Below are 57,095 nucleotides of genomic sequence, written 5' to 3'. Positions count from 1 at the left end.
GCGGGAAGCCGGACGTGGGCGCGTTGATGCTGAAGGTCACCGCCGACAGCGAGCGCGCCTTGACGCCGTGCCGGCGCACGGCACGCTTTGGCTTGCGCCCGAACAGGCCGGCCGCCAGGGCGGCGCTGTCGGCGTTGCACAGTACTGCATCCGCGGCCAGCTCTTCGCCGTTGGCGAGGCGCACGCCGGCGGCACGGCCGTGCTGTACCAGCACCTCGCTGACGGCGCTACCGAAGCGCAGGCTCACGCCGCGCTCGGCGGCCAGGGCCGCCAGCGCCGCGGGCAGCCGGTGGATGCCGCCCTCCACCAGCCAGACGCCGCCCAGCTCCACATGCGCGACGATGCCGAGCGTCGGCGGCGCCCGGAAGGGCGAGGAGCCGACATAGGTGGCATAGCGCCCAAAGAGCTGGCGCAGGCGCTCATCCGGAAAGAACCGCCCCAGGTCCTGCCACAGGGTCGAGTAGGGCTTGAGCCGCGCGACCGGGATGAGCCCCGAGTCCAGCACCAGCGATAGCGGTGTCGGTGCCGCTTCGTTGATGAAGGCCCGCTCCAGGGTACGGAACATGTCGTCCGCGCGGGCGCAGAAATCGCGGAAGAGCCGTGCCTGCCGGCTGCCGGCGAAGTCGCCGATGGCCTCCACCGAGCGCTCGATGTCGGCGTACAGGTCCAGGCGCTCGTCGGCGCTCCAGGCGTGGCGGGCGAGGACATCCGCCTGGCGCAGGTCGAGATGATCCCCGAGGCTCGCGCCGGCGGCGTCGAAGAGGTCCTCGAACACCTCACGCATGGTGACCACCGTGGGCCCGGAGTCCACCAGGGCGCCGTCGACGGCCACCTCACGCATCTTGCCGCCGGGCTTGGATGCGCGCTCCAGCAAGGTGACCCGCACCCCGCGGGTGGCGAGGCGCAGCGCGGCGGCAAGGCCGCCCATGCCCGCGCCGATGATGACGACGTGGTGCTCAGCCATGGCAATGTGCCGGTTGTCGGTACCGGCATGGGCCGGCGCCTGCGCCGCCGCAATCGGCGGCGGCGGTGCGGGAGAGAAGCGCCGGCGAAGGGGCGCGCTGGTCCTCGGGCATCGGCGTGTGGGCGGCGTCGCGCAGCCTGATGCTCAGCTCGCGCTGCGCCCGCTGCCGGCACCGAGGTCCAACAGCACCCGGTCCGCCGCCAGACGCCCGGAAATGGACGCCATCGGGATGCCTGGACCAGGATGGGCGCTGCCGCCGGCGGTGTAGAGACCGGAGATTTTGGTGACGGCGCCGGGACGGTCGAAGGAGCCCCACCAGCCGTGATTGACCCGCCCGAACACGGCCCCGCCCGAGGCGGGATAGGCCTGCTCGAAATGGGTGGGCGTGGTGACGGCCACCTCTTCGCTGTCGGCCAGGGTCAGGCCGCAGTGCTCCAGCAAGTGCATGACGCTCGCCTCGCAGCGGCGGATCTCGGCCTCCGGGATGGTCTCGGTGTCGCCGCGGGCCGGGGCATTCACCACCAGCAGCAGGCGCTCCGGCGCTGTCGGCGCCGGCGCGTCCGGGTCGCCGCGGTCTTGGGCGCAGATATACACCGTCGGGTCCCGGGGCAGATGCAGCTCGTCGAAGACCGCCTTGAACTCCGCCTTGTAGTCCGGCGGGAAGAAGACGTTGTGGTAGTGCATCGGGAAGCCTTGCGGGCGCGCCACCAGGTTCCAGGTCACCACGGAGTGCGAGCGCTTGGCGGCCGGGATCGGCGCCACCGCCGCGCGCGCCTCCTCGCCGAACAGGCCGGCGCCGAGCGCCGCCGCATCGGCATTGCAGATGACGGCGTCGGCGTCCAAGCGCTCGCCGTCGTCCAGCAGCACGCCGCATGCCTTGCCGTTGTCCACCAGGATCTCTGCCACCTTGGCGCCGTAGCGGACGCTCGCGCCGTTTTCCTCGGCGAGGGCCGCCAGGGCCTCCGGCAGCTGGTGGATGCCGCCGTCCACGGCAAAGACGCCGCGGCTTTCCACATCCGCCACCAGCATCAGCGTCGCCGGCGCCCGATAGGGCGAGGCGCCGACATAGGTGGCATAGCGGCCGAAGAGCTGCTTCAGGCGTGGGTCCTTGAAGTACTGCCCGAGCGCCTGCCAGAGGGTGAACACCGCCTTGATGCGCATGAGCTCGCTCAGGCCGTTCCAGCCGAAGCGCCCGAAGATGCTGATGGGCGTGGGCTGGGACGAGCGGATGAAGGGCTCGTCCAGCGCCTCGTAGACGCGCTTGGCATGGGCGGCGAAGCGGCGGAAGCCGTCCGCCTCGGCGGCGCCGGCGAACTCGGCGATGGCTTCGGCGGAGCGCTCGTGGTCGCCGTAGAGGTCCAGGCGCTCGTCGCGGCTCCAGGCGTGGCGGGCGAGCACGTCGGAGCAATGCAGCTTGACCCGCTCGCGGAAGTCGGCGCCGGCCTCTGCGAAGATTTCTTCGAACACCCAGGGCATGGTCAGCACCGTGGGGCCGGTGTAGAAGGACTTGTCGCCCTTGTGCTGCTCGCGCAGCTTGCCGCCGGGACGGTGGCCGCCCTCCAGGACGGTGACGTCCACGCCGGCCAGCGCCAGTTTGAGGGCGGCAGCGAGGCCGCCCATGCCGGCGCCGATGATGATCACACGTTTATTGAGCCCGGGCATGCCGTCTTGACCCTGTTTTGCTGTAGTCTTCACTCAAGTGTCTATCCTTCTAGACACCTAGTCGTGTCCAGTCTACACGACAGCCGTCGGGGGCCCCAAGTGACGGGGCGCAAGCAACCATGCGGAGACCCCCCTGCCGAGATCCCCCGAGCAGCCGGGGTATGCTCGAGCACGGGCCGCGAGGGCTTGGGGAGCCGCCGGCGCTTTCTGTGCGACAAGGGTTTCCATCGAGAGAGGAGCGAGCCATGCGATACGCAGCAAGACGAACCTGGCCCGAGAAGATCAAGGCATGGGAATACATCAGCGAAGCCGAGGACATGGAGGCCTTCGCGCTGATGTTCGCCGAAGACAAGCAGCTGGCGGCGGACACCGAGTTCGTCGTCATCGAGAAGGCGGGCGCCGAGTCAGAGATCGAGTTCTTCAAGGTGTCCCGTACCGAGCCCTACGCGCTCATCGCCGCCGAGCCGCGGGTGGAGAGCGCCTCCAATCCGGCGCCGGCGCCGGCCCAGGCGCAGAAGACCAGCAGCGGTGGGGGCTTGGGCTTCGGTCGGCAGGGCCAGCCCATGGACGGCGGCGCTGAGGCCATCGCCGGCGTCTGGCGCGCCATGTTCAGCAACGCGCTGTTCTTTGGCAAGGTTGGCGCAACGGCCATGCTGATCTTCGTCAGTGCCGTCTTCATGGCGAAGTGGTGGTTCAACGCCTGGTAACGGCCGGCCCCGCTCTGCCCGGCGCATGCCGCCGGGCGCCAGCGCCGGTCTCCGTGCACGAGGTCTCGGCAGCGACGGACGAGTCAGGGGCGGCGCTCTCGCGAGCTAGGCGGCCATCGTCCTTGTTGTCGGCCTTGGCAGGTCCTGCCTTTTTCGGCCGCAGCGGTTTCCCCGACGGCTTCGCCGACACCCCCAATCGCCATTTCTCCACCGCTGCACGCCGTCCGTCATCAGGGCGGCGCGGCTCCTGCGCGCGTGATACCCGGCCAGCCCGCGCGCCGGTCCCCGGCCGATGCCAGGGGCTCCCTGAGCCCGTCGAGCGCATTGCGCCGCGCAAGCCCGCATGCGCATGCGAGATCGGCCAGTCATTGCTTGCCGCCGGCCGGGGCCCGCAAAGCTGTAGGCCGGCTCGACGTCGGTAGGCCCGACACGCAGGCGGCTACAGTCGGCGCGGTGTCAGGGCAGCACTCATCTGCTCGCCGCGCTGCGGCTGCTTGCCGAGCCTCATGCGTCGCGACCTGCGGCAGCGCTACAGGAGCCGTGCGGACGGCGCAGTGGCGGCGCCGGACATGCCGGTCGGTTCCCGCGCGCGAGCGTCGACGTTCAACCCCAAAATTTTGTGTAAATCGACCTTGACACATCTGGATGTCAGGTTAGACTAACACCTGTGCCACGTCGTCGTGGCCGGCCCACCGCTCAAGCCCACGGCTTTTGGCAGGCGGGCGGCCTCAACGCCGGCGGGCCTTGGCGGCACCTTCAAGTGCCGATAGTGACGTAACGTTCCGGAGGTTATTTCGATGGCCGACCCCAAGAACCTGTCGGGTCTCACCGACGAGCAAGCAAAAGAATTCCACGAGCACTGGAAGCACGGCGTGTGGAGCTGGGTCATGATCGCGACCGTGGTCCACGTGGTCACCTGGGTCTACCAGCCCTGGTTCTGATTTCTGAACGACGAGGAGAATATTGATGAAAGTTCCCTATTTGATGGCTGACCCGTCCGTCGCCGAGCCTGATCATCCAGAAGAAGACTGGAAAATCTGGACCGTGATCAACCCCGCGACCTGGATGGTGCCGTTCTTCTTCATCCTGTTCGTCCAAATGTGGATGGTGCATTGGTACGCGCTCGGCCTGCCGGGCTACGGCTTCAAGGACAGCGTGCGGGTGAACGAGACCGCCGCCGTCGTGCAGCCGGCGCCGGAGCAGAAGGTCGCGCAGGTTCAGGTCCAATAAGGACCGCGCGCCGTCTACCGGCCGCGTTGGGCGCGTCCGCGCAATACGGACAGCCCACGAACAACGACGCGACCGGCGGGGCCTGCGGCAGCAAGAGCGCCGAAGCGCCGCGCCGCAGGCCGCAAGGAACTTGGCGACATGGATGTTGCGGTGACGGCCGTCACCGCGTCTCTATCTCCCCTCTGCGGATTCACTCAACCGCGCTGAGCCTGATGGCTGCGACTCGTTCCGCTATGCGGATGTCGGGACGCGGTGGGCCTCCGCGTTTTTGCGCGAGCCTTCTGTTGCGAAGGGCGCCCGTCACTCCGCTGATGAGGCGGCCGTTTGGACCTCCACCGGCCGCTCCGCGCGCTTGGCCCAGCCCTTCGGCGTCCAGGGCGCACCGACGTACATGATCCGCCACATGTCGATGGGGTTGTTGCGCATGGCGAAGAAGCGGTGGATCACCGGGTCCGAGACCATGTAGAAGCGCTCCATCAGGCGCCGGCGCTTGGCGCCGTGGAAGAAGCCGAACATCAGCAGGTTCAGGAAGGCCAGGAAATGCGACTGGATGCGCATGCCGCGGGTGAGCCGATGCCATTCGGGGCCGAAGGTGTCCGCGACGGGCACCGCCGACAAATGCTCGGCGAGCCGCGCCGCCGCCGCCAGTGAATAGCCGGTGCCCGGATTGAACCAGCCGCCGGCATAGCCGCCGGTGACGGGGCTCGCGTCCGGGGCCCGAAAATGGCTCCAGGCGGGCATGGGCAGTACGCCGACCTCCGTGCGCAGGACCTCGGCGACTTGCAGGCCCAGCCGTGGGGCCTCGGCGACGATGTCCCGGCGCAGGGCGTCCACGTCCAGGTCCGGTGCGTTGGAGAAGTAGGTGTCCTCGATGAGCACCCGGTCCGGCGCGAAAGGCAGCACATAGTGGAACCGAAAGCCGTCGCGCTGAGTACAGCGGCTGTCCATCAGTATCGGCGCGGTGAGATGCGTCGGCGTCGTGAGTCGGCACTCCAAGCCGACGAATTTTTGATAGCCGCCGCTGAAGCGCCCCCCGCCCATGGGCCGGGCCGCCTCGGGACCGCGGGCATCCACTACCACCCGGGCGCGCAGCCGGGTCCCGTCCGCGAGTCCGACGCTGTGGCCGTCCACTCCGGACACAGCGGTGCCGAGCCGCACGTCGATGCGCTCCGATCCGGCGGCGGCGTCCATAACCAGCCGGTGCAGGTGCTCGGAGCTCAGTGACCGATAGGCCCCCTGCACCCAGCGCGCCGAGTCGTCGAAGTAGAGCTGATAGCCGGGCCACTCGTACTCGATGATCGGCCGGGCCCAGTCCAGCGCGGTTTCGGGCAGGTCCTGCGCCTGGAAGGACCAGATGTGGTTGCCGCCGATAACCTCCCCCTGCTCCAGCAGCAGCACCGAGGCGTTCGGCTTGCGTGCCGCTAGCGCCAGCAGGATCAGCCCGTTCTGGAGCCCGCCACCTACCAAGAGATAGTCCGCATCGAAGGCGTTGGGCGTCGGTTGGGCCATGCTGGGCTCCTGCTTAGTTGAAACTGGCGGCGCACCTGCGTCTGCACGGGTGCGGGTGGGGCCGGGGTGGCGGCAGCTCGGGTTACCCTATCGCCAACCCGACTGCGGCTACGCCCTTGACGGGGTTGCAGGAAGCACACGCGCGTCTTACCGGCGGACGGCGATGGATTCGGCCGCGCACCACCGGGTTGATCCCGCAAGCCTAGCATGGACATGGCCTGCGCCTGCCTCGGCCCAGGGACTGCGGCGGCGCCTTCAGCGACCTTTCTTGCGGCGGGTCAACGCAGCGCCGCCGCAGTCTGCACAACGCCCGTGCTGAGCCAAGGAGGTTGATGGTCGTCAGCGCGGGGCGGCGATGCCGCACCCTAGACTCGCGTCTGATCAGCAGGCGCCGCAGCATCCCTCGGCGGCGCCCGGCTCCCGTCCCCCGCGCGCTGCCTGTGAGCGCCGCCCCTCGTCGTCAGGAAGTCCAAGCCCATGCAACGTCGTCGCTTCATCCGCAATGCCGGCATCGCCGCCGCGGCCGGCACAGCCTTCGGGGCCGCCGGCCTCTACGCCATCCAGCCCCGCCGCACGGTGCTGCCCTATGCCGCCGACAACAACGCCGAGCTGCCCATGGCGCCGGCGGAAAACAAGCGCGTGGTGGTGGTGGGCGGCGGGCTCGCCGGCATGGCGGCGGCCTACGAGCTCCTAAAGCGCGGCTTCCAGGTCACCCTGGTGGAGCGGGCGGACAACTTGGGCGGGCGCCTCACCGGCTGGAATGTGGATGTGAACGGCGAGACCATGGCTATGGAGCACGGCTTCCACGGATTCTTCAATCAGTACTACAACCTGAACGGTCTGCTGGACGAGATGGGCCTGCGCGGCAACTTCAAGCCCGTGCTGGACTATCCCGTCATCTTCAAAGATCCGGCCAAGGGCACCGAGAGCTTCACCAACACCACGACGCTGTTTCCGTTCAACTTGTTCGCAGTGGTGAACCAGGCCAAGTCGGTGTCGATCCTGGACTTCAACAACCCCTTCGGCAAGCTCTACGAGCTGATGCGCTACGACCCCGAGCGCACCTTCGCGAAGTTCGACGACATCGACTTCAAGACCTTCTGCGAGCGTGTCAATCAGCCGATGGTGGACACCATCATCGAGCCCTTCGCGCACACCTCCTTCAATCAGTTCGACCAGTACTCGGCCGCCGAGGGCATGAAGTTCTTCCACTTCTTCTTCCTCGGCAACCCCGATGGCATGGGCTACGACCAGACCATCGACGACGCCATGACCTCGGTCGTTACGCCCATGACCCAGCAGCTGAGCGAGCTGGGCGGGCGGGTGATCACCGGCGTGGAAGCGGACCGGCTGGTGGCGGGCGAGGGCGGCGTGCGCAAGCTCGTCATGAAGCGCCCCGGGGACATCCTCGACGGCCCGCACAGCGTGCCGGCGGCAGACATCGGCACGCAGTGGACCCCCTTCTGGCAGGGCGCGAACCTTTACTACGCCAAGCGCGAGGCGGACGGCGGTTACCGGGCGCTGTCCGGGCGCTGCACCCACATGGGCTGTCCAGTGGGGCTGGATGCGGCCACCGGCGGCTTCGCCTGCCCCTGCCATGGCGCCAAGTACGACGCCGAAGGCAAGCCCACCGAGGGCCCGACGGTGGTGCCGCTGGTGGCCTTGGACGCCGTGGCGGACGCGAGCGAGCAGGTCACCTTTCAGCCGCGGGCGGAGCACAAGACGCCGGAGCTGGAGGCCGATTATTTCGTGCTCGCCTGCGATGTACCGGGGCTCCAGGGTATCGTCGCCCGCTCCGAGCTGCCCCAGCGCGGCTTCGTGCAGAGTGTCGCGGGGCTCGGCGTCGCCGACCCCTACATCGTCTGGCGCCTGTGGCTGGACCGCGAATGCCCGCCCATGGCCGTGCCCTTCTACACCGTGAGCGGCTGGCGCTACACCGACAGCATCGCCATCTACTCCCAGATGCAGCCCGAGTACGAGGACTGGGCGCGGCGCCACCGGGGCTCGGTGCTGGAGCTGCACGCCTACGCCGTGGAGCCCGAGAACGTCATCGACGAGGCCGAGATCAAGCGCATCATGCGCGCGGAGCTGGACGAGCTGATCCCCCAGCTCAAGGGCGCCAAGGTGCTCTATGACGTCTACGCCATGCAGCAGAACTTCCCGCGCTGGGCCCCCGGCGACTACCAGGACCGCCCCGGCATCGAGACCCAGGTGCCGAACCTCTTCCTAGCCGGCGATTTCGTGCGGCTCGAGGTCCCCGCCAACCTCATGGAGGCCGCGACCATGACCGGGCGCATCGCCGCCAACCGCATCCTCGCCGCCGAGGGCCTGCGCGAGAATCCCATCCCGACCGTCGACCTCGAGGGTCCGCTCGTCCTCTGATCACCGGGCTTGCCGGCTGCTAGCCGGCCGCGCCCGCCACGGGCGCTCGCCAGCGCCGATTCTGCTCACAGCAGTAGCCTGCGAGTGCAGCAGCGTAAAAGCAGCGCTGCCAAGGACCCAAGGCGCGCTGGCACTCCCGCCAGGCAATCAGCCTGATCCCCCGTGGGAGCGGCCTCTGGCCGCGACAAGATCCCCTGCGGCAACAGTCGCGGCAAGGATGCCGCTCCCACGCGCGCGCTCACCGTGCACAGCGGCCTCTGGCCGCGACAACAGCCTCTGCCGCATCGCGGCAGGGAAGCCGCTCCCATGCGCGCGGTCACTGTGGGAGCGGCCTCTGGCCGCGAGGACTTCCAGAGGCGCCGGAGCCGGTCGCGGCAGGGATGTCGCTCCCAGCGGGTTGCAGCGCGGTCGTGCGAATCGCCTCCTGGCCGTCTTCGAACATCAACCGTAAAAAAAATCTGTAAATCGACCTTGACACATAGAGCTGTCAGGTTAAACTAACACTCGTGGATCGCGACAAACGCCCTGGATGCCCGGCATCCCCAGTGAGCGCAGCCGTCATCCGCACATCGGAGTGTCCCGTTCGGATCCGCCGGGCGGCACTCGAATCAAATCCCTCACCGGAGGTTATTTCGATGGCCGAATCCAAGAACCTGTCGGGCCTCACCGACGAGCAAGCAAAAGAATTCCACGAGCACTGGAAGCATGGCGTGTGGAGCTGGGTCATGATCGCGACCGTCGTCCACGTGGTCACTTGGGTCTATCAGCCCTGGTTCTGAGCAAAGCTCCTGACCACCGGTTCTGAACCCTGTTTCTGAGCCAGCCCTGGCTCTGACTGACACCGACCAACGCGCTCAGCGCGCCAAGGTTTCGCAACGAGGAGATCCCGATGAAAGTCCCGTATTTGATGGCCGACCCCAAGATCGCCGAGCCTGATCATCCAGAAGAAGACTGGAAGATCTGGACCGTGATCAACCCCGCCACCTGGATGGTCCCCTTCTTCTTCATCCTGTTCGTGCAGATGTGGATGATCCACACCTACGCGCTGGCTCTGCCGGGCTACGGCTTCAAGGACAGCGTGCAGGTCGCTGAGGCTCCGGCGGCTGTGGAAGCGCCGGCCGCTCCGGCTGCTCCGGCCCAATAAGCCAGGCCCAATAAGCCAGGCCCAGCAAGCAAGCAGCCGCTTCGGCTCTGCGGAGCCGACCCTGCGGCGGCCTGAAGGCAGTCCATCGGACCAAAGCCCCAGGCCGCCGGCTGCGCATCTCAGCTGATGCGCCGCACAAGGCCCGGTGTCGACCGGGCGCCGCTCCCAACGCTTCGGGAGCAGCGCCCGCGTCGGCACCGGGCCGATACTTTGTGCGCTCAGGAAATCTCCACCCACTGAGGCTCGGCGGCCTGCATTGTGAGGAGCCAAGGATTGGTGCAATCCGAGCAGCTAGCCGTCATGCACCGGCGGCTTCGATGCCGATGCCGTCGCTTGACGGGCGGCGCCGCGCCGGCGGAGATGCTGGCGGCTCGCGGGCGCGGAGGGTGCGCGGGCGGGGTGTGCCCCCACGGCCTCGCGGATGCTCGGCCGGGGGTCGCTGGGGGCTGACGCCTAGGCTAGGGCATCTGATCGAGTCCGAACTGGCCCTCGGCGGGGCGGGCCTGCTGTCGGTCGCGGCGGGCGCGCAGCACCAAGGGCAGCAGCACGATGAACGCCGCCGCGAGGAGCACCACCTCGATGATGTAGACGAAGCGGTAGCCGACGGAGATCTCGGTGAGGTCGGGCCCGAGGGAGCCGCCCACCGCGAGCCCGGTGGTGACGTCCCGCAGCGCGCCACCCAGTGCAATGGCCACGCCCTGCGAGGTGGCCTGCACCGCGCCCCAGGCGCCGAGCGCGAGGCCCGCATGGCCACGCTCGGCCAAGCCCATGGCGGCGGTCAGCGTGCCGACGCCGAGCAGTCCGTTGCCGAAGCCGATGAAGCCGGTGCCGATGCGAAACACCAACGGTGACTCCACCGTGGCTGCGGAGATCACCAGCAGAAAGCCGCCGATGCCGACGACAGTACCGAAGGCTGCAAGGCGGTAGGCGTCGCCGCCGCGGCTCAGCACGAAGCCTGCCAGCACGAAGGCCAGGAAGGTGCCGCCGGCGAGGATGGCGGTGAGCCTGGTGGTTTCGCTGACGGTGAGCCCCAGCACCTGGGCGCCATAGGGCTCCAGCAGGATCTCCTGCATGCTGAACCCGGCGGTGCCGAGCCCGACGGCGATGAGCAGCCCCGCCGAGCGCCCACCCTTCATGAAGGCCTGCCAGGTCTCCTTGAACGGCGGGCGCGGAATCTGCGCCACTGCGCGCTTGAGATCGATGGACTCCTGCTTCCAGGCGGCGATGAAATTGAGCACCAGCGTGGCCAGTGCCGCGGCGTGCACCACCTCCACCAGGCGCTTGTGGGAGAAGTCCTCCAGCAGGTGGCCAAAGAGCAGCGCACTCGCGCCCATGCCGAGCAGCAGCGTGGCGTAGAGCAGGGCGACCACACGAGGGCGCTTGTCTTGCGGCGCCAGGTCCGTGGCCAGCGCCAGGCCCGCGGTCTGCACCGTGTGCAGGCCGGCACCCACCAGCAGGAAGGAGACGGCGGCGAAGAACTGGCCGACGAAAATGAGCTGGTTGGTCTCGTCCGACAGGATCAGGATGCTGTACGGCATGATGGCGAAGCCCCCGTACTGGAGCATGCTGCCGAGCGCGATGTAGGGCACCCGTCGCCAGCCGAAGGCGGAATGATGATAGTCCGAGCGATGGCCGATGAGGGCGCGGAAGGGCGCGAACACCAAGGGCAAGGCCACCATCAGCGACACCAGCCAGGCGGAGACGCCGAGCTCCACCACCATGACGCGGTTCAGGGTGCCGTAGAGCAGCACCATGGCCATACCCACGGACACCTGGAACAACGACAGCCGGAGCAGCTTGGGTAGCGGCAATTGCTCGGTGCCGGCGTCCGCGAATGGCAGGCGGACGATCCAGTTCATCACGCTCTTCATGTCTGGACTCTCTTCGGTGCTTCTGGACAGGTTGGGCTTGCGGGGCGGGTTGCTCGGTGGCGCGGGCGCCGGGCTGGCTGAGATGCTGACAGTCGCGTCTCGAGTGACGTGGTCGCCTACCCGACCTGCCGCCGTGGTCGCAGCTTGAGCGGGCAGGCCGTTCCGGGCGCTGGCGGTCATGCCCTAGCCGCCGTGGGGATACTAGGGTATCCGGGCGCTCGGACAAAACGCGAATCCGCAGGGCTCCCTGTGGGAGCGGCGCCCCGCCGCGACGGCTGCGCTCGCGCGCGTGTCGCGGCCACAGGCCGCTTCCACAGGCGCACAGGTTGTCGCTCGGCGCTCTGCTACACTCGGGCGCTGGAGTCACCTCAGGCACCGAAGCGCGCTCGGGCCTGTCGAACAACACAGGCTCAGCCGTGCCCGGGCGCCCGGCTGTTTTCATTCTCATTTACCACGGAGTACAAACCCCATGGCCTTGCCCAAGAACGTCGGTCAGCGAGACAGCACCATCCGCCTCATCGCCGCCGCGGTGATCATGATCCTGAGCTTTTTCGTGCCCGGTATGGGCCTGCAGATGCTGCTGGTCGCCGTGGCGCTGATCCTGCTTTTCACCAGTTGGCGGCGCACCTGCTTCGCCTACCTACCGCTCAACATCGACACCACCAAGAAGGACCAGGGCTGAGCGCGCCCCGGGCCCGCCACGCGCGGGCCCGCCAACTGCGGCCGCCGGGCTGTCCCGCGCGCAGCGGGCGCGTCAGGATGAGGGCAGCCGCGTGGCTTCGCTATCGGCGGCTGCGGCCTTCTTGCGCCAGGGCGACACCACGCCCAGCAGGTGCGCCATGTCCTTGAAGAAGATGCGCACGTGCGCCGCCGGCTTGGCCTTCACCAGCTTCTTGTGCATGTAGGCCTGCCAGGTGAGGTGCTGGATGTCCGGATCGTCGCAGAGGCTGACGAAGCGTTCACGGCGCTTATCGCTCTTGTACCAGAACTTCTGCATGATCCCGAGGATCCAGAACACCCGCCCGTGCTGCTTCATGAAGCGCTTGCGCGCCATGGCCAGCGCCTTGGCTTGGCCTGTCACCAGTAGCTCCTCCACCGCCTCCCCGGCGAGCCGTCCGCCCACCAGCGCGTAGTAGATGCCTTCGCCGGAGGCCGGTGCGACCACGCCGGCGGCATCACCGGCCAGCACCACGTCTTGGCCGTTGTCCCATTTGGGCAGCGGATGCAGCGGGATGGGGGCGCCCTCGCGGCGCAGCGTCTCGCACTGATCGAGCCCGGTCTCCTTGCGCAGCTGGTCCACCGCGTCGTGCAGGGAGAATCCCTTCAGCTCCGTGCCGACGCCGATGCTGGTGGTCTCCCCATGCGGGAAGATCCAGGCGTAGAAGTCCGGCGAGAGCTTGCCCTGATAGTAAACGTCGCAGCGGCTCGGCTCGAAATCGTGCAGGCCCTTGCCCGAGGTGGGCGCCGGCGAGCGCACGATCTCGTGGTAGGCCGCCACGTGGGGTAGCTCCTTGGCGCCGGGAATGCACTGCTTGGCCACCGCGGACATGGCGCCGTCGGCACCGATGACGGCCTTGGCGCGCACCGCGATGTCTTCGTTTCGGTCCGCAGACTCGGCTGGGCGATAATGGATCAGCGCCGTGCCGTCTGTATCGCGGGTCAGCTTGGTGAAGGTGCCATGGCGCCGCTCGGCGCCGGCGCCCGCCGCGCGCTCGCGCAGCCACTCGTCGAAGGGCTCGCGGTCCACCATGCCGACGAAGCCGCCGTCGATCGGCATGTCCACGTGCCGGTCGCTCGGCGCCACCATGCGCGCGGAGCTGATCTTGGCCACCAGCTGCGAGTCCGGGATCTCGAACTCCTCGATGGCCTTCGGCGGAATGGCGCCGCCGCAGGGCTTGATGCGCCCGGGGCGGTCCAGCAGCAGCACCCGGCGCCCGCGCCGGGCCAGATCGGTCGCCGCGGTGGCGCCGGCGGGGCCGCCGCCGACGACGACGGCATCGAAGGTGTCTGAGTTCGTCATAGCTGTCACCTGATGTTCGTCTTGGCCGTTACCTTCGCGGCTTCAAGTGTCTAGGGCTGAGGGCTGAGGGCTGAGGGCTGAGGGCTGAGGCGGAAAGATCGCCGAGAGCGCCCCTCAGCCCTCAGCCCTCAGCCCTTCCTTAAAGAGGTGTATTGCCAGCAACCGCCGCCCGCACCGCGAAGGCACTGACCATCATGCCGGTCACGTAGACCGTCACGCCGAGTCCACTGAGCCAGGTCGCGCGCTTCAGCGGGTTCTCCAGGAAGCGCAGCATCAGCACCCCCTGCACCATCACCAGGCCGGCGACGGCGGCGGCGTGTACCGGTTGGATCCAGGCGAACAACAGCCCCACGACGATGAACTGCGGCGTCATCATCACCACGCAGGCCACCCAGGCCGCGGCCTTGACGCCGAGCTGCACCGGGAGGGTGCGCACGCCGAGCTGGCGGTCGCCCTCGATGGCCTTGAAGTCGTTCAGGGTCATGATGCCGTGGGCGCCGAGGCCGTAGAGGAAGGCGAGCCAGAGGATGCGCTCGTCCGGCATGGCGCCCCCCAGCATGACCGCGGCGCCGGTGATCCAGGCCAAAGTTTCATAAGAGAAGCCAACGGCGGCGTTGCCGAGCCAGCCGTTGTTCTTGAGCCGCAGCGGCGGCGCCGAATAGATCCAGGCGAAGATCAGCCCGACCACGGTGGCCAGGAAGACCCAAAGACCCAGGGCCGCCCCGAGTATCAGCGACAGCACCGTGCCCGTCACCGCCATCTTGTAGCCCCAAAGCCCCGGCAGCCGCCCGGAGGGAATGGGCCGGCCCGGCTCGTTGATGGCGTCGACGTCCCGGTCGTACCAGTCGTTGACCACCTGGCTGGTGGCGCACACCAGCGGGCCGGTGAGGATGACGCCGGCGATGAGCAGGCCCCAATGCTCCAGCACATCCACACCCGAGGACACCACGCCGCAGGTGAAGGCCCACATGGGCGGGAACCAGGTGATGGGGTGCAGCACCTCCAGCATGGCCTTGGGCTGGGGGCGGGCGGGGATAGCTTGCTCGGAGGCCGTCTCTGTCATGCGCGGTGCTCGATTCGGTGGAACGCGGGCGGCTCGGCACGGCGCGCTGGGCACCTAGGCCCGTCGCCGGCGGCGCGCGAACGGAAGCGGCAGTCTAGCCCGAAGGTCCCTGCCGTTGGCCGCAGCCTGCGACTCGGCTGACCCGCGTCAACACCGCTTGACGTCAATCTGACCAACGCCCCCACTGAAAGGCAGCGTCCCCCGCTGTCCCCCGGGGCTGGGAGCCGAAGGCGCACTCGGGATGCAAGCGTGGCGCCCGCTCGTGTACGCTAGGGGCTTGCCTGCACGCCTTGGCCAGACGCTATGCCCCCAGAGGACGCCGCCGCAAATGTGAGCCCGGACTCGGGTCCGGACACTATAGACGCCTTCATCGCCCGCTGGCAGCAGGCGGATGGCTCCGAGCTGGCCAACTACCAGCTCTTCGTCACCGAGCTCACGGCTCTGCTCCGCCTGCCGCCGCCGAACCCGGCGCAGGCGGACCAGGCGCAGAACGCCTATGTCTTCGAGCGCCGCGTCACCTTCCACCAACCCGACGGTAGCCAGAGCATCGGGCGCATCGACTGCTACCGTCGCAGCTGCTTCGTGCTGGAGTCCAAGCAGTCGGGCCTGCGCATGCAGTCCACCGCCTGGGACGCGGCCATGCTCAAGGCCCACGCCCAGGGCAGCAGCTACGCCCGCGCCCTGCCGCCGGAGGAGGGCCGCCCGCCCTTCCTGCTGGTGACCGACGTCGGCCGCCACATCGGCGTCTACGTCGACTTCACCCGCTCCGGTGCCAACTACATCCCCTATCCGGACGCGCTCTCGCACCGGATCTATCTGCAAGACTTGCGCCGGCCCGAGATCCGCGAGCGCCTGCGTGCCATCTGGCTGGACCCGCTCTCCCTGGACCCCGCCCGGCGCAGCGCGCGGGTCACCCGCGCCATCTCCGCCAAGCTCGCCGGGCTCGCCAAGTCCCTCGAGACCGCAGGAGCGCCATCCCCGCCGCGACCGGACGCACAGGAAGACCCCACGCCGGAGACACCCCGCCCACAACCGGCACGCGGCACCGACCCGGAGCAGGTGGCAGGCTTCCTGATGCGCTGCCTGTTCACCATGTTCGCAGAAGACGTCGGCCTGCTGCCCGAGCGCGCCTTCAGCCAGCTGCTTGCGGACATGCGCGACGACCCCGACCACCTGCCGCACCTGCTGCGCCAGCTCTGGGCGGACATGAATGCGGGCAGCGCCTTCTCCGGCGTGCTGCGCGCGCCGATCCCGCACTTCAACGGCGGCCTGTTCGCGGAGCCCGAGGCCCTGCCCCTGACCCGGGCGCAGATCGACGGCCTCATCGATGCCGCCCGCGCCGACTGGAAGGAGGTGGAGCCCGCCATCTTCGGCACCCTGCTGGAGCGCGCCCTGGACCCGGTGGAGCGCCACAAGCTCGGCGCCCACTACACCCCGCGCGCCTATGTGGAGCGCCTGGTGCTGCCCACCGTCATCGAGCCCCTGCGCGCCGAATGGGCCAATGTCCAGGCCAGCGCCTACCGGCTGGACCAGGACGGCAAGCGCGCGCAGGCCATCGAGCAGGTGCGCGCCTTCCACCGCCGCCTCTGCACCCTGCGCGTGCTGGACCCGGCCTGCGGCAGCGGCAATTTTCTCTATGTGACGCTTGAGCACCTGAAACGCCTGGAAGGCGAGGTCCTGGAGGCCCAGGCCGACCTCGGCTTCACCCAGCAGGGCCTGGAGCTGGAGGGCGCCACCGTGAGCCCCGAGCAGATGCTGGGCCTGGAGACCAACCCCCGCGCCGCGCGCATCGCCGAGACCGTGCTCTGGATCGGCTACCTCCAGTGGCACTTTCGCACCTACGCCAAGACCCCGCCCCGCGAGCCCCTGCTCAAAGACGCCCACAACATCCAATGCCGCGACGCCGTCCTCGCCTGGGACGACATCGCCTTCGAGACCGACGCCCAGGGCCGCCCCGTCACCCGCTGGGACGGGCGCACCACCAAGCCCCACCCCGTCACCGGCGAGCCCGTGCCGGACGAGGGCGCCCGGGTGGCGGTGGAGCGCTACATCAACCCGCGCCCGGCCGCGTGGCCGGAGGCCGATTTTGTGGTGGGGAATCCGCCGTTCATCGGCGCCAGCACCATGCGCCGGGCCCTGGGCGACGGCTATGTCGAGGCCCTGCGCGGCGCCTACCTGCAGGTGCCCGAATCCGCCGACTACGTCATGCACTGGTGGCACAAGGCCGCCGGCCTCGCCCGCACCGGCCACATCCAGCGCTTCGGCCTCATCACCACCAACAGCCTGCGCCAGACCTTCAACCGACGGGTCATCGCCCACCACATGGAACAGAAGCAGCCGCTGTCGCTCGCCTTTGCCATTCCGGATCATCCCTGGGTGGACAGCGCCGACGGCGCACAGGTGCGCATTGCCATGACCGTCGGCCAGCCCGGCAGCGAGCCCGGTGAGCTGCGCACCGTCGTCGCGGAGCGGTCGGTGGGTGGGGAGGGGTTGGATGTCACTCTCGATAAGCGCCTGGCGATGATCTTTTCAGACCTTAGTGTGGGAGCTGATGTGACGTCTACTGTTCCGTTGGCAGCAAACTCGTCATTGTGTTTTCGCGGCGTTCAGCCAATAGGAATGGGTTTTGTGATCAACGATGCCGAAGCCAAAGACTTGGGTCTGGGCCGTGTTAAAGGTCTACAGAAGTACATTCGCCGCTACCGGAACGGTAAAGATCTCACGCATTCACCCAGGAATGTACTGATCATCGATCTGTTTGGCTTGGACATTGGTACGGTGCGATCCGAATTTCCGGAGGTGTATCAGTGGATATTGCACCGAGTTAAGCCCGCGCGAGACCAAAACACGCGCAAGAGCTATCGGCAAAATTGGTGGACCTTTGGAGAGCCGGTAGTGGAAACGCGCCGATCCTTGAAAGGTCTTAAGCGCTACATTGCTACAGTGATGACTGCCAGACACCGCTTTTTTCAGTTCCTCGAAAGCGATGTATTGCCTGATCAGAAAATCGTCACCGTAGCACTGGAAGATGCATTTTCGCTTGGTATTATCTCTTCCAGGACGCACTGTCTATGGGCTATGAGGACAGGCGGATGGCTCGGGGTAGGCAATGATTCTGTTTACTCGAAGTCGCGGAGTTTTGCGCCGTTTCCGTTTCCGTTTCCGCATTCCGATACCTCGGTGGAAACATATGACTCGCATACTGCGCAGCGTAACAACGGCGCAAACCAAAGCCTACAGCGGCATGACGCGCCGGATGGACTTGACTCGCAGGCAGGCGGTGCTGATGTTGCGGCAGCGCGCCCGTTGCGTGAAACAGTTCCGCCCGCGGACGCCACCGGCACGCCAGACCGAGCGGTGGCAGCGAGCGGCCGTGTTGATGCCGATTTCGATGTCGATTTCGATGCCGATACCGATGGACTCGACTCCACCGCTGAACTCGCGCGCAGCCACCTCAGCGCAGAGCCCAGTGCGGCGCCGGAGTGGTCGGATGCGCCCCGTATTTCGTACTCCGTACCCCGTACTGCATCCGCAATCGCAAACCTCGCGGAACAGATCGATACGCACCGCAAACGCCAACAGGCGCTGCACCCCGACCTCACCCTGACCAACGTCTACAACGTTCCTGGAGCGCCTGCGCCGCATCGCCCACGTGCCGGACGAGCCGCCGCTGACGCCCAAGGAGCGCAAGGTCCACGACCAGGGCCTGGTGTCCGTGCTCGCCCAGCTCCACGACGAGCTGGACGCCGCCGTGCTCGCCGCCTACGGTTGGGCCGACCTCGCCCCGGCCCTGGTGGGCCGCCCCGGTGGCACCACGCCCTGGCCGGACAAGCCCGCCGAGCAGGCCGCGGCGGAAGAGGACCTGCTCACCCGCCTAGTCGCGCTGAACCGCGAGCGCGCCGCCGAAGAGGCCCGCGGACGGGTCGCGTGGCTCCGGCCCGACTTCCAGAACCCCACCGGCGCCGGCACCGAGCAGGCCGCCGCCGAGATCGCCGTCGCCGCCGTGGAGCCGGCCGCCGCCGCCAAGGCCCCCTGGCCCAAGACTCTGCCCGCCCAGTTCCAGGCCGTGCGCGCCATGCTCGCGGACCAGCCCGCCCCCGCCGACGCCGAGCACATTGCCCGCCAGTTCAAGCGCGCCCGCACCAAGCAGGTCGCCGAGCTCCTGGAGACCTTGGAAGCCCTCGGCCAGGTCCAGCAGCCCGAGCCCGGTCGCTACGCCGCCTGAGCCCCGGGAGCGCCGAGTTTCACTCGGCGACGCCACGCACAGCCTGCTACCCTGTGTACAAACTGGGGTCACCCATGGCAGGCTCGTGCCCACCTTGGGGGCGCCGAGCTCCACTTGGCGACGACGCGCGTGCAGTATCCCGTTGCGGGGGCGGTGAAAGTTGTTTGGGCTGGGGGCATTTGCCGTCTCGCGGCGGGTTTGCCGAGTGAAACTCGGCGCCCCCAGGGTTGGGCCGAGTGAAACTCGGCGCCCCCAGGCGGCGGCGTCGGGGCGGCGGTTGGTCGGGTGTCTGCCGCTGGGTGGTTACTGGGCTTGGAGGAGGATGCCATGAGTGAGCCGAAGGGCTGGTACTCCCGCGGCTATCTGCCGCACCTGGATTGCCCGGGGCTGTTGCAGTTCATCACCTTTCGGCTGGGGGACTCGCTGCCGGCGGCGGTTTTGGGGCGCATCCGCGCGGAGACGCGCGGCGACGAGGCGGCGCGGCGCAAGCGCATCGAGCAGTATCTGGACCAGGGTCGCGGCGCCTGCTGGCTGCGGCGCCCGGACGTCGCGCGCCTGGTGGAGGCGGCGCTGCTGCATTTCGATGGGACGCGCTACCGGCTGCTCAGCTGGGTGGTGATGCCGAATCACGTGCACGTCCTCATCGAGACCTTTCCGGATCATCCGCTGGCCAAGGTCGTCCAGAGCTGGAAGGCCTTCACCGCCCGCGAGGCAAACCAATTGCTCCACCGGGCGGGCGAGTTTTGGGACCGCGAGTACTTCGACCGCTACATCAGAGACGACAGGCACCTCGCCGCCGTGCACCGCTACATTGCGCAGAACCCGGTCAAGGCGGGGCTGGCGGCGCGGGCGGAGGATTGGCCCTTCGGCAGTGCGGCGCGGGGCGATTGAGCGGCAGCGGAGGGGATCGCCGAGTGAAACTCGGCGGCCCCGGGCTGCTCCCTTCTGGGGGCGCCGAGTTGTACTCGGCGACACCGCGCCAAGGCTGGCCGACACGTACCGCGCCCCGGCGGGATATCCGGCCGATGGCGCAGGGCAATGGCACGCCGGGCATGCGCTGTGGCTGGGCGAAGTCCAGAGTCCAGCTCTGCAACAACGGTGCGCGAGCACGCTGTCGCGTGCATGAGTGGGCCTAAGAGGACAGCGGTGCGGCCATCAAGGTCGGCGATATCGGTGCCGCCGTGCCTACGCCGCCACCCCGCTGCTGACCCTGCTCGGCCTCGGCGCCATGGGCGTGTCGGCCTACCGCCGCCGGCGGGAGGAGGGCCTGAAGCGTTTGGCCGACGAGCCGGCCTGAATGGCGGAGGACGACTGAAGTCGGCGAAGCCAGGGCGTCGTCGCCGGGTCCGCTGGCTTCAACCAGACGGCGCTCGGCACTGGCGTCGCCGCTGGGCGTCGGACGCACCCCGGCGTGCGGTATGGCTTTGCTAGTATGGCGCCATCACTCGGCACGGAGCACCTATCCATGCACAGAACCACCGTGATGTTGCCGGAGGCGCTCAAACGCGCCGCCCAGGCCCATGCCTGCCAGCGCGGCATCTCGCTCGGCGAGTTGCTGCGGGAGTCTCTGGAATATCGCCTGCGACAGCAGCCGGTCGCACGCTCGCACGACCCCTTGTTCGGCGACCAGACGGTCCATGCGGACGACGGCCCCCAGGATGCCGCTGAGGGTCACGATGCGTTGCTCTACGACGACTCCGCGGCGTGATCTTCATCGATACCGGGGCCTTCCTGGCGCGCCACCTGAGCCGCGATCAGCACCATGCCGAGGCCGTTGCCGGCTGGCGGGCCTTGGCGCAAGCCGAGGTGGAATGCTGCACCAGCCATTTCGTGCTGGATGAATTGTTCACGCTGCTTGGGCGCCGCGCCGGCTACGCCTTCGCGGTCGAGCGCGCCCGCGCCATCTATGCATCGTCGGTCTTGACCATCCTGCGGCCCGATCGCGACTGCGAGATGGCCGCCATCGACTGGATGGCGCGCTTCGCGGATCAGTCCGTCAGCTTTACCGACTGCATCTCGTTCCAGTTGATGCGGCTCAATCGAATCGATACCGCCTTCACCTGTGATCGGCACTTTGAGCTGGCCGGATTTCGGTGTTGGCGAGGCTAGGGCAGCGCTGAGCGGCTCCACCTTCCGCCGCTCGGAGGCATTCCGTATCGCGTTGAATGGAGGCGTCAATGTTCCGGCCTCTGGTGGGTCCGCTTCGCTTGACCCACCCTACAACCGGCAACCGGCGATGCGCTGCACGATTTGCGAACACTTGCCCGTTGGGGGCGCCGTGACGAGCAACGGGCGGTCCCCGGCCTGTCCTCGTCTGCCGCCCGATGGCGCACCCCGCTGTAAAGTCTTCCGACAGCGCGCCGCGGATGCGCTGGAGGCCTATAAAGCATTGATGAAAAAGGGCATGATTGCCTAGATCACCCGCTCCGGGGGCGCTGCGTCGGCGGTTCGGGCCACTGCCCCCTAAGCGAGGCGTAAAGCAAACTTTACAACCCCGGTGCCGAGCCTCGGCGCAGAGGCGATGGGCGCGCCTCAAGTCCCTGAAAAAAAGCGATAAGAGTTGGTATGAATTGTGTGTAAGGGTTGCCCCTGAATACTGACCAGGTTTACAACCATGCCCGCCTCGGGGCCGCCAATCCGAGACGGCAACCGACCACACCGCATCCCCAGGGGGACCCCATGCAGCACAGCACCGCTCAGCCGACCGAAGACCTGCTCGACAGCCAGCTCGCCACCTATGCCGAGCGCGCCGCCCGCCGCCGTGTCCGCCCGTCCACCGCCGAGGTGCTCGGCTGCACCGCCGCCGCGGGCGGGCTGGCCTTTGCCGGCGGGGATGCGCTGGGGGCTATCGTGCACAACAGCACGGGCACGACTTTTTCGGTGGAGAGCGACACTGCCTACTTTACGTGGGATGTAGATGGCGCCGGCGGCACGCTGTCCCTGTGGTTGAGCGCCGGGAGCGCTACCGCAACCGCTAACGTCGCCGTCGCAGCCGGGCCTCTGGCAACCACAGCGTCCTACGGTCTTGTCAACGCGCTGCCCAAGGGTTTCGTGGTGGGCCCGAGTCCGGCCTCCGGGACCTTTGCAACGTCCTGGCCCTATCTGCTGGCTTCCTTCGATACTGGTTTCGTGGACTTCAAGAGCACGACTGCTTACTTCGGCTTCCAGTTCAGCGGCGCTGCGGGCACGCCGGACCCGCAGTACGGCTGGGCGAAGGCCAGAGTCGACCTCTTCAACAGCGGTGCGGGAACACGCTTTCGCGTCTATGAATGGGCCTATGACGACAGCGGTGCGGCCATCAAGGTCGGCGATACCGGTACCGCCGTGCCCGCCCCCGCCACTCCGCTGCTCACCCTGCTCGGCCTCGGCGCCCTGGGCGTGGCGGCCTACCGCCGCCGGCGCGAGGAAGGCCTGAAGCGCCTGGCCGACGAGCAGGACCAGGCTACGGCCTGAGCGGCCACTGGGAGCGCCGGCTTCCAGCCGGCTCCCTGGGGCCGTCGGCTTTCAGCCGGCCCGCCCTCGGCGCGGCTCGATGCCGCGGCGAGGGCGTCGCGGCTCGGTCTTGGTATTACGCAGGATGCGCAAAGGCCGCCAACCGCAAACGCGGGGACGCTACGGCAAAAAGGCGGCAAGGCCCGCCCCGGCGATCAGGCCATCAATCGCCGCGAAGTGTCGGTCGCGGGTGACCAGTGCCAGACCATGTTGCAGGCTGCTCGCCGCGATCCAGAGGTCGTTGGTCGGGATCGGCCGTCCCGCGGCGCGCAGCTCAGCATAGGCATTGGTGTCGAGCGCGACGCGGATCACTCCCAAAGCCCTGCATCGATACGCTCGAAATCGGCCTGGACGCCGGCGAAGGCATCGAACTCCTCGACGCTCCAGGTGCCGGCGAGGGCGTCCAGATCGTCATAGCGGGGCCGGGCACGCCCGCCCGCCAGCCCCGCATCGCGGTTGATCAGGCCGACCAGGTAGGCGTTGAGGCTCAAGCCCTCGCGGCTCGCCGCGGCGCGCAGTCGCTCCAATGCCTGCTCATCGACGCCCCGGATGGACACATTCGCCATGGATGACCTCCAACTCGGCTGCGATGCATGCCCCTGATGCTAGCATCTGCACTCGGCATCTACATACGCCCTTCGCCCGTTGGCGCGACCCTCTCATCGAGCCCCTGTCATGACCAAGAGACTTCTCCTCATCGGTTGGGACGCAGCCGACTGGAAAACCATCGACCGCCTCGTCGATCAAGGCGATATGCCTGTCATGAAGGGCCTGATGGAGCGCGGCACCCGCGGCAACGTGACCACGCTGCATCCGGTGCTCTCGCCCATGCTCTGGACCAGCATCGCCACCGGCAAGCGGCCGTTCAAGCACGGCATCCACGGCTTTGCGGAGCCGGACCCCAAGGGCGGCGCTCGGGCCATCAGCAACCTGGGGCGCACGACCAAGGCGGTCTGGAACATCCTCAATCAACAGGGCCTGCGCTCCAATGTGGTGGGTTGGTGGCCGAGCCATCCGGTGGAGCGCATCCATGGCGTCATGGTCTCGGACATGTTCCAGAAGGCGCCGAAGCTCGACCAAGGCCCCGGCCAGCCGTGGCCGATGAAGCCGGAGACGGTCTGGCCCGAGCGCCTGGCGGAGACCCTGGCCGAGTACCGCATGCGCCCGGAGGAGATGGGCGCCGATGTGCTGGAGCCCTTCATCCCGAAGCTCCAGGAGATCGACCTGGAGAAGGACAAGCGCCCCATCGGCGTGGCCAAGATCCTGGCCGAGACGGCGAGCATCCAGGCCGCCGCGGATTGGGTGATGGATAATGAGCCGTGGGACTTCATGGCTGTCTATCACGATGCCATCGACCACTTCGGCCACGGCTTCATGAAGTACCACCACCCGCGGCAGGATTGGGTTCCGGAGCGGGACTTCGAACTCTACTCCAACATCATCGACATGGGCTACAGGTTCCATGACCTGATGCTCGGGCAGACGCTGAGCAAGATCGACCTGAACCAGACGACCGTCGTCATCTGCTCCGACCACGGCTTCCATCCAGACCACCTGCGCCCGCGCGCCATCCCCAAGGAGCCCGCCGGCCCCGCCGCCGAGCACCGCGAGCATGGGGTGTTCCTGATCGCCGGCCCCGGCATCAAGCGCGATGCCCTGGTGCACGGCGCGACCCTGCTGGACGTGACGCCGACCATCCTCACGGTCTTCGGCCTGCTCGTCGGCGAGGACATGGACGGCGAGCCGCTGACCGACTGCTTCGAGCAGCCGCCGGATCTGCAATGGGTGGAGAGCTGGGATGCCATCGACGGCGACGACGGCCGCCACCCGCCGGACAAGCAGATGCCCGGCGGCGACGACGCCGAGACCATGCAGCAGCTGGTGGACCTGGGCTACATCGAGCGCCCGGACGTGGACAAATCCCAGGCCCAGCGCCAGACCCAGCGCGAGCTGGACTACAACCTGGCCGAGTCCCTGATGGACGCCGGGCGCTTTGCGCACGCCATCGACATCCTGGAGCGGCTGTGGACCGACTGGCCCATGGAGCACCGCTTCGGGGTCAGATTGGCCTACTGCGCGCAGATGCTCGGCCAGACCGGCTTCCAGCGGCAGATCGTCGAGGCCCTGTTGCAGCGCCGCCGGCAAGAATCCGAGGCCGCCCGCGCGGAGCTCAAGGCCTTCCACGCCGTGCTCAAGCAGCGCAAGGCCGAGCGCGGCGAGGCGGACACCGACGAGGCCGCGCTGGAGCAGGCCGCCGCCAACGAGGCCGAGGCGGAGCGGGTGCGCCAGTCCCTGGAGACGCCGGAGGCGCCGGACGCGGAGAAGCCGCCACTGATGAGCGTCAAGGAGCGCGAGCAGTACCTGAACCTGCGCTCCAAGGCCCAGTTCAGCCCGTACTTCATGCACTACCTGCTGGGCAATGTGCTGTTCGACGAGGGCCAGTACGACGAGGCGCTGCGGGTACTCGCCAAGGCCGAGCAGGCGAGCCCCAAGTCCGTGCGCCTGCTGACGCTGATCGGGCGGGTGTATCTGGAGATGCAGCGCCCGGCCGACGCCGAGGCCAGTTTCGGCAAGGTCATCGGCTTCGACCCGCTGCACCCGGACGCACACCTGGGGCTCACCCGCGTTGCGCTGGCCCGCGGACAGTTTCAGCGTGCCGCGCAGCTCGCGCTCAAGACCGTGGGGCTGCGCTACCACTTCCCGTGGGCGCACCATTACCTGGGCGTCGCGCTGGAGGGGCTGAAGCGCTACGGGCAAGCCGCGCAGGCCTTCGAGGTGGCGGTGAGCCAGAACCCGAACTTGCTTACCGCCCACCGGCGGCTGGAGCACCTCTACAGCCATGTGCTCGGCCGCTCGCCGCACCATCGCGCCAAGGCGGAGGAGCACACCCGCGCCATCGCCGAGATCGGCCGGCGCATGGAGCAGCACCGCGCGCGGCGCGCCGCCGGGGTGGCCAAGGTCGACGGCGGTGCGGATGTGAAGCCCATCGCGCTGGATGACCCCAATGCGCCGCGGCCCGAAGATCCGGTGATGCAGCAGGCGCTCTGCGACATCGTCGTCGTCTCTGGCCTGCCGCGCGCCGGCACCAGCATGATGATGCAGATGCTGAACGCAGGTGGCATCGCGCCGCTCACCGACGGCGAGCGCGCCGCCGACGGCGACAACCCCAAGGGCTACTACGAGTACGAGCCCGCCAAGCGCCTGATGACCGACCGCACCTGGCTGCCGGCGGCGGACGGCAAGGCAGTGAAGGTCATCGCACAGCTGCTGCCCTACCTACCCCCGAAGCCGCACCGGTTCAAGGTCATCTTCATGGAGCGGGACCTGGACGAAGTGGCCGCGTCCCAGGCGACGATGCTCGCCAACCTGGACAAGCCCGGCGCGCGGCTGCCCGAGGACAAGCTCAAGCAGACCTACGCGGCGCAGATCGCGGGGCTGAAGCGCCTGCTCGGCCAGCATGGCAGCGTCACCACCCTGTGGCTGGACCATGCCGAGGTGCTGGCAGCGCCCGCGAAGATGGCCCGGCGCGTGGCCCTATTCCTCGGCGATGTCGGCGGCCCGGCGCGCAACCAGCGGCTCGACGAGCGGGGTATGGCCGCGGTGGTGGACCCGAGCCTGCACCGGCAGCGGTTGGCGCGGGGCTGATCCTATTCGAATGGGCCTGGGACGACAGGGGCGCGCCCATCGCCGTCGGTGAGACGCCGGCGCCGACGACGACGCTGCTGACGCTGCTCGGACTCGGTGCCCTGCGTGTCGCGGCCGACCGGCGCCGGCGTGAGGCGGGGTTGGCGTCCGGCGCCGCTCAGGCTGGCGCCGGTGGGCGTTGCAAGGGGGGCGCCTGAGCGCCGGTGCGGCCAAGAATTCAGGTTACCGTCCCCGTTTTTGGCCTGCTTTTTGGAGAGTCGATTGCGAGTGCGGCGGCGCTCGGCTAGTGTTTGCAGGTACGGCAAGGCACCGGCAGGCAAGGCATCTTGGCTTCGATCCCCGATCCGTTGGAGACCACCGTCTATCCGGACACGGACGGCCGGCCGGTGGCGGAGAGTGACTTCCAGCGCGAGCCGCTGCTGTATGCGGTGAGCGCGCTGCGGCACTGGTACCGCGCGCGGGAGGACGTCTACGTCTCCGGTAACATCCTGCTCTACTACGAGGAGGGCAACCCTAAGGCCGCGGTGGCGCCGGACGTGCTGGTGGTGCTCGGCGCGCCCAAGCATGATCGGCGCACCTACAAGCTGTGGGAGGAGCCAAAAGCGCCGGACTTCGTGCTGGAGGTCACGTCCAAGACCACGGTCAGCGAAGACCAAGGCGTCAAGCGCGGGCTCTACGCCTACCTCGGCGTCAGCGAGTACTGGCAATACGACCCCACCGGCGATTACCTGAAGCCTCCGCTGGCGGGCTTCCGGTTGGTGGAGCGCAATTACTGGCCCATGCCCGTCAGGGCCGAGCCCGACGGCACCCTGATCGGTGACAGCGCCGTGCTGGGGCTGGCGTTGCGGGTGCAGGCGGGGCGCTTCCACCTGGTGGACCCCGCCACCGGCACGCCGTTGCCCACCTATGCGGAATCCGAGCAGGCACGGCTGGCCGCAGAGCAGGCGCTGCAGGAGGCCGAGGCCAGAGCCGCAGCCGAAGCGCGCCTGCGCCGCGAGGCCGAGCAGCGCATCCAGGCGCTGGAGGCGCAGCTGCGCGGCAAGGGTTGAGAGGCCACGGTAATACGAGGACGGTATATCGATCTCGACCGATCTTCGGTACAACGGCGGATGATTTGGCGGCGCAGCTAGGGTCGGGTCTTCGAAACAGGATGCATCGAGACCGTTGCGTAGGGCAAAGATCGATGCAACACCATTCTTGATGCGGTCGATGATCAAGGGATGCCCTCGCGGATGCTGCCGACGGCCAGGCAGCGCGCTTTTGCAAACCGGTGACGGCATACCGGTCTTGTGGGGCTTCGCTCCGACCGGGGGCGGGGGCTCTGCGCCCGCCTCCAGGAAATCAAAGTGATTCCCCCGGTCGTGCTCGGTTTCTTCGGCTGGGGGCGGCGTGCGGGGCGTTATTCGCCTTCGTGCCCGGGCTCGCTGAGGTCGTAGCGGCGCAGCTTGACGTAGAGGCTCTGGCGGCTCAGGCCCAGCAGCTCCGCGGCGCTGGCGCGATTGTCTCCGGTCAGCTCCAGCGCCGCCTCGATGCACAGGCGCTCGATCATGTCCGTGGACTCGCGGACGACCTCTTTCAGCGGTACCCGGCCCACCAGCTCTGTGAGGTGCTCGATGGAGCTCGGCAGCGCGCGCTCGCCGCCGCCGTCGGCGGACACGCGTCGGTCCACGTTGCGGATGATGAAGCCGAAGCTCGGCTGGTCGCCGTTGTGGATGGAGACGGCGGAGATCTCCACCTCGCTGCTGGCACCGAATTCGGAGCGGATCTGGGTGGCGAACAGGCGCACCGCGCCGTGCTGGCGCAGGTTGGCGATGAGCACGTTGAGGTCCACGCCGGGGCGCCCGAGCCAGCGGTCTAGGGACTCGCCGCGGGCCTGGTCTTCGGTGGTGAGCTGCGCCAGGTCAAGAAAGGCGCTGTTGGCGCTCAGGATGCGACCGTCCTGGCCGGTGAGCACGATGCCGTCGGGCGCCTTCTCCACCATCCGGCTCAGGCGTGAGCGCGGCTCGGGCGTGGGTTGGCGCTCGCCGTCGGTGTCTATGGGTGACAGCCGCAGCAGGATCAGCGATGCGCTCTCCTGGCGCACGGGCGCGCCGCTGACCTGGAACTCCGTGCCGGCGCGCAGGCGCGCGCGCACGTCGTTCGCGCGCCCGGCGGCGCGAATGCCGGCGACCAGGGATTGGATGGCGCGGGTGCCTTCGTCGTCGAAGCCCTCCGGGAAGGGGCGCCCGACCAGGCGCCTAGAGTCCGCGGCCAACAGCAGCGCGGCCGCCGGGTTGGCCTCCACCACCTTGCCGGTGTCCGGGTCCATAATCAGGATGGCGTCGCTGGCGGAGCGGAACAGCAGCCGATAGCGTGTCTCCAGCTGGCGCAGGCGCCAGTAGTCGCGCTCCAGCGATTGCTGCGCATCCACCAGCCGCTGTTGCAGCGCCGCGATGCCCTGGAGGTTGCGGCCGACGGCGATGAGATGGCGGGCGTCGAGGCGGGCGACCAGGTAGCGCACCGGCAGCTCGGCGCCGGAGCGGGAGATGTGGTCGACCTGCTCCCAGTTGGCGGCGGTGGCATCTGTGCTGGCTTCCGCCAACAGCTCCTGGACGCGCGGGCGACTCTCGGCGGTGACGGTGTCCGCCCAGGGCTTGCCGATCCAATCCTCCCCGACCTCCGATGACAGCTCGTCGCTGCCATAGGCGAGGTCGCGGATATTGCCCTCGCCGTCGAGGATGATGGCGATGTCGGACGCCGCGGCGAGCAGGGCCGCCATCGTGTCATTGCCGATGCCGCCAAGGGCCGCCTGCGGCGCGTCGAAGGGCTTCACGAGTACTCTCGACCCCGTACTTGTCGCCGGCGGGCGTCGCTGTCGGGCATTCGAGCCCACGGCCCCCTGGCGGGATACCGCCGGTTGGCCGATTCCGTGTCAGCGGGCCGACGGTGCGGCACGTGCGCGGCGTCCATAACCGCGCATTTATTAAGGTAAAACGGCCGCAGACACGCGCAAATGTCGGTGTGCTCCAACGCCCGGCGTTGGGCGGTGCGCGGACATCGCAGGCGCAGGTGCGCTCGGGTGCGGCGACACCCTCTATTAGTTAGACGTCATGGGAGGGAATGTCAAGTTCGGTTTACGTTAAGCCGAGTTGACAGGGGCGGGGAAGGGGACTAGATTCCTGGATACACCGAGGCACGCTCAGTCAATGAGAGGGGAGGGTAATGCGTCAGCGCCCGGCGCGGCATGACCGGTATCAACCGCTGTATACGCCAGCGGAGCGCGAGCGCCGCGACAAGACGTCGTGGACGCTCGTGCAAGGCGTGCTCGCGCCGGTGCAGTTCCTGGTGTTCCTGGTGAGCCTGGTGCTGGTGCTGCGCTACCTGGTCACCGGCGGCGGCGAGCTGGCGGCGACGGTGTCCATCGTCGTCAAGACCTTGATCCTATACGCCATCATGATCACCGGCTCCGTCTGGGAGAAGGTGGTCTTCGGCAAGTGGCTGTTCGCTCGCCCCTTCTTCTGGGAAGACGTGTTCAGCATGCTGGTGCTGGCGCTGCACACGGCCTACCTGGTGGTGCTCTTCACCGGCTGGCTGGACGTGCGCGGGCAGATGCTGCTGGCGCTCGCGGCCTACGCGGCTTATGTCATCAACGCGACGCAGTTCCTGCTCAAGCTGCGCGCCGCGCGCCTGCAGCAGGAGCGCGCCGATGCCGCTGCGGCCGGCGGGACACCGGCAGAGGCGCCGGCGCCGGCCGTCGGGGGGAGCGCCGAGTGACCAACGCGGGCGCCCTCTCCAGCAATGCCGACGCCGAGCGCTGCCAGCCAGCGGCCGGCGTCGCGCGCACCGGTGATGCCGTGGCGGTGCTGCGCGAGCGCGGCCAGCGCGAGGTCTTCTGCGGCTTGGCCGGTATCGTCTGGCTGCACCGCAAGATCCAGGACGCCTTCTTCCTAGTGGTCGGCTCGCGCACTTGCGCCCATCTGCTGCAATCCGCAGCCGGGGTGATGATCTTCGCCGAGCCGCGCTTCGCCACGGCCATCCTGCAAGACCGCGACCTCGCCGGCATGGCGGATTGCAACGAGGAGCTGGACCGTGTAGTGCACGAGCTGCTGGCGCGCCGCCCGGACATCGGCACGCTGTTTTTGGTGGGCTCCTGCCCGTCCGAGGTCATCAAGCTGGACCTGGATACCGCCGCCGAGCGCCTGACGCGCGAGCAGCAGGGGCGGGTGCGCATCCTGGCCTACAGCGGCAGCGGCATCGAGACCACCTTCACCCAGGGCGAGGACACCTGCCTGACCGCCCTGGTGCCGGAAATGCCGGCGGCCGACGACCCGGCGCTGCTGGTGGTCGGCACCCTGCCCGATATCGTCGAGGATCAATTCCGGCGCCTGTTCAGTGCGATGGGCTTCGATGCCATCGACGCGCCCGTGCACTTCCTGCCCTCGCGCACCGCCGCCGAGCTGCCGCCGGTAGGTGCCGCGACCAAGGTCCTGGCAGCCCAGCCCTTCGTCGGCGACACGGTCGCTGCGCTGGTCGCGCGCGGTGCCGAGCTCATCGAAGCGCCTTACCCCTTCGGCGTCGAAGGCACCCGGGCCTGGCTCGGGGCGGCGGCGGCCGCCTTCGATATCCCCGACGTGCAGGTGGACGCCGCCTGCGCCGGGCCCATAGCGCGAGCCGAGCGCGGGCTGGAGCGCTACCGCGAGCAGCTCGCCGGCAAGCGCATCAGCTTCCTGCCTGACTCCCAGCTGGAGCTGCCCTTGGGGCGCTTCCTGGCCCGCGAATGCGGCATGACGCTGGTGGAGGTCGGTGTGCCCTACCTGGACCGCCGCATGATGGACGCGGAGCTGGCTCTGCTGCCGACCCCGGAGCGCCTGAGCGAAGGGCAGGACCTGGAGGCGCAGCTGGACCGGCTGCGCGCCGACCGCCCCGACCTCACCGTCTGCGGCCTTGGGCTCGCCAACCCGCTGGAGGCCGAGGGCCTGACCACCAAGTGGTCCATCGAGCTGGTGTTCTCGCCGGTGCACGGCTTCGACCAGGCGCCGGACCTGGCGGAGCTCTTCGCCCGTCCACTCAACCGCCGCGCGCGGCTCGCGTTCTGAGGGTCGGCGCATGCAGCTCACCGTCTGGACCTACGAAGGACCCCCGCACATGGGCGCCATGCGTATCGCCGCCTCCATGCGCGATGTGCACTGTGTACTGCACGCCCCGCAGGGCGACACCTACGCCGACCTGCTCTTTACGATGATCGCGCGCAACGCAAAGCGCCCGCCGGTGACCTATACCACCTTCCAGGCTCGCGACCTCGGCGGCGATACGGCGGAATTGGTGCGGCATACCCTGCGCGATACGGTGGAGCGTTTCCAGCCCCAGGCCCTGCTGGTGGGCGAGGCCTGCACGGCCGAGCTGCTGCAGGACCAGCCCGGCGCCCTGGCGGAGGGCATGGGCTTCGACATCCCCGTCGTGCCGCTGGAGCTGCCCGCCTATACCCGCAAAGAGAACTGGGGCGCCGCCGAGACCTTCTTCACCCTGGTGCGCGCGCTGCTGCGCGGGCGCCCGCTGCCGCAGCGCGGGGCCGAGAAGCCGAAGGCCAATCTGCTCGGGCCCACGGCGCTCGGCTTTCGCTGCCGCGACGACATCACCGAGGTCACCAAGCTGCTGAGCGCGGCCGGTGTCGACGTCAATGTCGTTGCCCCGGCTGGCGCCGCACCCGCTGACCTGCTGCGCATCCCGGAGGCGGACTTCAACGTTTGCCTGTACCCGGAGATCGCCCACGATACCTGCGCCTGGCTGGAGCGGATGTTCAAGCAGCCCTTCACGCACACCGTGCCCATCGGCGTCGGTGCCACGGTGGATTTCCTGCGCGAGGTGGGCGAGCTCGCCGGCATCGACGTCGGGCCGGCCCTGGCCGCGGCGCAGACGCGCCTGCCGTGGTACTCCCGCTCGGTGGATTCGACCTACCTCACGGGCAAGCGCGTGTTCATCTTTGGTGATGCGACGCACGCCATCGCCGCTGCGCGGGTCGCCACCGAAGAGCTCGGCTTCGACGTGGTCGGCCTGGGCACCTATGCCCGCGAATTCGCCCGCGAGATCCGGGCCGCAGCGGAGAGGTTTTGTGTGGGCCAGGGGGGCATCGAGCCGCTCATCACCGACGACTATCTGGAAGTCGAGGCCAAGGTGCTGGAGCTGGCACCGGAGCTGGTGCTCGGCACGCAGATGGAGCGCCACATCGCCAAGCGCGCGGGCATCCCCTGCGCCGTGATCTCGGCGCCGGTGCACGTCCAGGACTTTCCGGCGCGCTATGCCCCGCAGATGGGGCTCGAGGGCGCCAATGTGCTCTTCGACACCTGGGTCCATCCGCTGATGATGGGCCTCGAAGAGCACCTGATCACGATGTTCCGCGAGGACAGTGAATTTCACGACGAGGCGGCACCGTCGCATCTGGGGCCCGCCGCGAGGCGGGACGGTGCCGAAGCTAGGGCCGACGCGCCCGCCGATGATGCGCCGGCGGACGCCCGCGACGACGCGCTTACCTGGGAGACGGACGCGGAGCAGGAGCTACGCAAGATTCCGTTCTTCGTCCGCGGCAAGGCCCGCCGAAACACAGAGCGCTATGCCCGGGAGCAGGGCGTAGCGACCATAACGATCGAGACCCTGTACGATGCCAAAGCCCACTTCGGCCGCTGACACCACCCCCGTCAACGTCGTCATCGTCACGCTGGACAGTCATTTGGCCGGTGCCGTCGAGCGCGCCCGCCCGGCGCTGCGCCAAGAGATGCCGGGCCTCAACCTGACGCTGCACGCTGCGGCGGAATGGGACGACGACCCGCGCCTGCTCGAGGAATGCAAGGCGGACATCGCGCAAGGCGACATCGTCATCGCCAGCATGCTGTTCATGGATGATCACATCAAAGCCGTGCTGCCGGCGCTGCAGGCGCGCCGTGACCACTGCGACGCCATGGTGGGCTGCATGTCCGCGGGCGAGGTCATGCGTCTGACGCGCATGGGCAAGTTCACCATGGACGGCTCCCAGAGCGGGCCGATGGCCATCCTGAAGCGCCTTCGGGGAAGCAAGGGGGGCAACAAGAGCAGCAAGGAGAAGAACGCCAGCGACGGCGCTCGGCAAATGGCCATGCTGCGGCGGATTCCGAAGATCCTGCGCTTCATCCCAGGCACGGCCCAGGACGTGCGCAGCTACTTCATGGTGCTGCAGTACTGGCTCGCGGGCTCGGACGAGAACGTCGCCAACCTGGTGCGCCACCTGGTGAGCCGCTTCGCCGACGGACCCCGCGCCGAGCTGCGCGGACAGATCAAGGCCGAGTCGCCGGTGGAGTACCCGGAGGTGGGCGTCTTCCACCCGCGCATGAAGGGCCGCATCACCGATCAGCCGAGCCGCTTGCCGGCCAAGAAAAACGCTCGCGGCAGCGTCGGCCTGCTGGTGATGCGCTCCTATGTGCTCGCCGGCAACACCGGCCACTACGACGGCGTCATCGAGGCGTTGGAGTCGCGCGGCTTCCGGGTCATTCCGGCCTTCGCGAGCGGTCTCGACGCCCGTCCCGCGGTGGAGGAGTTCTTCTTCAAGAACGGCAAGCCCTGTGTGGACGCCGTCGTCTCCCTGACCGGCTTCTCGCTGGTGGGCGGTCCCGCCTACAACGACGCCGCCGCCGCGCAAGAGGTGCTCGCCGACCTGGATGTGCCCTACCTCGCCGCCCATCCGGTGGAGTTCCAGACCCTGGAGCAATGGCAGTCCTCCGACCGCGGCCTGATGCCCGTCGAGGCGACCATGATGGTGGCGATTCCGGAGCTGGACGGCTCCACCGGCCCCATGGTGTTCGGCGGGCGCTCCGCGGAGGCGCCGGCTGACCATTCCCGCGACATGCAGCCGCATCCCGAGCGGGCCAACGCGCTTGCCGCCCGCGTCGACCGGCTCATCACCCTGCGCCACACGGACATCGCCGAGCGCAAGGTGGCGCTGGTACTGTTCAACTTCCCGCCCAATGCCGGCAACACCGGCACCGCCGCGTATCTGGCCGTCTTCGCGTCCGTCTACAACACGCTCAAGGCGATGCAGCGCGAGGGCTACCACGTGGACCTGCCCGAGGACGTGGACGAGCTGCGCGAGCGCATCGTCAATGGCAACGGCGCTCAGTTCGGCGCTCATGCCAATGTGTTCACGCGCATCCCGACGGACGATCACGTCCAGCGCGAGCCCTATCTCGCCGAGATCGAAGGCCAATGGGGTCCGGCGCCGGGCAAGCAGCTCTCCGACGGGGCGTCGCTGTTCGTGCTCGGTGAGCAGTTCGGCAATGTCTTCGTCGGCGTGCAGCCGAGCTTCGGCTACGAGGGCGACCCGATGCGGCTGTTGTTCGACAAGGGCTTCACGCCGACCCATGCCTTCAGCGCCTTCTACCGCTTCCTGCGCGACGATTTCGGCGCCAATGCCGTGCTGCATTTCGGCACCCATGGGGCGCTGGAATTCATGCCCGGTAAGCAGGCGGGCTTGTCCGGTGCCTGCTGGCCGGACCGCCTCATCGGCGACCTGCCGAACATGTACCTCTACGCCTCCAACAATCCCTCCGAGGGCACCATCGCCAAGCGCCGCGCCGCGGCCACCCTGGTGAGCTACCTGACGCCGCCCATCGCCAACGCCGGACTCTACCGCGGTCTGTCCGATCTCAAGGCGTCGCTGGAGCGCTGGCGCAAGCTGGACCCGGACGCGCCCATGGACGAGCGCAACGAGCTGGCCGCGCTGATCCAGGCCCAGGCCGCCGAGGTGGACTTGGCGCCAGTCGCCTCGGATGAAGAGCCGGAGTGGGATGCGAGCGCCGAAGACCGCATCGCCAAGCTCACCGACGAGCTGCTGGAGCTGGAGTACACCCTGATCCCCCACGGCCTGCATGTGGTGGGCGAGCCGCCCAACGCCGAGGAGCGCACCGACTTGCTGATGGCCGTCGCCGAGGGCATGACCGAGGGCTGCACCCAGCAGGAAGTGAGTCGGGATGCCATCGCGACCCTCGTGGACGGCGGCGCACCCGCGCTGGCGCTGCAGAAGGGCGGCATGGACGTCACCGACGAGAACCTCAAGCTCATGTCGGACCTCGCCGGCTACGACCGGCTGATGTCCGAAGACCACGAGCTGCCGGCCATCCTGCGGGCGCTGGAAGGCCGCTTCGTGCGCCCGGCGCCGGGGGGCGACCTGCTGCGCTCGCCGGAGATCCTGCCCACCGGGCGCAACCTGCACGGATTCGACCCCTTCCGGCTGCCGAGCGTCTATGCCGTGCAGGACGGGGTGAAGCAGGCGCAGGTGCTGCTGGATCGCCATCTCCAGGACGGCAACGCGCTGCCCGAGTCCGTAGCCATGGTGCTCTGGGGCACCGACAACCTCAAGACCGAGGGCGGCCCCATCGCCCAGTGCCTGGCGTTGATCGGCGCCAAGCCGAGACTCGACAGCTACGGGCGCATCTGCGGCGCGGAACTGAAGCCGCTGTCCGAGCTGGGCCGCCCGCGCATCGACGTGGTCATGACCCTCTCGGGCATCTTCCGCGACCTGCTGCCGCTGCAGACCAAGATGCTGGCCGAGGCGTCCTACCTAGCGGCCACCGCCGACGAGCCCGTCGAGCAGAATTTCGTGCGCAAGCACGCCCTGGCCTACCAAGAGGCCAACGGCTGCGACATGGAGACCGCGGCGCTGCGGGTGTTCAGCAACGCCGACGGCGCCTACGGCTCCAACGTCAACCACCTCATCGACAACAGCGGCTGGGATGACGAGGACGAGCTCGCCGAGACCTACACCCGGCGCAAGTGCTTCGCCTACGGGCGCGCCGGCGTACCGGTGAAGCACTCCGATCTGCTCAAGTCCGTACTCGGCGACGTGCAGCTGGCGTATCAGAATCTGGACTCCGTCGAGCTCGGCGTCACCACCGTGGATCACTACTTCGACACCCTGGGCGGCATCAGCCGTGCCGTGAGCTCCTCGCAAGGCAAGGACGTGCCGGTGTACATCGGCGATCAGACCCGCGGCGACGGCAAGGTCCGCACCCTGGCCGAGCAGGTGGCGCTGGAGACCCGCACCCGCATGCTCAATCCCAAGTGGTACGAGGGCATGCTCAAGCACGGCTACGAGGGCGTGCGCGAGATCGAGGTCCACGTCACCAACACCATGGGCTGGTCCGCCACCACAGGCCAGGTAGCGCCCTGGGTCTATCAGCGCATGACCGAGACCTTCGTGCTGGACGAGGAGATGCGCGAGCGCCTCGCGGCACTGAATCCCACGGCGTCCGCCAAGGTCGCCAACCGCCTCCTGGAGGCACACGAGCGCAACTACTGGCAGCCCGACGACGCGACGCTGGAGGCCCTGCGCCGCGCCGGCGAAGAGCTGGAAGACCGACTCGAAGGCATCACCGAAGGGGTGGCGGCATGAATCTAGACGATCTCCCGACGACCATCTTCGGCGGCGGTGGCGGTGGCCCGGCCGTCGGCAAGGCCAAGCCCACCAAGCCGAATCCGCGCCTCGACGGCGAGGGCAGCCTGCAGGTGCAGCTCGACCCGGACGTGAAGATCGGCAAGGCCCAGGTCTTCGCCGTCTACGGCAAGGGCGGCATCGGCAAGAGCACCACCAGCTCCAACCTGTCCGTCGCCTTCTCGAAGCTCGGCAAGCGGGTGGTGCAGATCGGCTGCGACCCCAAGCACGACAGCACCTTCACCTTGACCAAGCGCCTGGTACCGACGGTCATCGACGTGCTGGAGTCCGTGGACTTCCACCCCGAGGAGCTGCGCCTCGATGACTTCGTCTACGAAGGCACCAACGGCGTCATGTGCGTGGAGGCGGGCGGACCGCCCGCCGGCACCGGCTGCGGCGGCTACGTGGTCGGCCAGACGGTGAAGCTCCTGAAGCAGCATCACCTGCTGGAGGACACCGATGTCGTCGTCTTCGACGTGCTGGGTGACGTGGTCTGCGGCGGCTTCGCGGCACCGCTCCAGCACGCCGAGCGCGCGCTGATCGTCACCGCCAACGACTTCGATTCCATCTTCGCGATGAACCGCATCGCCTCGGCCATCCTCGCCAAGGCGAAGAACTACAAGGTCCGCATCGGCGGCGTCATCGCCAACCGCAGCGCCGAGACCGACCAGATCGACCGCTTCAACGAGGCGGTCGGGCTCAAGACCATGGCCCATCTGCCCAACCTCGACGTGATCCGCCGCTCGCGGCTGCGCAAGGCCACGCTGTTCGAGATGGAGCCGGACCCGGAGGTGGAGCTGGCCCAGCAGCGCTATTTGGACCTCGCGGCGGCGCTGCTGGCGGGCACCGACCCGCTGGAGGTCACGCCCATGCGCGATCGCGACCTGTTCGACTTCCTCGGCTTCGACTAGGAGCGTCCACCGAGCACGCGTCAATCTTCAGCACCGAGCGAAACCTAGATGCCGAGCCCGTCCTACCAAGAGCGCCGCAGCCAGGTGGAGGCCTATTTCGACCGCACGGCGGCCGAGACCTGGAAGCGCCTCACCTCGGATGCCCCCGTCAGCGGCATCCGGGCCACCGTGCGCGCGGGCCGCGATGAGATGCGCGCCACGCTGCTCGGCTGGCTGCCGGAGGACCTCACGGGCAAGCGGCTGCTGGACGCCGGCTGCGGCACCGGCATGCTGGCACTGGCGGCGGCCCGCCGCGGCGCCGAGGTGCATGCGGTGGACCTCTCGCCGACGCTGATCGAGAACGCCCGCGAGCGTGTGCCGCCGGAGCTGGCCGGGCGCATCGTCTTCGCGGTGGGCGATATGCTCGCCCCCAATGAAGCAGCGAAGGATGCGCCAGCCAAGGGCGAGGCCTTCGACTATGTTGTCTCCATGGACAGCGTGATCCATTACGAGCGCGATGACGCCCTGGGCGTCATCGCCGGCCTCGCCGGGCGCGCGCGTGAGCGGCTGCTGTTCACCTTCGCGCCGCGCACCCTGCTGCTGTCGCTGATGCACGGCGTCGGCCAATTCTTCCCGCGCAGCGACCGCTCCCCGGCCATCGTGCCGGTGGCCGAGCGCCGGCTGCGCCGAGGTATTGCGGCCGACCCGGCCCTGGCGGGCTGGCAGATCGGGCGCACGCGGCTCATCCAGCGCGGCTTCTATACCTCCCAAGCGATGGAGCTCAGGGCCTCATGATCATGCAGCCGGCCGAGATCCGCCGCTGGCTCCTGCGGGAGATCGTGCCGCGGATTCTGCCGTTCGCCGATGCCGCCACCACGGAGCTGCCGCTGTCGCGGCTGCTGCGCTTGGCCCTGTTCCAGGGCTCCGTCGGCATGACCATGGTGCTGCTCTACGGCACCCTGAACCGGGTCATGGTGGTGGAGATGGCGGTGCCGGCCTGGCTGGTGTCGCTGATGGTGGCGCTGCCGGTGCTGTTCGCGCCGCTGCGGGCGCTGATCGGCTTCAGGTCCGACGTGCACCGCTCGGCCTTCGGCCTGCGCCGGGTGCCTTATATCTGGTTCGGCAGCCTGATGCAGTTCGGCGGGCTAGCCATTATGCCCTTCGCGCTGCTGCTGCTGGCCGAGGGGGGCAATGTGCACCCCATCGTCGGCCAGCTCGGCGCGGCGGTGGCCTTCCTGCTGGCCGGCGCCGGCCTCCACACCACCCAGACAGCGGGGCTGGCACTGGCGACGGACATCGCGCCCAAGGCGAGCCGGCCGCGGGTGGTGGCGCTGCTGTTCGTGGCCCTTCAGCTCAGCATGCTCGGCAGCGCCCTGCTGTTCGGCCTTCTGCTGACGGACTTCAGCCAGCTGCGGCTGATCCAGGTGATCCAGGGCGCGGCGGTGGCGGCCATGGTGCTCAATGTGGTGGCGCTGTGGAAGCAGGAGGCTGTGAACCGCGAGCGCGCGGCGCAGTGCCGGCGCGAGCGCGAAGCCGGTGTGCCGCTGCCGCCGTTCCGCGAGACCTGGCGGCGCTTCATCGAGGCCGGGCGCACCCTGCGCCTGCTGGTGGCGCTGGGACTCGGTACCGCCGGCTTCACCATGCAGGAGATTCTGCTGGAGCCCTATGGCGCCGAGGTGCTGGGCCTGACCGTGGCCGAGACCACCCGGCTCACCGCCATCTGGGCCTTCGGCACCCTCACGGCCTTCGCGCTGGCAGCCAGAGCCCTCAGCCGCGGCGCGGATACCTATCGACTCTCGGCCACGGGGGTGCTGGTCGGCATCGTCGCCTTCACTGCCGTGGTCTTCTCGGACCCGTTGCAATCGCCCTGGCTGTTCCGGGCGGGAGCCTTGCTCATCGGCTTCGGCGGCGGCCTTTTTGCCGTCGGCACGCTGACGGCGGCCATGAACATGGCCGGCGACGGCGCGCACAGCGGCCTGGCGCTGGGCGCCTGGGGCGCTGTTCAGGCCACTGCCTACGGGGTCGGCATCGCCTTCGGCGGGGCGCTGCGCGACGTCATCGCAATGTTCGCCGCCGAAGGGGTTTTTGGGCCCGTGCTCATGGGTCCCGCCGTGGGCTATGCCGTGGTCTACCACCTGGAGATCCTTTTACTGTTCGCTACCCTGATCGCAATCGGGCCGCTGGTGACCCACGGCGGCGGCAATAGTGCGCGGTCCTCAACGCAGTTCGGCATCGCCGAGCTGCCCTAGTCATCCGGCCAATGGAGGTATCCAATGCCTGTCGGTGCCATTACCAACTACATCGATGTCGCACAGCTGACGCTGTACGTTTTCTGGTTCTTCTTTTTCGCGCTGATCTTCTATATCCGCACCGAAGACAAGCGCGAAGGCTATCCTGTGGAGTCCCAGCGCATGGGTGGGCGCAAGAAGATGATGGAAGGCTTCCCGCCGCTGCCGAAGCCGAAGACCTTCAAGATGCCGCATACCGGCGCCGAGATCCAGAAGCCGGGACCGGAGCGTCCGCAGCCGAAGCTCAATGCCGCGCCCATCGCCGACTTCCCCGGCGCGCCGCTGGCCCCCACCGGCAATCCCATGCTCGCCGGCGTCGGCCCAGGCTCCTATGCCGTGCGCGCCGAGGAGCCGGATCTGACCGAAACCGGCGAGCCGCGGGTGCGGCCGATGCGCGTCGCGAAGCACTTCAGTGTCGCCAAAGGTGATCCAGACCCGCGCGGCATGCCCGCGCTCGGCTGCGATGGTGAGCAGGGCGGCGTCTGCAAAGAGATCTGGGTGGACACCGCCGAGCCTTGCGTGCGCTATCTCGAGATCGACGCCGGCGGCAAGCGTATGCTTGCCCCGATGCCGCTGTGCAATGTGCGCGGCAAGAAGGGCGTGATCGAGATCGATAGCCTCACCGGTGCCCAGTTCAAGGACGCGCCGACCCTGAAGAGCTACGATCAGATCACGCTCGCCGAAGAGGACAAGGTGGTCGCCTACCTCGGCGCCGGTAAGATGTACGCGACGCCGGACCGGGCGGAGCCCTACCTGTGAGCGAGTTCGACATCGAGCCGGTTCCCGGCTTGCCGGAGAATCTCCCCGAGGGGGAGACGCTCCGGTGGCAGGGCGCGCCCCAGTGGGGCGCGCTTGCCGTGCGGGCGTTCTACGTCCGCACGGTCGCCATCTACTTCGGGCTGCTCATCGCCTTCCGCGTCGTCTATGTCTTCGCGGCCGGTGAATCCCTGAAGGCGGCGCTGCTCTCGGGGCTGTGGCTGCTGCTGCTCTGCCTGATGGCCGTGGCTATCCTGGCGCTCATGGCCTGGGCCTTCGCGCGCTCTACCATCTACAGCATCACCGACAGGCGCGTGGTGATTCGCTTCGGCGTGGCGCTGCCCATGGCCGTGAACATCCCGTTCAAGGCCATTCAAAGCGCTGGGCTGAGACGCTACAAGGACGGCATCGGCGATATCCCGATGGTGCTCGGCGACGGCCACAAGGTGAACTTCCTGATTCTGTGGCCGAATGTGCGGCCCTGGCGCTTCTTCGACGCCCAGCCCATGCTGCGCTGCGTGCCCGATGTGGATCGGGTGGCGGAGATCCTCGCCGATGCGCTGCGCGAGGCGGCGGCGGAGCAGGACGGGGCGGCAGACGCCGCCGCGGAATCGCGCAACAACAATCCGGGCGGCTCGCCGCAGCTCGGCACGGCGCCGGCGACGGGCCGGTGAGTGAGGACATAGCGCAGTGAGTGACCCGTTTGAGGGCCGACCTTTCCCGCGTGCCGTGCTCATCGGTGCGGCGCTGCTGATCGGCTTCGTCATCCTGTCCGCGGCCATGGTACAAATCACCGGCGTGGGTGGCACCCAGACGCCACTGCCGCCGGTGGTGGAGAGCCGTGAGCTCGTCTTTGTGGATGACGGCACGGGCACCACGACGGTGCGCATCGCCGGCGAAGACGCCAAGCTCGCGGAGCTCGAGTCCGGCATCGACGGTTTTGTGCTGGGTGTGATGCGCGGCATGGTGCGCGAGCGCAAGGCCTATGACGTGCCGCTGGATGCGCCCTATGTCATCTCCCTGCGCGGCGGCGGCATCCTGTTGTTCGAAGATCCCCAGACCGGACGGCAGATCGATCTGCGCGCCTTCGGTCCCACCAATACCGCCGACTTTGCGCGTCTGCTGCGCGCGGAGCCCCAGTCTCAGTGACGGGCTCAGTGACGGCCTCAGTGAGGGCCGCAGTGACGGTCGCCCGCCGCGTGCCGCCGCAACCGGATGGGATGCAGCCACCATGCTGAGCTACGGGCTCGCCGTCGCTTACGCCCTGTTCCTGTGGTGGTTCAGCACCGGCGTCATCCTGTATCTGGACAAGCGCCCGGAGCACACCTATCCCTGGAGCCTGGCGGGGGCAACGCTCGCCCTCGTCGCGGCCTTCGGCGTGCTGGTCTGGAGTCGTGACCTGGTCACGGTGCTCGGCGCCTATGCGGGCTTCACCGCCGGCGTGGTCATCTGGGGCTGGATGGAGATGAGCTATTTCATGGGCTTCATCACCGGTCCGCGCAAGTCGCCCTGCCCCGAGGGCTGCCGTGGCTGGCAGCGGTTTCGCTTGGCGCTGTCCACCAGCATCTACCACGAGCTGGTCATCGTCGCCGCCGCGAGCCTTATGATCTGGCTCACCTGGGGCGCTGTGAACACCGTTGGCACCTGGACCTTTGTGATCCTGTGGCTGATGCGCTGGAGCGCCAAGCTGAACCTGTTTCTGGGCGTGCCCAACCTGAACGAAGACTGGCTGCCCGAGCGCATCCGCTTCCTCACCACCTATCTGGCCAAGCGCCCGATGAACCTGTTGTTTCCGGTATCCGTGAGTGTCGCGACGGTGATCATGTGCCTGTTGGTGGACACCGCGGTGGAGCTGCCGGCCGGCAGCTTTGCCGGGGTTGCGCTAATCTTGGCGGCCACCCTATTGGCATTGGCCATCCTGGAGCATTGGTTCCTGGTGCTGCCGCTCGCCGACGGCGCACTCTGGCGCTGGGCGCTGGAGCCCGAGGTCGACACGGCGATGGACGCCGGGACCAGCACACGCGGCCCGCAGGAAGCACTGTCCGCCGCCGGCAGCCGGCAGCCGGTGGCGGCGGCCCGGAGCTCGACGCAGCGGATGGTGACACCGCCGACGGGGTCTGTTCGGGCGCTGCCGTTCGCGCCACGCGGGCGTTGATGGCGCAGGCCAGCGAGCGGGCGTCGCCAAGCGGCTGGGATTCGTTCGCAGGCAGCTTGATGTCGGTCAACGACGCTCTGGCGGACCTTGTCTAACTTTACAAAGCCAGCGCAGGGGCCTTAGGGTCTGCGCTGGCAGGCGCCCAAACCGCCGCATCGGTGTTGCCGTTGCGGCGTCTTTTCACCGCAAGACAGGCTGACGGAGCAGCGCTTCGGGAAAGGTGACACAATCAAAGCGGTCCGACGGCACCGGCAAGCGCCACCGGCACTGACGGCGGCCGCCGAAGCTCAAGCCCAGGCTCGAGACGGCGGCAGCCGGCCGTGACAGCACCGCATGGACAGGGATGTGAACGACAGGATTCAGACACCCGGCTTCAGACTCCGGGCCCCGTACCAGCCGACGGCCTGCGTGATGCGGGCACGGCGGCGCAGTTCGGTACGCGGTCTCCGTGGAGCCCGTCGGCGCGTCGTTTTTGGGTCAGGGAGGTCCGGACTTTGCTCGGGGAGATGCTGTGGTCCGCCAGATGCGGCGGGGCTCGGCTCGGAAGTCGCCACTGGCGCTCTCCAGCTCCCTGCGCCTGTGCCCGAATTCGGCGTCCAGGCGGTGGGGCGTTGCCCCGCAGGGATGGTGTCGAGGTGCGCTCGACATCGCCTTTGTCACCCGGAAACTACAGAGGCCGCTCAACCATGTCCACCGCTACCCCCGCCGAGATCACGCCGGACTATGTTCAACGGTTGACGGGACGGGGGAGGCGCTTCGAATCGACGGTGCGCTCCCCCTGCTGGGGCGGCGAGTACAGCGCCGAGGACTACGCCCAAGACCTCGCCGCCGTTGCGCAGCGCCCGAGCGAGACCCTGTCGCTGTACGTGCACATCCCCTTTTGCGCCGGTCGCTGCCTCTATTGCGGCTGCAACACCACCGTGACCCATGACAGCGAGCGCATGGACGCCTACCTGGATACCCTGGATCGGGAAATGGCCATGGTGGCCGAGCGCATCAACGGCGACCGCGATGTGCTACAGGTGCACCTCGCCGGTGGCACGCCGAACTACCTGAGCGAGGCCCAGCTGACACGCCTGACGGAGATGCTGGAGCGGCGCTTTCACATCGTCCCGGATACCGAGTGCTCCATGGAGTGTGATCCGCGGCGCACCTCGGCCGGCCAGCTGGAGCTTTTGCACGCGCTCGGCTTCCGCAGCATCGGCTTCGGCGTGCAGGACCTCGACCCCGATGTGCAGCGCGCCATCGGCCGCATCCAGTCCGAAGAGCTCATTCGCGATGTCTATTGGATGGCCCGGGATATCGGCTTCGACAGCATCGGCTTCGATCTGATCTACGGCCTCCCGCAGCAGAGCGCCGCCACCTTTGAGCGCACCCTCGATACCGTGCTGGAGCTGGCCCCGGATCGGGTGGCCTGCTTCGGCTATGCACGCAAGACGCTGGATGGGCCGCATCAGCACGCCATCGACGTGCACGAGCTCCCCGACAATGCCGAGCGCGAGCGGCTCTTCCGTGCCGCCGTTGCCGCCTTCACCCAGGCCGGCTATACCTGGATCGGGCTGGATACCTTCGCGCTGGAAACCGACGACCTCGCGCTCGCCCAGGCCGAGGGCCGCCTGCATCGTAACTGCATCGGCTACACGGCCACCCCCAGCGCGCATCTGGCCGGGCTCGGCGCCGGCGCCATCGGCGAGCTGCGCGGGACCTGCGTGCAGAACCAGCCGGACCTTCAGACCTGGCAGCAGGAAGTCGATGCCGGGCGCATCCCTGTGGATCGCGGGCACAAGCTGAGCGATCTGGATCGTCGGCGGCGGGACGCCATCTCCCACCTGATCTGCAACCTGGAGCTGCCGCACGAGATGGCGGACGGCTGCCTAGACGACGAATATCGCCGCCTCGCGGCCTACGCCGGTGACGGTCTGGTGGAGGCGCTGCCGCACGGCCTGCGTGTCACCGAGGCCGGACGCTTTTTCCTGCGCGAGCTTTGCACCGAGCACGACGCCTACTTCCACTGGGACCGCGCACGTTGGCATTTCTCTCCTTCCGAGTAAGGCGCGCCAGCTCGCGGCGTCGCAGCGGCCAGCCGCCCGGTGCCGGCCGCCGGCGTGCTGCGTGCCGTGCGGTCGTGGCCCGGCACCGCGCACACTTGAGCAGGCGCCGCCGGCGTTGAGCGACGCCGGCCGGTCAGCTCGGGCCGCCGCCACGCGCGTGCACTCCCATTCGGAGTCTGCGGCGCAGACGCCGGCGCGCATCGGGCCCAACGCCGTCACTCGCGTGGCAGAGGCGCTGGACGCCTTTGGTGCGCAGACGGCGGCGGTGTTTGCCGAGGCCGGGCTTGAGCACCACCTGGCGCAGCCGCCGCAGCAGATGGTGGACGAGGATGACGTGATCGCCCTGCAACAGGCGCTGCGCCGGCGGCTCGGCATCACCGAGGCCAGACGGATCTCCTTCGATGCGGGGCTGCGCACCGGCGACTATCTGCTCGCCCACCGTATTCCACGCCCGGCGCAGCGCGTGCTGCGGCTACTGCCTCCGGGGCCCGCCAGCCGCATGCTGCTGAAGGCCGTGGGTCAGCATGCCTGGACCTTCTCCGGCAGCGGGGCCTTCGGCTTCAGCCCGCGCAGCGTCCTGGGGCGCCGCCCGGTGCAGGTGCGCATCGCCGGCTGTCCCATCTGTCGCGGCAGTCATGCCGAGGTTCCCGTCTGCGACTTCTACACCGGCGCCTTCGAGCGGCTCTTTCGCACCCTAGTCAACGCCCGCACCGAGGTGGCGGAGGTCCAGTGCCAGGCGCAGGGGGCGGACGCCTGCGTGTTCGAGATGCGTTGGTGACGACGCCCATCGGCGCAGCCGCCAGCGATCTCGGCCTGATCCGTCAGTGCAGGCGATCGCCGCTGGTGGGCGCCCGGGATGGTGGGGCCGGCGACTCCTGCTGTGACTCCACCAGCGGCAGGGTGGCGTGATGCAGCACCATACGCCAGCCGTCCGTGGTCTGCCGGTAGACATTGGTGGCCAGGATGCGGGTCAGGCCGCGCTCGGGATCGTCGCCCGGGCCGATCTGCTCCTCCACCAAGTGGATGCTGAGCCCGCCGGCTCCGGTGCGGTGTAGGAGCCGATGACGCACCGTCGGCGCGGCGGCACCGGCGAAGATCTGCCGCCAGCTGTCCAGTACGGCGCCGGCGCCGCTGAGCAGACCGCCGCCCGGGTGGATGCAGCGGGCCTCGTCGCCGTCATGCCAAACCCTGGCCATGGCGGTCAGGTCGGTGCCGGCGAAGGCCCTGTAGAAGGCGTTTTCGGCCGCGTCGGCAGTGCTGAAGGGTGCGTCGGACATGGTGGTGGCTCCACGGGCATGGCGGCGCCGAAGCGGGCGGGCTTCGCTGCCGGTTGCGTCAGCGCAGGAAATCCATCAGGTGACCCTCTGGGTTTAAATCCAGGCCCAGGAAGCTCTTCAGGGCGTAGCCTACCAGTAGCAATAAGGCGGTCAGGGGCACGAGCACCGCGCCGGCCAGCAAGACCGCACCCACCCCAGAGGTGATCAGGTACTGCAAGCGGTGCTCTTCGCTGCGGGTGTCGGCGCGCCGGTCGCGGCCCGCCAGCAGCACGAAATACCAGCGCGCAAAGCCGAGCGGAATGATGCCGCGCAGATCCACGCTGTGGCGGCTGATGGGGCGGCTCGCGTCGATGGCGTCGCGGATGCTGCGGAACTGATGCTCGGTCAGGGACGCGAGCACGTCCGGGTCGATCTTGGCCAGTACGCCGCGGGTGTAGGGGGCGAGATGCGGATCGTCCAGGGCGCGCTGCTTCATCGCCGAAACCGTGGCGTTGCGTTGCCCGCCGCGGCCGGACCCGTGACTGTGCGGGCCGCGCTCGGGCATCCATTGGGAAATGGTACCGGGGACGAGACTCGAACTCGTAAGGTGTTGCCACCGGTGGATTTTGAGTCCACTGCGTCTACCAATTCCGCCACCCCGGCAGCCGATCCGTCATAATACCGCGAGCCGCGGGCCGAGCGGAACTCCCCAATGCAACGCAGTGACTTCCATTTCGACCTGCCGCCACAGCTGATTGCGCAGCGACCGCTGCCGGAGCGCGCCGCGAGCCGTCTGTTGGTGCTCGACGGCGCCAGCGGCCGGCACCAGGACCGGATGTTCGCGGACCTGCCGGCGCTGCTGGACCCGCGCGACCTTTTGGTCTTCAACGACACCCGGGTGCTGCCGGCGCGGCTGTACGCCCGCAAGGAGACGGGCGGTCAGGCGGAGATCCTGGTGGAGCGGCTGGTGGACGCGCGCCGGGTTACCGCGCACGTGCGCGCGAGCAAGTCGCCCCGGCCCGGAAGCCGGCTGGTGCTGCCGGGCGGCGAGGTGCTGACCATGGCCGGCCGTGAGGACGAGCTCTTCGTGCTGGTCAGCGAGTCGGAGGAGATCGCAGCGCTGTTGACGCGCCACGGTCACACCCCGCTACCCCCTTACATCGATCGCCCGGATGACACGAGCGACCGCGAGCGCTACCAGACCATTTATGGCCGACGCGACGGCGCGGTGGCCGCGCCCACGGCCGGCCTGCATTTCGACGCCGCGATGCTCGCGCGGCTCAGGGCCATTGGCGTCGAGCAGGCACAGGTGACCCTGCACGTGGGGGCCGGCACTTTCCAGCCGGTGCGCGAGGACGATCTCGCCAAGCACCATATGCACGCGGAATGGCTGGAGGTCAGCGAGCAGGTGTGCGCCCAGGTGGCGGCGGCGCGCGCGCGCGGCGGGCGGGTGGTGGCCGTGGGCACCACCACGGTGCGCAGCCTTGAGACCGCTGCGGCATCCGGTGAGCTCAGGGCCTTTCGGGGCGACAGCCGCCTGTTCATACGGCCTGGTTATCGGTTCCGGGTCATCGACGCGATGCTGACCAACTTCCACCTACCGGAGTCGACGCTGTTGATGTTGGTCTGTGCCTTTGCGGGCTACGCGCCGGTGATGGCCGCCTATCGGCACGCGGTGGCGGAGCGCTACCGCTTCTTCTCCTACGGCGATGCGATGTTCCTGACCCACGCGAACAACCCGGACCTTTGAGGGGTTGATCACGGCGTTGCAGGCGCTGCCACAAGTCGGCGACGATGCCTGTAACGTTTTGATTAGGCAAAAAAAAGCGCGGCGGGCGCCGCGCTATAAGATTACCACCAAAGGAGGATGGAGGAGTGCACTGAAGAACTGCAAATCTTCAGTACATCAATAGTTTCTTAAATACCGATGGAGTTGTCAACCCCGATTCCTGTATTTGCGACACGTCGCTGTCGGCCCGAAACGGACGATTCTGTGTGTTTGTCCATCGGTTGACGAGTACGGCTACAGTATCGTCCACGCCTTGCCCGGATTGCGTTGCGAATTCGCAATGGCGTGGGGGCAACACGCCGGCGTGGCTCACCACCCGAAGCGTCGGCTCCAGTGCAACGCAGCGGAAGCTCGCAGACGGTTTTGTCCCTGATCGGGAACGGCTGTGCACTAGCCGGCTTCGCGCGCCGGGGGCTCGATGTCCCCGGCGCGCAATCTGTGGCGTGTAGCGCCGCAGTCGGGCGCCGATGCAGATCCCCTGGCTTGCAGCCGGGTTGATCGATGCGCGCCGGCGGGGCGCTAGGCGGCGGCCGGATAGCGCACGCCGCAGCCGCCGTGGCCGCAGTAGCCGCCCGGGTTCTTGGCGAGGTACTGCTGATGGTAGTCCTCGGCGTAGTAGAAGGTAGGCGCCGGCAGGATCTCCGTGGTGATGGCGGCATTGCGCCCGGCCGCCGCCAGCGCCTCCTGGTAGCGGGCGAGGCTGCCGCGGGCGGCGGCGAGCTGGTCGTCGTCGCTACAGTAGATGCCGGAGCGGTACTGGGTGCCGACATCGTTGCCCTGGCGCATGCCCTGGGTGGGGTCGTGCCCCTCCCAGAAGGCGGCCAAGAGCTGCTCGTAGTCGATGGCGTCCGGGTCATAGGCCACGCGCACCACCTCGTTGTGGCCGGTCATGCCGGAGCAGACCTCCTCGTAGGTGGGATTCGGCGTGTGGCCGCCGGCGTAGCCGACGGCCGTGCTGTAGACGCCGGGCAGTTCCCAGAACAGGCGCTCGACGCCCCAGAAGCAGCCCATGCCGAACATCGCGAGCCGCATGCCCGCCGGAAACGGCGGCTGGATGGGGTTGCCGTTGACGTAGTGGCGGTTGGTCACCGGCATGGGCGTGTCGCGCCCGGGCAGCGCCTGCTCGGCGCTCGGCATCTCGGTCTTTTTGCGGAACATGAACATGGCTGGCCTCCGGCAGAGGGGTCGGGTGGCGGCGGGCGTTGGCTGGGCACGCCGGCGATGCGTCCGAGCGCCGACTTCCCGCCCACCTGCGCTCGCGTGCAGAATTGGGCGCCGTCCCCTGGTTACCAAGCACAGGTCAGTAGATGCCAGCGCAGACCCCGGCGAGCGACCGACTCGCCCCCAGTCCGGACCCGAGCCCCGTGCGGCTCATCACCATCGACCTCGATGACACCGTCTGGCCCTGCGCGCCGGTGATTCAGGCGGCGGAGGAGGCCCTGCTCGCCTGGCTCGGGGCGCAGGCGCCGCGCCTCACCGAGCGCTTCGACGCCGCAGCCCTGCGCGAGCATCGCCGCGCCCTAATCAGCGAGCGCCCCGACATCGCCCACGACGTCACCCAAGTGCGGCTGCTGTCCCTGCGCGCCCTGCTGGCGGAGCTGGACTACGACATCGCGCTGGCGGATGCCGCCATGGACCTGTTCCGGCGCCAGCGCAATCGCGTGGAGCCCTATGCCGATGTCCCGCCGGTGCTGGCGCGCTTGCGCGAGCGCCACCGCCTGGTGGCGGTCACCAACGGCAACGCCGACGTGCACGAGACGCCGCTGCGCGATGCCTTCCACCGCGCGCTCACCGCCGCGGAGGCCGGCGCCGCCAAGCCGGACCCGGCCCTGTTCCAGCTGGCCATGGACTGGGCCGGCGTCGGTCCCGCCGAGACCCTGCACGTCGGCGACGACCCGGTGCGGGACGTGGAGGCGGCGCGCCGGCTCGGGATCAAAGCCGTCTGGGTCAACCGCGCCAACCAGCCCTGGCCCGAAGACTTGGCGCCGCCGCAGCTCGCGGTGGACGACCTGCACGGCCTCGCCCGCTGGCTGGACACATTACCCCCACTGGCCGGGGAGGCCACGCCCGACCATGCGCTTTGACCTGCTCGCCACCGACGGCGCCGCCCGCCGCGGCCGGCTCAGCTTCCCCCGCGGCAGCGTCGAGACGCCGGCCTTCATGCCCGTGGGCACCTACGGCACCGTCAAGGGCATGACGCCGGAGGAGCTGGAAGGCTTGGGCGCGGAGATCGTCCTCGGCAACACCTTTCACCTCATGGGCCGCCCCGGCACCGCCGTCATCGAGGCCCACGGCGGTCTGCACGGCTTCATGCACTGGCGGCGGCCCATTCTCACGGACTCCGGCGGCTTTCAGGTCTACAGCCTGGGGGACCTGCGCAGGATCACCGAGGACGGCGTGCACTTTCGCTCGCCGGTGGACGGCAGCCCGGTGTTCATGGGCCCGGAGGAATCCATGGCCGTGCAACGCGCGCTGGGCTCGGACATCGTTATGATCTTCGACGAGTGCACACCGTATCCGGCCGACGAAGACACCGCGCGCACGTCCATGGAGCTCTCGCTGCGCTGGGCCGCCCGCAGCCGCGAGGCCCACGGCGACAGCCCGGCGGCGCTGTTCGGCATCGTCCAGGGCGGCATGTATCCGCACCTGCGCAGCCGCTCCCTGGCAGGGCTGATGGGCATCGGCTTCGACGGCTACGCCGTGGGCGGGCTCTCGGTGGGCGAGCCGGAGGCGGACCGGCTGATGGTGCTGGATCACCTGCGGGACCAACTGCCGGCGGACAAGCCGCGCTACCTGATGGGCGTCGGCACGCCGGCGGACATCGTCAAGGCCGTGCTGCGCGGCATCGACATGTTCGACTGCGTCATGCCCACGCGCCATGCCCGCAACGGCTACCTCTTCACCAGCCAAGGCACGGTGCGTATCAGAAACGCCGCGCACAAGGCCGACACCGGCCCGCTGGACCCCGCCTGCGGCTGCACCACCTGCCGCAACTACAGCCGCGCCTATCTGCACCACCTGGACAAGTGCAACGAGATCCTGGGCGCCCGGCTCAACACCATCCACAACCTGACCTTCTATCAGGACCTGATGCGGCGACTGCGCGACGCCATCGAGACGGGCAGCGCGGGCGCGCTGGCCGCCGCTGTGTCAACGGATTGAAAACGCGTCATCGGCCGGCGCACGAATTCGCCGCCGATCAGCTCAGCTCCCGGCCCCGCTCAGCGCTTGCGTTCGGCCATCTCGGCGCGCAGCCGGGCCAGCTCCTGCTCGGCTTGGCGTCGGCTCGCGGCCTCGGCGTCCGCGCGGCGCGCTTCCGTCTCCGCCCGGCTCATCTCGGCGTCCGCGCGGCGCGCCTCCGCCTCGGCCCGCCGCTCGGCCGCGGTCCAGCCGGGCAGCACGAAGCCGGCGTAGACCGGGTCGGCACGCATGCTGTCCCAGTCGGGCTGCGCGCAGAGGTCGCGGCGGCGGAACTGGAAGCCGGGCAGGACCCGCGAGCGGACGATATCGTCAGTGGCGGGCAGGGGCACGTACAGGCCGTCGGCGTCGCGGGTGTAGAAGGCCTGGTGCTCGGCGCGATGGGAGAGGATGTAGTACTCCGGCACGCCGCCCGCGGCATATTCGGCGCGCTTGGCGACGGTGTCGCGGTGGATGTCCTGCCGAGCGCGGTCCGACAGGGCCTCGATGCAGAGGTCGAACACGCCGGGATAGGACGCCATGCCGGGGCGCAGCGGGTGTGGGTTGTCGCGGCGCACCACGGCGAGGTCGGGCCGGCGGATGACGGTGCCGGTGGCCAGCGCCAGGCGAAAGCCCATCTCCAGCGTGACCCAGTCGGCGATGGGATGGACCCTGAGGAAGTGCTCCAGCAGCCCGAGCAGCCACTTGTAGACGGCGATGGTCTCGTAGTCCGACACCGGCTTCTCCTCCAGGCGGCCGTCGTGCCATTCGTAGCAGGTGTCTGCCGCGTGGTAGTACTCGGCCCAGTAGGTCTCTTCCGAAACCGGGAGACCGTCATCGGAGGCTGGGCGGGCGGGTTCGCCGGGAGTCGGACGGCGCGCGGCGCGGTCCGCTGCGGGCTCGGGGACGCGCTGGCTCATGGCTGCTCGAAAGGCTGGGCGGGCTTGTCCGGAAGGCTAGCACACGCTCACGCCGCGGGCCGGCGGCCTGAGGCCCGCGGCAGGACCTGTTGCCGCGAGGTTTCGGCGGCCTGGGGTTGAAGGAGTGCAAGCTGCGCCCGCGCCGGCTGGCGCAGGAGCATCGGGTCGTCTATCGGTTGGCCCATGACCGGATCGACTTCCTTCAGGCGCGCCATCGCTCCTGACCGACCCCCTCAGGCGTCGGGCGAGAAGCTCCGTCGCAAGGACCTCCCTCGCGGCGGAATAGAGCGGGCGCAGCCTCCCATCCGTTCTGGGCGCCCCGGAGTTGGACGATATGCGATAATGCGCGGCTCGATTTCGTCCGACCCCGTTCAGATATCCGCGCAAGGCGCGGCAGCGAGGACCTAGACATGAGCTTTTTCATCTCCGACGCCATGGCCCAGGCCGAGGGTGCGCCCGCGGGCGATCCGTTGCTGGGCTTGCTCTTTCCGGTCGGCCTGATCGTCATCCTCTACTTCCTGATGATCCGCCCGCAGATCAAACGCCAGAAGGAGCACAAGAAGCTCGTCGAGGGACTGAGCAAGGGCGACGAGGTGGTCACCATGGGCGGCGTCGCCGGGCGCATCGTCGAGCTCGGCGAGAACTTCGCCCAGCTGGAAGTCGCCGATAATGTGCGCATCAAGATTCGCCGCTCCGCCGTGGAAGTGCTGCTGCCCAAGGGCCAGCTGAAGGAGCTCTGAGCGCCCCGGCCCCCGGCCCTCAGCCTCAACCCTCAGCCCTCCCGGGCCGCGCCCCAACGGCGTCGGCCGCCCGGTGTCCCGCACTCCGGCCATCATAGCCGGCGGCGGCATGACCGAGCGGCCGGCGCGGGCGCCAGCGCACCACGCAGCCCCCAAGGAAGCCTTCGAGAAGCCCCAGCCATGAACCGCTATCCACTGTGGAAGAACCTGCTCATCCTGGCCGTGGTGCTGGTCGGGCTGCTGTATGCGCTCCCGAACCTGTTCCCGCAGGACCCGTCCATTCAGGTGACGGGCACCCGTGACAACCCCGTCACCGAGGCCAGCGCCGCGGAGATCGCCGCTGCCATGGAGAACGCCGCTGTCCCGGTGAAGGACATCGAGCGGCTACCGGGCGACAAGCTACTGGTGCGCTTCACGACGCCAAGCGAGCAACTGCGCGGGGCGGAGGTCATGGAGCAGACCCTCTCGGACCGCTACAACAGCGCGCTCACCACCTCCCCGGACCTGCCGGGCTGGCTGGAGGCGCTGAACGCCCAGCCCATGTTCCTGGGCCTCGATCTGCGCGGCGGCATCCACGTGCTCATCGACGTGGACATGGAAGCCGCGGTGGACCAGGCGCTGGAGCGCTACACCGGCGACATCCGCACCGAGCTGCGCAAGCAGAAGGTGCGCTATCTCACCATCACCCGCGACGCAGGCCGCATCGCCGTGCGCTTCCGCGACGAGGCGGCGCGTGACGAGGCGCAGCAGATCATCCGCAAGGAGTTCCGCGACCTGACGGTGGACACCGGCGCGGAGGGGGCCAACTACTTCGTCTACGCCGCTCTGCCGCCCCAGATACAGGAAGAGGTCAAGGACTTCGCGCTGGAGCAGAACATCACCACGCTGCGCAACCGCGTCAATGCGCTGGGCGTCGCCGAGCCCATCATCGCCCGCCAGGGCGAGCGGCGCATCGTGGTGCAGCTGCCGGGCGCGCAGGACCCGGCGCGCTTGAAGGAGCTGCTGGGCGCCACGGCGACGCTGGAGTACCGGCTGGTGGACACCGAGCACGACGTGCGCGACGCCCTCGACGGGCGCGTGCCCGTGGGCTCTGCCCTGTACCGCGAGCGCAACGGTCAGCCCATTCTGCTCAGCCGCCGGGTCATCGTCACCGGCGACCAGATCACCGACGCCTCCGCCGGCTTCGACCAGCAGTCCGGCTCGCCGGCGGTGTTCGTGAACCTCGACGGCCAGGGCGCCCGGCGCATGCGCAATGTCACGACGGAGAACGTCGGCAAGCCCATGGCCGTGGTCTTCATCGAGAGTCGCACGGTCACGCGCATGGTGGACGGCGAGCCGGTGAAAGAGCGCGAGCGCACCGAGGAGGTCATCAGCGTCGCCAACATCCTGGAGCCCTTCGGCCGGCGCTTCCAGACCACCGGCCTCGACAGCTCCGACGAGGCGCACAACCTGGCGCTGCTGCTGCGCGCCGGCGCCCTGGCGGCGCCCATCGAGATCGTCGAGGAGCGCACCATCGGCCCCAGCCTCGGGCAGGACAACATCGACCAGGGCTTCCGCTCGGTGATGATCGGCCTGGCGCTGGTGGTGGTCTTCATGGCGCTGTATTACCGGGTGTTCGGTCTGGTGGCGGACCTGGTGCTGATCGTGAATCTGGTGCTCATCGTCGCCGTGCTCTCGGCGCTACAGGCGACGCTCACCATGCCCGGCATCGCCGGCATCGTGCTGACCGTGGGTATGGCGGTGGACGCCAATGTGCTGATCTTCGAGCGCATCCGCGAGGAGATACGCAACGGCAGCTCACCGCAGGCCAGCATCCACGCCGGCTACGACAAGGCCCTGTCCACCATCGTGGATGCCAACATCACGACGCTGATTGCGGCCACCGTGCTGTTCAGCTTCGGCACCGGGCCCATCAAGGGCTTTGCGGTGACGCTGTTCATCGGCATCCTGACCTCGATGTTCACGGCCATCCTCGGCTCGCGCGCGGTGATCAACCTGATCTACGGCGGCCGTCGGGTGCCCCGACTCGCCATCTGATCCAGCTCGCTCTTTGACGGAGATACGGCCATGGCCCCTGCACAGATCCTGACGGATCTCGACATCGACTTCATGGGCAAGCGCTACATCGCCGCGGTGCTCTCCGCGGCGGTGCTGGTGCTCTTCCTGGGCGCCATGCTCTTCCGCGGCTTCGAATTCGGGCTGGACTTCACCGGCGGCACCGTCATCGAGCTGGGCTATGAGGAGCCGGTGGCGATCGCCGAGATCACCGGCACCCTGCGCGACAACGGCTTCCCGGATGCCATCGTCCAGTACTTCGGCTCGCGTACGGACATCCTGATCCGCCTGCCGCCCGTGGAGGAGGGTGAGGACGCCAGCGCCCGGCGCAGCGACCAGGTGGTGCGCATTCTGAGCGAAGCCGCCGGCAGCGGCGTCGAGCTGCGGCGGGTGGAGTTCGTCGGCCCGCAGGTGGGCGAGCAGCTGCGCGAGCAGGGCGGGCTCGCCGTGCTCTTTGCGCTCATCGGCATCCTGATCTATGTCGCCGTGCGCTTCGAGTGGCGCTTCGCCCTGGGCGCTGTCGCGGCGCTGGTGCACGACGTCATCTTCACCGTCGGCATCTTCTCCATCTTCCATATCGAGTTCGACCTGACCGTGCTCGCGGCGGTGCTGGCGGTCATCGGCTACTCGCTGAACGACACCATCGTCATCTTCGATCGCATCCGCGAGAACTTCCGCAAGATGCGTAAGGGCTCGGTCATCGAGATCTGCAACCGCTCCATCAACCAGACCCTGTCGCGTACCATCATCACCTCCGGCACGACGCTGTTGGTGCTGCTGGCGCTGTATTTCCTGGGGGGTGCGGCCATCGAGGGCTTCTCGCTGGCGTTGATCATCGGCGTGCTGGTGGGCACCTACTCCACCATCTACATCGCCACCGCCATGGCCGTCTGGCTCGGGGTCAGCAAGCAGGATCTGCTGCCGACCCCGGCGGTGAAAGAGGGCGAGGTGGTTGACGATAGACCTTGATGAAGAAGGGCTGAGGGCTGGGGGCTGAGGCTCTATCCGGCCCTCAGCCCTCGACCCTCAGCCCTCAGCCCTCAGCCCTCTCCGCTATGTGCACTGTCGTCATCCTCCGACGCCCCGATCACGACTGGCCGCTGTTGCTGGCAGCCAATCGCGACGAGCTGCGCTCGCGCCCGTCGCAGCCGCCCGGACGGCACTGGCCGGACCGCCCGGAGGTGGTCGCCGGCCTGGATGAGCTCGCCGACGGCAGCTGGCTCGGCGTCAACGACCACGGCATGGTCGCCGCGGTACTGAACCGCACCGGCACCCTGGGGCCCGAGCCCGGCCGGCGCAGCCGCGGCGAGCTGGTGCTGGAGGCGCTGGACCACGCCGAGGCCAAGGAGGCCGCCGGCGCCTTGGCGGACCTCCACCCAGGCGCCTACCGCCCCTTCAATCTGCTCATCGCGGACCCCAGGGATTGCTACTGGGTGCGCCATGGTGGTGACGACGAAATCCGCGTGCATCCAGTTCCGCCGGGCCTGCACATGCTTACCGCCGGTGACCTCGATGACACTAGCGAGCCGCGGATCGCTGGCTTCCTGCGCGCATTTCGCGCCGCGGCCGAGCCCGCACCCGCTGCCGACGGCGGCGACTGGCGGGCCTGGATCGAGCTGTTGGGCCGGCGCGCACCGGACGATGCACCGCGTGAGGCACGCTTGGCGGCCATGAGCCTAGACGGCATCCGGCTCGACGGCGGCGACTACGGCACCGTCGCCAGCAGCCTGGTGGCGCTCCCGGCCTACCCGGGCTTCGACGCGCTGCCGGTGTTCCTGCACGCGGAGGGACCGCCTGATCGCACGCCTTACCAGCCTGTGGCCATGGCGGCATCCGACGCGACCGAGACCGAAGACGACGCATGAGCCAGCTCGACCCCGAACGCCCCATTCCGCCCCTGCCGACCCTGCGTGAGCTCGCGCCCGGCAGCTTCGTCTTCGAGCGCCCGGGCGCCCTGCCGCCCAGCTTCTGCGACGAGGTGGTGAGCCGCTTCGAGGCCAACCCCGAGCAGCAGTACGCCGGCCGGGTCGGTCAGCTGCGGGAGGAAATGGCCTCCATCAAGCAGACCACGGACCTGGTGGTGAGCAACAAGGACGACTGGAAGGACGCGGACCAAATGTTCTTCCGCTCCCTGGCCGCCGCCATGCAGGAATTCCGCGAGACCTATCCCTACTTCAAGGGGCCGTTCAAGGACCTCGGCTACCAGGTGCAGCGCTACCTGCCGGGGCAGTATTACCACTGGCACGTCGACGGCGGCAGCCACGAGCTGAGCCAGCGCCAGCTGGTGGCCATCTGGTACCTGAACGACGTGCCCGGCCCCGGCGGCGAAACCCAGTTTCTATACCAGAACCTGAGCGTCCGACCCGAGCGCGGCAAGCTGATTCTCTTCCCGCCCTTCTGGACCCACGAGCACCGCGCCAATCGGCTGGAGGCCGGTGTGAAGTATATTGCGACGACTTGGGTTGTGTTTGCGTGAGGAAGTACGTAGTACGGGGCGCGAACACTGCGTCGCACGCGCCGTGCTAAGGACTGGCGCGAAGAGGCGTGTTGTGATCGAAGGTCGGGCGCACGCCAGTAGGCCCGACAGGGAATCCGCTCCGGAGGACCGACTGTGCAAGAAGCTGCGGGGGATGAACACTGGTTGCCGTACCCCGTACCCCGTACCCCGTACT

At 68.5% G+C, this 57,095-nt stretch carries 49 protein-coding genes and 1 tRNA gene (1 of these 50 running past the window's edge); 36 read left to right on the top strand and 14 right to left on the bottom strand.

The annotated features are described in order from the left end of the window. Positions 1–964: the 5' portion of a 1-hydroxycarotenoid 3,4-desaturase CrtD gene (gene crtD / locus CKO31_RS13010; RefSeq protein WP_200238082.1), read on the bottom strand. The gene continues 521 nt to the left of window position 1, outside the view; only the first 964 of its 1,485 coding nucleotides appear in the window; it begins with the start codon at positions 962–964; the stop codon falls past the left edge of the window. A gap of 144 nt (positions 965–1,108) precedes the next feature. Beyond that, on the bottom strand, positions 1,109–2,626 hold the full coding sequence (gene crtD / locus CKO31_RS13005) for a 1-hydroxycarotenoid 3,4-desaturase CrtD (protein ID WP_200238104.1): 1,518 nt from the start codon (positions 2,624–2,626) through the stop codon (positions 1,109–1,111). A gap of 245 nt (positions 2,627–2,871) precedes the next feature. Here crtD (CKO31_RS13005) and CKO31_RS13000 point away from each other — a divergent pair, with 245 nt between their 5' ends. From CKO31_RS13000 to pufA (CKO31_RS12990), 3 genes are all read left to right on the top strand, one after another. After that, positions 2,872–3,333: a hypothetical protein gene (locus CKO31_RS13000; RefSeq protein ID WP_200238079.1), complete on the top strand. Its 462-nt coding sequence runs from the start codon at positions 2,872–2,874 to the stop codon at positions 3,331–3,333. A 797-nt stretch (positions 3,334–4,130) separates the two neighbouring features. Then, complete coding sequence (gene pufB, locus CKO31_RS12995) at positions 4,131–4,274, top strand: light-harvesting antenna LH1, beta subunit (protein ID WP_200238077.1); 144 nt, start codon at positions 4,131–4,133, stop codon at positions 4,272–4,274. Between the two features lie 25 nt (positions 4,275–4,299). Then, positions 4,300–4,563: a light-harvesting antenna LH1, alpha subunit gene (pufA, locus tag CKO31_RS12990; protein WP_200238075.1), complete on the top strand. Its 264-nt coding sequence runs from the start codon at positions 4,300–4,302 to the stop codon at positions 4,561–4,563. Between the two features lie 300 nt (positions 4,564–4,863). On the opposite strand, the gene crtY is transcribed toward pufA (CKO31_RS12990), so the two are convergent. Further along, positions 4,864–6,072, bottom strand: a complete 1,209-nt coding sequence (gene crtY, locus CKO31_RS12985; RefSeq protein ID WP_200238073.1) for a lycopene beta-cyclase CrtY — start codon at positions 6,070–6,072, stop codon at positions 4,864–4,866. Between the two features lie 477 nt (positions 6,073–6,549). On the opposite strand from crtY, the gene CKO31_RS12980 reads away from it, so the two are divergent. The 3 genes from CKO31_RS12980 (at position 6,550) to pufA (CKO31_RS12970) (ending at position 9,598) form a co-directional block, all read left to right on the top strand. Further along, the gene (locus CKO31_RS12980) at positions 6,550–8,454 is read left to right on the top strand and encodes an FAD-dependent oxidoreductase (protein WP_200238071.1); all 1,905 of its coding nucleotides are present in this window, start codon (positions 6,550–6,552) and stop codon (positions 8,452–8,454) included. Positions 8,455–9,089: 635 nt separating this feature from the next. After that, positions 9,090–9,233, top strand: coding sequence for a light-harvesting antenna LH1, beta subunit (pufB, locus tag CKO31_RS12975; RefSeq protein ID WP_200238069.1), 144 nt, complete (start codon positions 9,090–9,092; stop codon positions 9,231–9,233). A 110-nt stretch (positions 9,234–9,343) separates the two neighbouring features. Then, the gene (pufA, locus tag CKO31_RS12970; protein WP_200238067.1) at positions 9,344–9,598 is read left to right on the top strand and encodes a light-harvesting antenna LH1, alpha subunit; all 255 of its coding nucleotides are present in this window, start codon (positions 9,344–9,346) and stop codon (positions 9,596–9,598) included. A gap of 458 nt (positions 9,599–10,056) precedes the next feature. Here pufA (CKO31_RS12970) and CKO31_RS12965 read toward each other — a convergent pair whose 3' ends face one another. After that, positions 10,057–11,469: a BCD family MFS transporter gene (locus CKO31_RS12965; protein WP_200238064.1), complete on the bottom strand. Its 1,413-nt coding sequence runs from the start codon at positions 11,467–11,469 to the stop codon at positions 10,057–10,059. A 469-nt stretch (positions 11,470–11,938) separates the two neighbouring features. Between CKO31_RS12965 and CKO31_RS12960 the strand changes: the two genes are divergently transcribed. Beyond that, positions 11,939–12,151 carry a YgaP family membrane protein gene (locus tag CKO31_RS12960; protein WP_200238063.1) on the top strand — a complete coding sequence of 71 codons (213 nt, stop codon included), beginning with the start codon at positions 11,939–11,941 and terminating at the stop codon, positions 12,149–12,151. A 72-nt stretch (positions 12,152–12,223) separates the two neighbouring features. Here the strand turns inward: CKO31_RS12960 and CKO31_RS12955 are convergent, their stop codons facing one another. Together CKO31_RS12955 and chlG are read right to left on the bottom strand one after the other, a co-directional pair. After that, complete coding sequence (locus CKO31_RS12955; RefSeq protein WP_200238060.1) at positions 12,224–13,489, bottom strand: geranylgeranyl diphosphate reductase; 1,266 nt, start codon at positions 13,487–13,489, stop codon at positions 12,224–12,226. Between the two features lie 139 nt (positions 13,490–13,628). Continuing rightward, positions 13,629–14,552 carry a chlorophyll synthase ChlG gene (chlG, locus tag CKO31_RS12950; RefSeq protein ID WP_200238058.1) on the bottom strand — a complete coding sequence of 308 codons (924 nt, stop codon included), beginning with the start codon at positions 14,550–14,552 and terminating at the stop codon, positions 13,629–13,631. 303 nt (positions 14,553–14,855) lie between these two features. Between chlG and CKO31_RS12945 the strand changes: the two genes are divergently transcribed. The 5 genes from CKO31_RS12945 (at position 14,856) to CKO31_RS12925 (ending at position 22,230) form a co-directional block, all read left to right on the top strand. Continuing rightward, positions 14,856–18,986, top strand: coding sequence for a DNA methyltransferase (locus tag CKO31_RS12945; protein WP_200238055.1), 4,131 nt, complete (start codon positions 14,856–14,858; stop codon positions 18,984–18,986). A 118-nt stretch (positions 18,987–19,104) separates the two neighbouring features. Beyond that, positions 19,105–19,668, top strand: coding sequence for an REP-associated tyrosine transposase (locus CKO31_RS12940; RefSeq protein ID WP_200238053.1), 564 nt, complete (start codon positions 19,105–19,107; stop codon positions 19,666–19,668). A gap of 574 nt (positions 19,669–20,242) precedes the next feature. Next, on the top strand, positions 20,243–20,485 hold the full coding sequence (locus tag CKO31_RS12935; RefSeq protein WP_200238050.1) for a ribbon-helix-helix domain-containing protein: 243 nt from the start codon (positions 20,243–20,245) through the stop codon (positions 20,483–20,485). Then, positions 20,482–20,886 carry a type II toxin-antitoxin system VapC family toxin gene (locus tag CKO31_RS12930; RefSeq protein WP_200238048.1) on the top strand — a complete coding sequence of 135 codons (405 nt, stop codon included), beginning with the start codon at positions 20,482–20,484 and terminating at the stop codon, positions 20,884–20,886. The genes CKO31_RS12935 and CKO31_RS12930 overlap by 4 nt, the downstream gene beginning before the upstream one ends. Positions 20,887–21,456: 570 nt before the next feature. Beyond that, complete coding sequence (locus CKO31_RS12925; RefSeq protein ID WP_200238046.1) at positions 21,457–22,230, top strand: PEP-CTERM sorting domain-containing protein; 774 nt, start codon at positions 21,457–21,459, stop codon at positions 22,228–22,230. A gap of 159 nt (positions 22,231–22,389) precedes the next feature. Here CKO31_RS12925 and CKO31_RS12920 read toward each other — a convergent pair whose 3' ends face one another. Together CKO31_RS12920 and CKO31_RS12915 are read right to left on the bottom strand one after the other, a co-directional pair. Continuing rightward, positions 22,390–22,581 carry a PIN domain-containing protein gene (locus CKO31_RS12920; protein WP_322789137.1) on the bottom strand — a complete coding sequence of 64 codons (192 nt, stop codon included), beginning with the start codon at positions 22,579–22,581 and terminating at the stop codon, positions 22,390–22,392. Continuing rightward, the gene (locus CKO31_RS12915; RefSeq protein ID WP_200238043.1) at positions 22,578–22,835 is read right to left on the bottom strand and encodes a FitA-like ribbon-helix-helix domain-containing protein; all 258 of its coding nucleotides are present in this window, start codon (positions 22,833–22,835) and stop codon (positions 22,578–22,580) included. The genes CKO31_RS12920 and CKO31_RS12915 overlap by 4 nt, the downstream gene beginning before the upstream one ends. Before the next feature lie 109 nt (positions 22,836–22,944). Between CKO31_RS12915 and CKO31_RS12910 the strand changes: the two genes are divergently transcribed. Then, positions 22,945–25,914: an alkaline phosphatase family protein gene (locus CKO31_RS12910; protein WP_200238041.1), complete on the top strand. Its 2,970-nt coding sequence runs from the start codon at positions 22,945–22,947 to the stop codon at positions 25,912–25,914. 326 nt (positions 25,915–26,240) lie between these two features. Next, positions 26,241–26,963, top strand: coding sequence for a Uma2 family endonuclease (locus CKO31_RS12905; RefSeq protein ID WP_200238038.1), 723 nt, complete (start codon positions 26,241–26,243; stop codon positions 26,961–26,963). 350 nt (positions 26,964–27,313) lie between these two features. Here the strand turns inward: CKO31_RS12905 and ppsR are convergent, their stop codons facing one another. Beyond that, the gene (gene ppsR, locus CKO31_RS12900) at positions 27,314–28,726 is read right to left on the bottom strand and encodes a transcriptional regulator PpsR (protein WP_322789136.1); all 1,413 of its coding nucleotides are present in this window, start codon (positions 28,724–28,726) and stop codon (positions 27,314–27,316) included. A 389-nt stretch (positions 28,727–29,115) separates the two neighbouring features. Between ppsR and bchF the strand changes: the two genes are divergently transcribed. The 13 genes from bchF (at position 29,116) to bchJ (ending at position 45,264) form a co-directional block, all read left to right on the top strand. Beyond that, positions 29,116–29,667, top strand: coding sequence for a 2-vinyl bacteriochlorophyllide hydratase (gene bchF, locus CKO31_RS12895; RefSeq protein WP_200238035.1), 552 nt, complete (start codon positions 29,116–29,118; stop codon positions 29,665–29,667). Between the two features lie 80 nt (positions 29,668–29,747). Continuing rightward, on the top strand, positions 29,748–30,989 hold the full coding sequence (locus CKO31_RS12890; protein ID WP_200238098.1) for a ferredoxin:protochlorophyllide reductase (ATP-dependent) subunit N: 1,242 nt from the start codon (positions 29,748–29,750) through the stop codon (positions 30,987–30,989). Between the two features lie 10 nt (positions 30,990–30,999). After that, positions 31,000–32,574, top strand: a complete 1,575-nt coding sequence (gene bchB, locus CKO31_RS12885; RefSeq protein WP_200238034.1) for a ferredoxin:protochlorophyllide reductase (ATP-dependent) subunit B — start codon at positions 31,000–31,002, stop codon at positions 32,572–32,574. Continuing rightward, the gene (locus CKO31_RS12880) at positions 32,549–36,307 is read left to right on the top strand and encodes a magnesium chelatase subunit H (RefSeq protein ID WP_200238031.1); all 3,759 of its coding nucleotides are present in this window, start codon (positions 32,549–32,551) and stop codon (positions 36,305–36,307) included. The genes bchB and CKO31_RS12880 overlap by 26 nt, the downstream gene beginning before the upstream one ends. Then, positions 36,304–37,257: a ferredoxin:protochlorophyllide reductase (ATP-dependent) iron-sulfur ATP-binding protein gene (gene bchL, locus CKO31_RS12875; RefSeq protein ID WP_200238028.1), complete on the top strand. Its 954-nt coding sequence runs from the start codon at positions 36,304–36,306 to the stop codon at positions 37,255–37,257. The genes CKO31_RS12880 and bchL overlap by 4 nt, the downstream gene beginning before the upstream one ends. A gap of 48 nt (positions 37,258–37,305) precedes the next feature. Beyond that, positions 37,306–38,031, top strand: a complete 726-nt coding sequence (bchM, locus tag CKO31_RS12870; RefSeq protein ID WP_200238026.1) for a magnesium protoporphyrin IX methyltransferase — start codon at positions 37,306–37,308, stop codon at positions 38,029–38,031. Further along, entirely contained in the window at positions 38,028–39,485 is a 1,458-nt protein-coding gene (locus tag CKO31_RS12865; RefSeq protein WP_274607749.1) for a BCD family MFS transporter, read from the top strand. Before bchM ends, CKO31_RS12865 begins: the two co-directional genes overlap by 4 nt. A 24-nt stretch (positions 39,486–39,509) precedes the next feature. Further along, entirely contained in the window at positions 39,510–40,283 is a 774-nt protein-coding gene (gene puhA / locus CKO31_RS12860) for a photosynthetic reaction center subunit H (protein WP_200238023.1), read from the top strand. Then, the gene (puhB, locus tag CKO31_RS12855; protein WP_200238021.1) at positions 40,280–40,954 is read left to right on the top strand and encodes a photosynthetic complex putative assembly protein PuhB; all 675 of its coding nucleotides are present in this window, start codon (positions 40,280–40,282) and stop codon (positions 40,952–40,954) included. Before puhA ends, puhB begins: the two co-directional genes overlap by 4 nt. 16 nt (positions 40,955–40,970) lie before the next feature. Next, positions 40,971–41,429: a photosynthetic complex assembly protein PuhC gene (puhC, locus tag CKO31_RS12850; protein WP_200238018.1), complete on the top strand. Its 459-nt coding sequence runs from the start codon at positions 40,971–40,973 to the stop codon at positions 41,427–41,429. 82 nt (positions 41,430–41,511) lie between these two features. Further along, positions 41,512–42,435: a putative photosynthetic complex assembly protein PuhE gene (puhE, locus tag CKO31_RS12845; protein WP_200238016.1), complete on the top strand. Its 924-nt coding sequence runs from the start codon at positions 41,512–41,514 to the stop codon at positions 42,433–42,435. 686 nt (positions 42,436–43,121) lie between these two features. After that, the gene (gene hemN, locus CKO31_RS12840; protein WP_200238013.1) at positions 43,122–44,486 is read left to right on the top strand and encodes an oxygen-independent coproporphyrinogen III oxidase; all 1,365 of its coding nucleotides are present in this window, start codon (positions 43,122–43,124) and stop codon (positions 44,484–44,486) included. A 157-nt stretch (positions 44,487–44,643) separates the two neighbouring features. Beyond that, entirely contained in the window at positions 44,644–45,264 is a 621-nt protein-coding gene (gene bchJ, locus CKO31_RS12835; protein WP_200238010.1) for a bacteriochlorophyll 4-vinyl reductase, read from the top strand. Between the two features lie 43 nt (positions 45,265–45,307). On the opposite strand, the gene CKO31_RS12830 is transcribed toward bchJ, so the two are convergent. From CKO31_RS12830 to CKO31_RS12820, 3 genes are all read right to left on the bottom strand, one after another. After that, on the bottom strand, positions 45,308–45,763 hold the full coding sequence (locus tag CKO31_RS12830; RefSeq protein WP_200238008.1) for a nuclear transport factor 2 family protein: 456 nt from the start codon (positions 45,761–45,763) through the stop codon (positions 45,308–45,310). Between the two features lie 58 nt (positions 45,764–45,821). Beyond that, positions 45,822–46,238, bottom strand: coding sequence for a hypothetical protein (locus CKO31_RS12825; protein ID WP_200238005.1), 417 nt, complete (start codon positions 46,236–46,238; stop codon positions 45,822–45,824). An 80-nt stretch (positions 46,239–46,318) separates the two neighbouring features. Further along, a tRNA-Leu gene (locus CKO31_RS12820) sits at positions 46,319–46,405 on the bottom strand. A 49-nt stretch (positions 46,406–46,454) separates the two neighbouring features. On the opposite strand from CKO31_RS12820, the gene queA reads away from it, so the two are divergent. Continuing rightward, positions 46,455–47,492, top strand: coding sequence for a tRNA preQ1(34) S-adenosylmethionine ribosyltransferase-isomerase QueA (gene queA / locus CKO31_RS12815; protein WP_200238002.1), 1,038 nt, complete (start codon positions 46,455–46,457; stop codon positions 47,490–47,492). Positions 47,493–48,050: 558 nt separating this feature from the next. Here the strand turns inward: queA and msrA are convergent. Continuing rightward, on the bottom strand, positions 48,051–48,695 hold the full coding sequence (gene msrA, locus CKO31_RS12810) for a peptide-methionine (S)-S-oxide reductase MsrA (protein ID WP_200238000.1): 645 nt from the start codon (positions 48,693–48,695) through the stop codon (positions 48,051–48,053). 143 nt (positions 48,696–48,838) lie between these two features. On the opposite strand from msrA, the gene CKO31_RS12805 reads away from it, so the two are divergent. Then, positions 48,839–49,615, top strand: a complete 777-nt coding sequence (locus tag CKO31_RS12805; protein WP_200237997.1) for an HAD family hydrolase — start codon at positions 48,839–48,841, stop codon at positions 49,613–49,615. Continuing rightward, positions 49,605–50,693 carry a tRNA guanosine(34) transglycosylase Tgt gene (gene tgt / locus CKO31_RS12800; RefSeq protein WP_200237994.1) on the top strand — a complete coding sequence of 363 codons (1,089 nt, stop codon included), beginning with the start codon at positions 49,605–49,607 and terminating at the stop codon, positions 50,691–50,693. The genes CKO31_RS12805 and tgt overlap by 11 nt, the downstream gene beginning before the upstream one ends. A 59-nt stretch (positions 50,694–50,752) precedes the next feature. Here tgt and CKO31_RS12795 read toward each other — a convergent pair whose 3' ends face one another. Continuing rightward, positions 50,753–51,628, bottom strand: a complete 876-nt coding sequence (locus CKO31_RS12795; protein WP_200237992.1) for a Uma2 family endonuclease — start codon at positions 51,626–51,628, stop codon at positions 50,753–50,755. 116 nt (positions 51,629–51,744) lie between these two features. Between CKO31_RS12795 and CKO31_RS27520 the strand changes: the two genes are divergently transcribed. The 6 genes from CKO31_RS27520 (at position 51,745) to CKO31_RS12765 (ending at position 56,899) form a co-directional block, all read left to right on the top strand. Next, positions 51,745–51,852: a type II toxin-antitoxin system YoeB family toxin gene (locus CKO31_RS27520; protein WP_200237989.1), complete on the top strand. Its 108-nt coding sequence runs from the start codon at positions 51,745–51,747 to the stop codon at positions 51,850–51,852. A gap of 186 nt (positions 51,853–52,038) precedes the next feature. Continuing rightward, positions 52,039–52,368, top strand: coding sequence for a preprotein translocase subunit YajC (yajC, locus tag CKO31_RS12785; protein ID WP_200237986.1), 330 nt, complete (start codon positions 52,039–52,041; stop codon positions 52,366–52,368). A 180-nt stretch (positions 52,369–52,548) separates the two neighbouring features. Next, positions 52,549–54,405: a protein translocase subunit SecD gene (secD, locus tag CKO31_RS12780; RefSeq protein WP_200237983.1), complete on the top strand. Its 1,857-nt coding sequence runs from the start codon at positions 52,549–52,551 to the stop codon at positions 54,403–54,405. A gap of 30 nt (positions 54,406–54,435) precedes the next feature. Beyond that, the gene (gene secF / locus CKO31_RS12775) at positions 54,436–55,392 is read left to right on the top strand and encodes a protein translocase subunit SecF (protein ID WP_200237980.1); all 957 of its coding nucleotides are present in this window, start codon (positions 54,436–54,438) and stop codon (positions 55,390–55,392) included. A 134-nt stretch (positions 55,393–55,526) separates the two neighbouring features. Continuing rightward, positions 55,527–56,288, top strand: coding sequence for an NRDE family protein (locus CKO31_RS12770; protein ID WP_242475343.1), 762 nt, complete (start codon positions 55,527–55,529; stop codon positions 56,286–56,288). Further along, positions 56,285–56,899, top strand: a complete 615-nt coding sequence (locus tag CKO31_RS12765; protein WP_200237973.1) for a 2OG-Fe(II) oxygenase — start codon at positions 56,285–56,287, stop codon at positions 56,897–56,899. The genes CKO31_RS12770 and CKO31_RS12765 overlap by 4 nt, the downstream gene beginning before the upstream one ends. The last annotated feature ends 196 nt before the right edge of the window (positions 56,900–57,095 follow it).

It is taken from the genome of Thiohalocapsa halophila (assembly GCF_016583825.1).
Taxonomy (GTDB): Bacteria; Pseudomonadota; Gammaproteobacteria; order Chromatiales; family Chromatiaceae; genus Thiohalocapsa; species Thiohalocapsa halophila.
This window is presented reverse-complemented; position numbering and strand designations above follow the sequence as displayed.

Excerpts from the sequence above, each read along its gene's own strand:
- CKO31_RS12945 (WP_200238055.1), top strand. The coding sequence starts at position 14,856 with ATGCCCCCAGAGGACGCCGCCGCAAATGTGAGCCCGGACTCGGGTCCG.
- CKO31_RS12830 (WP_200238008.1), bottom strand. The coding sequence starts at position 45,763 with ATGTCCGACGCACCCTTCAGCACTGCCGACGCGGCCGAAAACGCCTTC.
- crtY (WP_200238073.1), bottom strand. The coding sequence starts at position 6,072 with ATGGCCCAACCGACGCCCAACGCCTTCGATGCGGACTATCTCTTGGTA.
- secD (WP_200237983.1), top strand. The coding sequence starts at position 52,549 with ATGAACCGCTATCCACTGTGGAAGAACCTGCTCATCCTGGCCGTGGTG.
- queA (WP_200238002.1), top strand. The coding sequence starts at position 46,455 with ATGCAACGCAGTGACTTCCATTTCGACCTGCCGCCACAGCTGATTGCG.
- CKO31_RS12925 (WP_200238046.1), top strand. The coding sequence starts at position 21,457 with ATGCAGCACAGCACCGCTCAGCCGACCGAAGACCTGCTCGACAGCCAG.
- CKO31_RS12980 (WP_200238071.1), top strand. The coding sequence starts at position 6,550 with ATGCAACGTCGTCGCTTCATCCGCAATGCCGGCATCGCCGCCGCGGCC.
- pufB (WP_200238069.1), top strand. The coding sequence starts at position 9,090 with ATGGCCGAATCCAAGAACCTGTCGGGCCTCACCGACGAGCAAGCAAAA.
- CKO31_RS12915 (WP_200238043.1), bottom strand. The coding sequence starts at position 22,835 with ATGGCGAATGTGTCCATCCGGGGCGTCGATGAGCAGGCATTGGAGCGA.
- CKO31_RS12955 (WP_200238060.1), bottom strand. The coding sequence starts at position 13,489 with ATGACGAACTCAGACACCTTCGATGCCGTCGTCGTCGGCGGCGGCCCC.
- CKO31_RS12965 (WP_200238064.1), bottom strand. The coding sequence starts at position 11,469 with ATGAAGAGCGTGATGAACTGGATCGTCCGCCTGCCATTCGCGGACGCC.
- hemN (WP_200238013.1), top strand. The coding sequence starts at position 43,122 with ATGTCCACCGCTACCCCCGCCGAGATCACGCCGGACTATGTTCAACGG.
- CKO31_RS12865 (WP_274607749.1), top strand. The coding sequence starts at position 38,028 with ATGATCATGCAGCCGGCCGAGATCCGCCGCTGGCTCCTGCGGGAGATC.
- secF (WP_200237980.1), top strand. The coding sequence starts at position 54,436 with ATGGCCCCTGCACAGATCCTGACGGATCTCGACATCGACTTCATGGGC.
- CKO31_RS12765 (WP_200237973.1), top strand. The coding sequence starts at position 56,285 with ATGAGCCAGCTCGACCCCGAACGCCCCATTCCGCCCCTGCCGACCCTG.
- CKO31_RS12825 (WP_200238005.1), bottom strand. The coding sequence starts at position 46,238 with ATGAAGCAGCGCGCCCTGGACGATCCGCATCTCGCCCCCTACACCCGC.
- CKO31_RS12795 (WP_200237992.1), bottom strand. The coding sequence starts at position 51,628 with ATGAGCCAGCGCGTCCCCGAGCCCGCAGCGGACCGCGCCGCGCGCCGT.
- tgt (WP_200237994.1), top strand. The coding sequence starts at position 49,605 with ATGCGCTTTGACCTGCTCGCCACCGACGGCGCCGCCCGCCGCGGCCGG.
- CKO31_RS12805 (WP_200237997.1), top strand. The coding sequence starts at position 48,839 with ATGCCAGCGCAGACCCCGGCGAGCGACCGACTCGCCCCCAGTCCGGAC.
- CKO31_RS12910 (WP_200238041.1), top strand. The coding sequence starts at position 22,945 with ATGACCAAGAGACTTCTCCTCATCGGTTGGGACGCAGCCGACTGGAAA.
- CKO31_RS12935 (WP_200238050.1), top strand. The coding sequence starts at position 20,243 with ATGCACAGAACCACCGTGATGTTGCCGGAGGCGCTCAAACGCGCCGCC.
- pufA (WP_200238075.1), top strand. The coding sequence starts at position 4,300 with ATGAAAGTTCCCTATTTGATGGCTGACCCGTCCGTCGCCGAGCCTGAT.
- msrA (WP_200238000.1), bottom strand. The coding sequence starts at position 48,695 with ATGTTCATGTTCCGCAAAAAGACCGAGATGCCGAGCGCCGAGCAGGCG.
- yajC (WP_200237986.1), top strand. The coding sequence starts at position 52,039 with ATGAGCTTTTTCATCTCCGACGCCATGGCCCAGGCCGAGGGTGCGCCC.
- pufA (WP_200238067.1), top strand. The coding sequence starts at position 9,344 with ATGAAAGTCCCGTATTTGATGGCCGACCCCAAGATCGCCGAGCCTGAT.
- puhA (WP_200238023.1), top strand. The coding sequence starts at position 39,510 with ATGCCTGTCGGTGCCATTACCAACTACATCGATGTCGCACAGCTGACG.
- bchB (WP_200238034.1), top strand. The coding sequence starts at position 31,000 with ATGCAGCTCACCGTCTGGACCTACGAAGGACCCCCGCACATGGGCGCC.
- crtD (WP_200238104.1), bottom strand. The coding sequence starts at position 2,626 with ATGCCCGGGCTCAATAAACGTGTGATCATCATCGGCGCCGGCATGGGC.
- puhE (WP_200238016.1), top strand. The coding sequence starts at position 41,512 with ATGCTGAGCTACGGGCTCGCCGTCGCTTACGCCCTGTTCCTGTGGTGG.
- pufB (WP_200238077.1), top strand. The coding sequence starts at position 4,131 with ATGGCCGACCCCAAGAACCTGTCGGGTCTCACCGACGAGCAAGCAAAA.
- CKO31_RS13000 (WP_200238079.1), top strand. The coding sequence starts at position 2,872 with ATGCGATACGCAGCAAGACGAACCTGGCCCGAGAAGATCAAGGCATGG.
- CKO31_RS12940 (WP_200238053.1), top strand. The coding sequence starts at position 19,105 with ATGAGTGAGCCGAAGGGCTGGTACTCCCGCGGCTATCTGCCGCACCTG.
- bchL (WP_200238028.1), top strand. The coding sequence starts at position 36,304 with ATGAATCTAGACGATCTCCCGACGACCATCTTCGGCGGCGGTGGCGGT.
- CKO31_RS12960 (WP_200238063.1), top strand. The coding sequence starts at position 11,939 with ATGGCCTTGCCCAAGAACGTCGGTCAGCGAGACAGCACCATCCGCCTC.
- bchM (WP_200238026.1), top strand. The coding sequence starts at position 37,306 with ATGCCGAGCCCGTCCTACCAAGAGCGCCGCAGCCAGGTGGAGGCCTAT.
- bchF (WP_200238035.1), top strand. The coding sequence starts at position 29,116 with ATGCGTCAGCGCCCGGCGCGGCATGACCGGTATCAACCGCTGTATACG.
- chlG (WP_200238058.1), bottom strand. The coding sequence starts at position 14,552 with ATGACAGAGACGGCCTCCGAGCAAGCTATCCCCGCCCGCCCCCAGCCC.
- CKO31_RS12880 (WP_200238031.1), top strand. The coding sequence starts at position 32,549 with ATGCCAAAGCCCACTTCGGCCGCTGACACCACCCCCGTCAACGTCGTC.